Annotated in this window: 57 protein-coding genes and 1 rRNA gene (1 of these 58 running past the window's edge); 30 read left to right on the forward strand and 28 right to left on the reverse strand. The window is 72.2% G+C overall.

The features are described 5' to 3' along the window. The first annotated feature begins 157 nt into the window (after positions 1 to 157). Positions 158 to 274: ribosomal RNA gene (gene rrf / locus ACGF5T_RS06820) — 5S ribosomal RNA — on the forward strand. Positions 275 to 346: 72 nt separating this feature from the next. Here the strand turns inward: rrf and ACGF5T_RS06825 are convergent. After that, positions 347 to 1,012: a response regulator transcription factor gene (locus ACGF5T_RS06825; protein ID WP_366769100.1), complete on the reverse strand. Its 666-nt coding sequence runs from the start codon at positions 1,010 to 1,012 to the stop codon at positions 347 to 349. Then, positions 1,009 to 2,268, reverse strand: a complete 1,260-nt coding sequence (locus ACGF5T_RS06830) for a histidine kinase (protein ID WP_366769101.1) — start codon at positions 2,266 to 2,268, stop codon at positions 1,009 to 1,011. Before ACGF5T_RS06830 ends, ACGF5T_RS06825 begins: the two co-directional genes overlap by 4 nt. Positions 2,269 to 2,363: 95 nt before the next feature. Here ACGF5T_RS06830 and ACGF5T_RS06835 point away from each other — a divergent pair, with 95 nt between their 5' ends. Further along, positions 2,364 to 2,927: a GNAT family N-acetyltransferase gene (locus tag ACGF5T_RS06835; RefSeq protein WP_366769102.1), complete on the forward strand. Its 564-nt coding sequence runs from the start codon at positions 2,364 to 2,366 to the stop codon at positions 2,925 to 2,927. Here ACGF5T_RS06835 and ACGF5T_RS06840 read toward each other — a convergent pair. The 6 genes from ACGF5T_RS06840 to ACGF5T_RS06865 all read right to left on the reverse strand — a co-directional run bounded on the left by ACGF5T_RS06840 (position 2,924) and on the right by ACGF5T_RS06865 (position 10,070). Further along, positions 2,924 to 4,450, reverse strand: a complete 1,527-nt coding sequence (locus ACGF5T_RS06840) for a TraM recognition domain-containing protein (RefSeq protein ID WP_356608689.1) — start codon at positions 4,448 to 4,450, stop codon at positions 2,924 to 2,926. The two genes, ACGF5T_RS06835 and ACGF5T_RS06840, sit on opposite strands and share 4 nt — an antisense overlap. 22 nt (positions 4,451 to 4,472) lie before the next feature. Beyond that, the gene (locus tag ACGF5T_RS06845; protein WP_356608687.1) at positions 4,473 to 5,885 is read right to left on the reverse strand and encodes an ATP-binding protein; all 1,413 of its coding nucleotides are present in this window, start codon (positions 5,883 to 5,885) and stop codon (positions 4,473 to 4,475) included. A 12-nt stretch (positions 5,886 to 5,897) separates the two neighbouring features. Continuing rightward, complete coding sequence (locus ACGF5T_RS06850; RefSeq protein WP_356608685.1) at positions 5,898 to 7,457, reverse strand: SCO6880 family protein; 1,560 nt, start codon at positions 7,455 to 7,457, stop codon at positions 5,898 to 5,900. Further along, on the reverse strand, positions 7,454 to 8,791 hold the full coding sequence (locus tag ACGF5T_RS06855; protein WP_366769103.1) for a hypothetical protein: 1,338 nt from the start codon (positions 8,789 to 8,791) through the stop codon (positions 7,454 to 7,456). The genes ACGF5T_RS06850 and ACGF5T_RS06855 overlap by 4 nt, the downstream gene beginning before the upstream one ends. After that, entirely contained in the window at positions 8,781 to 9,590 is an 810-nt protein-coding gene (locus tag ACGF5T_RS06860; RefSeq protein ID WP_366769104.1) for a hypothetical protein, read from the reverse strand. Before ACGF5T_RS06860 ends, ACGF5T_RS06855 begins: the two co-directional genes overlap by 11 nt. A gap of 171 nt (positions 9,591 to 9,761) precedes the next feature. Further along, a complete protein-coding gene (locus tag ACGF5T_RS06865; RefSeq protein WP_356608680.1) occupies positions 9,762 to 10,070 on the reverse strand; it encodes a hypothetical protein in 309 nt (102 codons plus the stop codon). A 412-nt stretch (positions 10,071 to 10,482) separates the two neighbouring features. On the opposite strand from ACGF5T_RS06865, the gene ACGF5T_RS06870 reads away from it, so the two are divergent. Continuing rightward, complete coding sequence (locus tag ACGF5T_RS06870; protein ID WP_366769105.1) at positions 10,483 to 11,484, forward strand: bifunctional lytic transglycosylase/C40 family peptidase; 1,002 nt, start codon at positions 10,483 to 10,485, stop codon at positions 11,482 to 11,484. A 238-nt stretch (positions 11,485 to 11,722) separates the two neighbouring features. Continuing rightward, positions 11,723 to 12,433 carry a phosphatase PAP2 family protein gene (locus tag ACGF5T_RS06875; RefSeq protein WP_356608676.1) on the forward strand — a complete coding sequence of 237 codons (711 nt, stop codon included), beginning with the start codon at positions 11,723 to 11,725 and terminating at the stop codon, positions 12,431 to 12,433. A gap of 125 nt (positions 12,434 to 12,558) precedes the next feature. Here the strand turns inward: ACGF5T_RS06875 and ACGF5T_RS06880 are convergent, their stop codons facing one another. Then, positions 12,559 to 12,729, reverse strand: coding sequence for a hypothetical protein (locus tag ACGF5T_RS06880; RefSeq protein ID WP_361019579.1), 171 nt, complete (start codon positions 12,727 to 12,729; stop codon positions 12,559 to 12,561). A gap of 86 nt (positions 12,730 to 12,815) precedes the next feature. Here ACGF5T_RS06880 and ACGF5T_RS06885 point away from each other — a divergent pair, with 86 nt between their 5' ends. Next, positions 12,816 to 13,724 (forward strand): hypothetical protein, encoded by a 909-nt coding sequence (locus ACGF5T_RS06885; RefSeq protein WP_366769106.1) that lies wholly within the window; start codon positions 12,816 to 12,818, stop codon positions 13,722 to 13,724. Between the two features lie 76 nt (positions 13,725 to 13,800). After that, positions 13,801 to 13,965: a hypothetical protein gene (locus ACGF5T_RS06890; RefSeq protein WP_356608670.1), complete on the forward strand. Its 165-nt coding sequence runs from the start codon at positions 13,801 to 13,803 to the stop codon at positions 13,963 to 13,965. 28 nt (positions 13,966 to 13,993) lie between these two features. Here the strand turns inward: ACGF5T_RS06890 and ACGF5T_RS06895 are convergent, their stop codons facing one another. Beyond that, positions 13,994 to 14,401 (reverse strand): metal-sensitive transcriptional regulator, encoded by a 408-nt coding sequence (locus ACGF5T_RS06895; protein WP_356608668.1) that lies wholly within the window; start codon positions 14,399 to 14,401, stop codon positions 13,994 to 13,996. A gap of 266 nt (positions 14,402 to 14,667) precedes the next feature. Here ACGF5T_RS06895 and ACGF5T_RS06900 point away from each other — a divergent pair, with 266 nt between their 5' ends. After that, positions 14,668 to 15,288 (forward strand): DUF47 domain-containing protein, encoded by a 621-nt coding sequence (locus ACGF5T_RS06900; RefSeq protein WP_053133402.1) that lies wholly within the window; start codon positions 14,668 to 14,670, stop codon positions 15,286 to 15,288. A 7-nt stretch (positions 15,289 to 15,295) separates the two neighbouring features. After that, a complete protein-coding gene (locus tag ACGF5T_RS06905; protein WP_053133398.1) occupies positions 15,296 to 16,294 on the forward strand; it encodes an inorganic phosphate transporter in 999 nt (332 codons plus the stop codon). Between the two features lie 127 nt (positions 16,295 to 16,421). Here ACGF5T_RS06905 and pstB read toward each other — a convergent pair whose 3' ends face one another. From pstB to ACGF5T_RS06940, 7 genes are all read right to left on the reverse strand, one after another. After that, positions 16,422 to 17,198, reverse strand: a complete 777-nt coding sequence (gene pstB / locus ACGF5T_RS06910) for a phosphate ABC transporter ATP-binding protein PstB (protein ID WP_356608666.1) — start codon at positions 17,196 to 17,198, stop codon at positions 16,422 to 16,424. Between the two features lie 49 nt (positions 17,199 to 17,247). Continuing rightward, positions 17,248 to 18,306, reverse strand: coding sequence for a phosphate ABC transporter permease PstA (pstA, locus tag ACGF5T_RS06915; RefSeq protein ID WP_366769107.1), 1,059 nt, complete (start codon positions 18,304 to 18,306; stop codon positions 17,248 to 17,250). Beyond that, a complete protein-coding gene (gene pstC, locus ACGF5T_RS06920) occupies positions 18,303 to 19,313 on the reverse strand; it encodes a phosphate ABC transporter permease subunit PstC (RefSeq protein ID WP_356608662.1) in 1,011 nt (336 codons plus the stop codon). Before pstC ends, pstA begins: the two co-directional genes overlap by 4 nt. Positions 19,314 to 19,437: 124 nt before the next feature. Then, positions 19,438 to 20,565: a phosphate ABC transporter substrate-binding protein PstS gene (pstS, locus tag ACGF5T_RS06925; protein ID WP_366769108.1), complete on the reverse strand. Its 1,128-nt coding sequence runs from the start codon at positions 20,563 to 20,565 to the stop codon at positions 19,438 to 19,440. Between the two features lie 206 nt (positions 20,566 to 20,771). Beyond that, positions 20,772 to 21,218 (reverse strand): NUDIX domain-containing protein, encoded by a 447-nt coding sequence (locus ACGF5T_RS06930; protein WP_356608658.1) that lies wholly within the window; start codon positions 21,216 to 21,218, stop codon positions 20,772 to 20,774. Positions 21,219 to 21,249: 31 nt separating this feature from the next. Continuing rightward, positions 21,250 to 22,458, reverse strand: a complete 1,209-nt coding sequence (locus tag ACGF5T_RS06935) for a CHAD domain-containing protein (RefSeq protein ID WP_392887131.1) — start codon at positions 22,456 to 22,458, stop codon at positions 21,250 to 21,252. Further along, positions 22,439 to 24,679 carry an RNA degradosome polyphosphate kinase gene (locus ACGF5T_RS06940; protein ID WP_356608656.1) on the reverse strand — a complete coding sequence of 747 codons (2,241 nt, stop codon included), beginning with the start codon at positions 24,677 to 24,679 and terminating at the stop codon, positions 22,439 to 22,441. Before ACGF5T_RS06940 ends, ACGF5T_RS06935 begins: the two co-directional genes overlap by 20 nt. Positions 24,680 to 25,352: 673 nt before the next feature. Between ACGF5T_RS06940 and ACGF5T_RS06945 the strand changes: the two genes are divergently transcribed. The 5 genes from ACGF5T_RS06945 to ACGF5T_RS06965 are packed head-to-tail and all read left to right on the forward strand — an operon-like array spanning position 25,353 to position 29,826. Next, positions 25,353 to 25,895, forward strand: coding sequence for an RNA polymerase sigma factor (locus ACGF5T_RS06945; RefSeq protein ID WP_356608654.1), 543 nt, complete (start codon positions 25,353 to 25,355; stop codon positions 25,893 to 25,895). Further along, positions 25,892 to 26,755: a zf-HC2 domain-containing protein gene (locus ACGF5T_RS06950; protein ID WP_366768641.1), complete on the forward strand. Its 864-nt coding sequence runs from the start codon at positions 25,892 to 25,894 to the stop codon at positions 26,753 to 26,755. Before ACGF5T_RS06945 ends, ACGF5T_RS06950 begins: the two co-directional genes overlap by 4 nt. A gap of 49 nt (positions 26,756 to 26,804) precedes the next feature. Further along, a complete protein-coding gene (locus ACGF5T_RS06955) occupies positions 26,805 to 27,665 on the forward strand; it encodes an ABC transporter ATP-binding protein (RefSeq protein ID WP_356608650.1) in 861 nt (286 codons plus the stop codon). Next, positions 27,662 to 29,179, forward strand: a complete 1,518-nt coding sequence (locus ACGF5T_RS06960; RefSeq protein ID WP_366768640.1) for an ABC transporter permease — start codon at positions 27,662 to 27,664, stop codon at positions 29,177 to 29,179. Before ACGF5T_RS06955 ends, ACGF5T_RS06960 begins: the two co-directional genes overlap by 4 nt. Continuing rightward, the gene (locus ACGF5T_RS06965; protein WP_366768639.1) at positions 29,167 to 29,826 is read left to right on the forward strand and encodes an ABC transporter; all 660 of its coding nucleotides are present in this window, start codon (positions 29,167 to 29,169) and stop codon (positions 29,824 to 29,826) included. The genes ACGF5T_RS06960 and ACGF5T_RS06965 overlap by 13 nt, the downstream gene beginning before the upstream one ends. A 192-nt stretch (positions 29,827 to 30,018) precedes the next feature. Here ACGF5T_RS06965 and mshD read toward each other — a convergent pair whose 3' ends face one another. Beyond that, positions 30,019 to 30,948 (reverse strand): mycothiol synthase, encoded by a 930-nt coding sequence (gene mshD / locus ACGF5T_RS06970; protein ID WP_356608644.1) that lies wholly within the window; start codon positions 30,946 to 30,948, stop codon positions 30,019 to 30,021. Between the two features lie 172 nt (positions 30,949 to 31,120). Here mshD and ACGF5T_RS06975 point away from each other — a divergent pair, with 172 nt between their 5' ends. Then, complete coding sequence (locus ACGF5T_RS06975) at positions 31,121 to 32,947, forward strand: bifunctional metallophosphatase/5'-nucleotidase (protein WP_366768638.1); 1,827 nt, start codon at positions 31,121 to 31,123, stop codon at positions 32,945 to 32,947. Between the two features lie 86 nt (positions 32,948 to 33,033). On the opposite strand, the gene ACGF5T_RS06980 is transcribed toward ACGF5T_RS06975, so the two are convergent. Together ACGF5T_RS06980 and ACGF5T_RS06985 are read right to left on the reverse strand one after the other, a co-directional pair. After that, positions 33,034 to 33,585 (reverse strand): Uma2 family endonuclease, encoded by a 552-nt coding sequence (locus ACGF5T_RS06980; RefSeq protein ID WP_366768643.1) that lies wholly within the window; start codon positions 33,583 to 33,585, stop codon positions 33,034 to 33,036. A gap of 201 nt (positions 33,586 to 33,786) precedes the next feature. After that, entirely contained in the window at positions 33,787 to 34,077 is a 291-nt protein-coding gene (locus ACGF5T_RS06985; RefSeq protein ID WP_366768637.1) for a hypothetical protein, read from the reverse strand. Positions 34,078 to 34,200: 123 nt separating this feature from the next. Between ACGF5T_RS06985 and ACGF5T_RS06990 the strand changes: the two genes are divergently transcribed. From ACGF5T_RS06990 to ACGF5T_RS07000, 3 genes are all read left to right on the forward strand, one after another. Then, the gene (locus ACGF5T_RS06990) at positions 34,201 to 35,028 is read left to right on the forward strand and encodes a helix-turn-helix transcriptional regulator (protein ID WP_366768636.1); all 828 of its coding nucleotides are present in this window, start codon (positions 34,201 to 34,203) and stop codon (positions 35,026 to 35,028) included. Next, complete coding sequence (locus ACGF5T_RS06995) at positions 35,025 to 35,231, forward strand: DUF397 domain-containing protein (RefSeq protein WP_361019062.1); 207 nt, start codon at positions 35,025 to 35,027, stop codon at positions 35,229 to 35,231. Before ACGF5T_RS06990 ends, ACGF5T_RS06995 begins: the two co-directional genes overlap by 4 nt. 83 nt (positions 35,232 to 35,314) lie before the next feature. Further along, a complete protein-coding gene (locus tag ACGF5T_RS07000; protein ID WP_366768635.1) occupies positions 35,315 to 35,521 on the forward strand; it encodes a DUF397 domain-containing protein in 207 nt (68 codons plus the stop codon). A gap of 10 nt (positions 35,522 to 35,531) precedes the next feature. Here the strand turns inward: ACGF5T_RS07000 and ACGF5T_RS07005 are convergent, their stop codons facing one another. The 5 genes from ACGF5T_RS07005 to ACGF5T_RS07025 form a co-directional block, all read right to left on the reverse strand. Then, complete coding sequence (locus ACGF5T_RS07005) at positions 35,532 to 36,953, reverse strand: HAMP domain-containing sensor histidine kinase (RefSeq protein ID WP_361019057.1); 1,422 nt, start codon at positions 36,951 to 36,953, stop codon at positions 35,532 to 35,534. Continuing rightward, on the reverse strand, positions 36,950 to 37,690 hold the full coding sequence (locus tag ACGF5T_RS07010; protein WP_356608630.1) for a response regulator transcription factor: 741 nt from the start codon (positions 37,688 to 37,690) through the stop codon (positions 36,950 to 36,952). The genes ACGF5T_RS07005 and ACGF5T_RS07010 overlap by 4 nt, the downstream gene beginning before the upstream one ends. A gap of 71 nt (positions 37,691 to 37,761) precedes the next feature. After that, positions 37,762 to 38,838, reverse strand: coding sequence for a trypsin-like peptidase domain-containing protein (locus ACGF5T_RS07015; RefSeq protein WP_366768634.1), 1,077 nt, complete (start codon positions 38,836 to 38,838; stop codon positions 37,762 to 37,764). Positions 38,839 to 38,939: 101 nt separating this feature from the next. Then, positions 38,940 to 39,962, reverse strand: coding sequence for a LacI family DNA-binding transcriptional regulator (locus ACGF5T_RS07020; protein ID WP_356608626.1), 1,023 nt, complete (start codon positions 39,960 to 39,962; stop codon positions 38,940 to 38,942). Between the two features lie 54 nt (positions 39,963 to 40,016). Further along, entirely contained in the window at positions 40,017 to 40,793 is a 777-nt protein-coding gene (locus ACGF5T_RS07025) for a response regulator transcription factor (RefSeq protein ID WP_361019050.1), read from the reverse strand. A 257-nt stretch (positions 40,794 to 41,050) separates the two neighbouring features. Here ACGF5T_RS07025 and ACGF5T_RS07030 point away from each other — a divergent pair, with 257 nt between their 5' ends. The 7 genes from ACGF5T_RS07030 (at position 41,051) to ACGF5T_RS07060 (ending at position 46,416) form a co-directional block, all read left to right on the forward strand. After that, on the forward strand, positions 41,051 to 41,935 hold the full coding sequence (locus ACGF5T_RS07030; protein ID WP_366768633.1) for an alpha/beta fold hydrolase: 885 nt from the start codon (positions 41,051 to 41,053) through the stop codon (positions 41,933 to 41,935). 62 nt (positions 41,936 to 41,997) lie between these two features. Then, positions 41,998 to 42,252, forward strand: a complete 255-nt coding sequence (locus ACGF5T_RS07035; protein WP_053133327.1) for a MoaD/ThiS family protein — start codon at positions 41,998 to 42,000, stop codon at positions 42,250 to 42,252. Between the two features lie 2 nt (positions 42,253 to 42,254). Beyond that, on the forward strand, positions 42,255 to 43,565 hold the full coding sequence (locus ACGF5T_RS07040) for a hypothetical protein (protein WP_366768632.1): 1,311 nt from the start codon (positions 42,255 to 42,257) through the stop codon (positions 43,563 to 43,565). 162 nt (positions 43,566 to 43,727) lie between these two features. Beyond that, positions 43,728 to 44,465, forward strand: coding sequence for a DUF2993 domain-containing protein (locus tag ACGF5T_RS07045; RefSeq protein ID WP_356608618.1), 738 nt, complete (start codon positions 43,728 to 43,730; stop codon positions 44,463 to 44,465). A gap of 416 nt (positions 44,466 to 44,881) precedes the next feature. After that, positions 44,882 to 45,727 (forward strand): sulfurtransferase, encoded by an 846-nt coding sequence (locus ACGF5T_RS07050; protein WP_361019038.1) that lies wholly within the window; start codon positions 44,882 to 44,884, stop codon positions 45,725 to 45,727. A 40-nt stretch (positions 45,728 to 45,767) separates the two neighbouring features. Further along, the gene (locus ACGF5T_RS07055) at positions 45,768 to 46,055 is read left to right on the forward strand and encodes a DUF1416 domain-containing protein (protein WP_053133316.1); all 288 of its coding nucleotides are present in this window, start codon (positions 45,768 to 45,770) and stop codon (positions 46,053 to 46,055) included. Between the two features lie 85 nt (positions 46,056 to 46,140). Further along, positions 46,141 to 46,416: a DUF3099 domain-containing protein gene (locus tag ACGF5T_RS07060; RefSeq protein ID WP_356608614.1), complete on the forward strand. Its 276-nt coding sequence runs from the start codon at positions 46,141 to 46,143 to the stop codon at positions 46,414 to 46,416. A 79-nt stretch (positions 46,417 to 46,495) separates the two neighbouring features. Here ACGF5T_RS07060 and ACGF5T_RS07065 read toward each other — a convergent pair whose 3' ends face one another. After that, positions 46,496 to 46,858 carry a DsrE family protein gene (locus tag ACGF5T_RS07065; protein ID WP_356608612.1) on the reverse strand — a complete coding sequence of 121 codons (363 nt, stop codon included), beginning with the start codon at positions 46,856 to 46,858 and terminating at the stop codon, positions 46,496 to 46,498. A gap of 251 nt (positions 46,859 to 47,109) precedes the next feature. Between ACGF5T_RS07065 and ACGF5T_RS07070 the strand changes: the two genes are divergently transcribed. From ACGF5T_RS07070 to ACGF5T_RS07080, 3 genes are read left to right on the forward strand one after another with little or no spacing between them, the layout of a single operon-like run. Further along, positions 47,110 to 47,685, forward strand: a complete 576-nt coding sequence (locus ACGF5T_RS07070) for an FABP family protein (protein ID WP_356608610.1) — start codon at positions 47,110 to 47,112, stop codon at positions 47,683 to 47,685. 16 nt (positions 47,686 to 47,701) lie between these two features. Beyond that, complete coding sequence (locus ACGF5T_RS07075) at positions 47,702 to 48,139, forward strand: transcriptional repressor (RefSeq protein ID WP_356608608.1); 438 nt, start codon at positions 47,702 to 47,704, stop codon at positions 48,137 to 48,139. A 9-nt stretch (positions 48,140 to 48,148) separates the two neighbouring features. Next, a complete protein-coding gene (locus ACGF5T_RS07080; protein ID WP_356608606.1) occupies positions 48,149 to 49,114 on the forward strand; it encodes a folate-binding protein in 966 nt (321 codons plus the stop codon). Between the two features lie 35 nt (positions 49,115 to 49,149). Here the strand turns inward: ACGF5T_RS07080 and dtd are convergent, their stop codons facing one another. Further along, positions 49,150 to 49,575, reverse strand: coding sequence for a D-aminoacyl-tRNA deacylase (gene dtd / locus ACGF5T_RS07085; protein WP_356608604.1), 426 nt, complete (start codon positions 49,573 to 49,575; stop codon positions 49,150 to 49,152). A gap of 168 nt (positions 49,576 to 49,743) precedes the next feature. Here dtd and ACGF5T_RS07090 point away from each other — a divergent pair, with 168 nt between their 5' ends. The 3 genes from ACGF5T_RS07090 (at position 49,744) to ACGF5T_RS07100 (ending at position 53,291) form a co-directional block, all read left to right on the forward strand. Next, entirely contained in the window at positions 49,744 to 50,364 is a 621-nt protein-coding gene (locus tag ACGF5T_RS07090) for an aerial mycelium formation protein (RefSeq protein ID WP_356608602.1), read from the forward strand. Between the two features lie 90 nt (positions 50,365 to 50,454). After that, positions 50,455 to 51,501 (forward strand): asparaginase, encoded by a 1,047-nt coding sequence (locus ACGF5T_RS07095; protein ID WP_356608600.1) that lies wholly within the window; start codon positions 50,455 to 50,457, stop codon positions 51,499 to 51,501. A gap of 533 nt (positions 51,502 to 52,034) precedes the next feature. Then, positions 52,035 to 53,291, forward strand: coding sequence for a GNAT family N-acetyltransferase (locus ACGF5T_RS07100; protein ID WP_366768631.1), 1,257 nt, complete (start codon positions 52,035 to 52,037; stop codon positions 53,289 to 53,291). 160 nt (positions 53,292 to 53,451) lie between these two features. Here ACGF5T_RS07100 and ACGF5T_RS07105 read toward each other — a convergent pair whose 3' ends face one another. After that, positions 53,452 to 53,549, reverse strand: partial view of a hypothetical protein gene (locus tag ACGF5T_RS07105; RefSeq protein WP_053133286.1) — the 3' portion only. Its footprint extends 88 nt past the window's final position; 98 of the gene's 186 nt are visible here — the last part of the coding sequence; its start codon lies beyond the right edge, outside the window; it ends in the stop codon at positions 53,452 to 53,454.

Below are 53,549 nucleotides of genomic sequence, written 5' to 3' on the forward strand. Positions count from 1 at the left end.
GTTGATAGGCCGGATCTGGAAGCACCGCAAGGTGTGGAGGTGACCGGTACTAATAGGCCGAGGGCTTGTCCTCAGTTGCTCGCGTCCACTGTGTTGGTTCTGAAACCACGAACAACCCCATGTGCCACACATGGTGCGGTTGTCAGTTTCATAGTGTTTCGGTGGTCATAGCGTTAGGGAAACGCCCGGTTACATTCCGAACCCGGAAGCTAAGCCTTTCAGCGCCGATGGTACTGCAGGGGGGACCCTGTGGGAGAGTAGGACGCCGCCGAACAATTATTGCGAGAAGACCCCGCACCGGGAACGGTGCGGGGTTTTCTGCGTTCAGCCCCTTTTTTGCGCTGGCTCAGGTCGGTGTCACTAGTTTCGTGTCGTAGGCGAGGATCACCGCTTGTACGCGGTCGCGTGAGCCCGTCTTGGCGAGGATGCGGCCCACGTGGGTCTTCACCGTCGACTCCGCGAGATGCAGGCGCTCGGCTATCTCCGTGTTGGTCCAGCCCTGACCCATGACTCTGAGGATCTCGTTCTCGCGGTCGGTGAGAGCGGCCAGACGCGGGTCGGGGGCGCCGTCCGGGGACGTGGACGCCGGCAGGTGGTGGACGTAGGCGTCGAGCAGACGGCGCGTCAGGCTCGGAGCCACCACGGCGTCGCCCGTCGCCACCGCTCGGACACCGGAGAGCAGCTCCTCCGGCTGGGCGTCCTTGACCAGGAAACCCGAGGCACCCGCGCGCAGCCCGGCGTAGGCGTACTCGTCGAGGTCGAAGGTCGTGAGGATGAGGACCCGGGTGCGCCCGCCGGCGGCGATGATGCGGCGGGTCGCCTCGATACCGTCCAGGCCCGGCATGCGGACGTCCATGAGGACGACGTCAGGGTGGAGTGCGGCGGTCATCCGGGTGGCCTCGGCACCGTTCGCGGCTTCCCCCACGACCGTCATGTCGTCCTGACTCTCCAGCAGCATCCGGAAACCGAAACGCTGGAGTGGCTGGTCGTCGGCTATGAGGACGGTGGTCACTGGGCGGATTCCTCCGGGAGACGCAGGTGGACGCGCCAGCCCCGCTCGGGGCGTGGCCGCGGGCCGGCCTCCAGTGTGCCGCCGTACAGGGAGGTGCGCTCGCGCATTCCGGGCAGGCCCCGGCCTTCCGACGCGGCGGGGGACGGGCCACCGTGTCCGGTGTCCGTGATGGTGAGGGCGACGGCGCAACCGGCCTCGTAGGAGAGGTCGACGTGGGCGGTGGCGTCGGGACCGGCGTGTTTGAGGGTGTTGGTGAGGGCTTCCTGGATGACGCGGTAGACCGTGAGCTGGCGGCCCTCGGGGAGGGTGGCCCGGCCCTGGACGGTGGTACGGACGGGGAGCCCGGCTCCGCGTACGCCGGTGAGGAGTCGGTCGAGGTCGGTGAGGGCGGGCTGGGGGGCCAGCTCCGCCCGGGAACCTGCCCGGTCCTCGTCGCGCAGGACGTCCAGCAGGCGGCGCAGCTCGCCCAGCGCCTGGCGGCTGGTGGTGGCGATGGACTCCAGGGCCTGGGTGGCGCGCTCGGGGGACTTGGCGGCGGCGTAGCGGCCACCGTCGGCGAGGCCGGTGATGACGGAGAGGTTGTGGCCGATGATGTCGTGCATCTCCCGGGCGATGCGGGCGCGTTCGGCCGCGGCGGCGAGCCGGAGCTGCTGGTCGCGCTCGGTTTCCAGACGGCGGGCGCGGTCCTCCAGGACCTCGGTGTAGTCGCGGCGCGTGCGGACCGTGACCCCGATGAGCACCGCCACGCCGATGGACAGGAGGTGCGAGCCGAGCTGTTGGTTCCAGGAGCCCGCGTCGTCGCCGTAGCGGAGCGCCGTGACGCAGACCGGAGCCGTCACCAGGGCCACGGCCCACCAGAGGGTGCGCAGCGGCAGCCGCAGCGCGATGTGGTGGACGAGGAGCAGCTGGAGCAGCGCCGCCTGCAGGGCGGCGCCGGACCAGCTGCTGAGCAGCGCCGCGGGCATCGTCGCCAGGAGGGCGGCCCGCGGGTGGCCGCGGCGCCAGAACAGGGGGACGGTGAGGGCGAGGCTCAGGGCGAGGACCAGGCCGGCGGGCACGTCGGCGTCATGGGCGACGTTTCGCCAGCCGCCGGCGGCGTCGATCAGGGCGGCCACTACCCAGAAGCCGGTGAGGAGGAGGTCCCACACGAGGGGCCGACGCCGGTCGAAGGCGCGTACCCGGCGGGTGACGCGGTGCACGTACTCGGTGAGGGGCTCCGCCGCGCGGCCCTGCGGCGGTGATTTCACGGGCTCCATCCGACCATGGTCGGGGCTGCGGAGACGAGGGGCGTCCGTCCCGGGGCCGGTATATCGGGTGAGCGTCGTAGTACCCGGGTATTACGGTGGCCCGCATGAGTGCCTCGGTCCCCGGTGACTACGTGATCCGCTCCATACGCGCCGACGAGTGGCCCGCCGTGAAGGAGCTGCGGCTGCGCGCGCTGCGCGACCCGCTGGCCCACCTCGCGTATCTGGAGACGTACGACGACGCCGTCGCGCGGCCGGACTCCTACTGGCGGGAGCGGGCGGCCCAGGCGGCCGACGGAGCGGCGGGGGCGCGGCAGTTCGTCGCCGAGGTGCCCGGCGGGATGTGGCTGGGCACGCTGACCGTGCTGGTGGAGGACGCCGGGACGACGGACTGGGCCGGGTTCCCGGTGGAGCGTCGGCAGGGGCATGTGGTGGGGGTGTTCGTGCGTCCCGAGTGGCGGGGGAGCGGGCTGACCAAGGCGCTGTTCGACGCGGGGCTGGAATGGGCGTGGGCGAACGGCCTGGAGCGGATGCGGCTCATCGTGCACCCGGACAACGAGCGTGCCCAGGGCGCCTACCGGAAGGCGGGGTTCGTGCCGAGCGGGCGGACGGTGCCGTTGGTGGGCCCGGGCCCCGGAGAGGACGAGCTGGAGTTCGTGCTCGAGCGCTAGACGGGCAGTTCGTCGTGCGGCCAGCGGGCGCGGCCCTGTTCGCGGGAGCGGAGCAGGGCCAGGGTCGGCATGCCGCGGTCCGCGCCGGCGGCCAGCAGCTCCGGGAGCTGGGGGAGCGGAGCGACGGCCGCGACGTCGTCCAGGACGAGCGTCAGTGGTGGGTCGAGGCGACCGGAGGATGACCGTTCGGCCATGCGCCGGCCGCGCTCGACCACGCTGGAGACGAGCGCCGTCAGCAGCGGCATCGCGCCCGGGCTCGTACGGGGGTCTTCGATGGATTCACCCACCACGTAAAGCGTTCCCTGTTCGTGGACGAAGGAATCCAGGGCGAGGGCATCAGTTCGGTTCGGGGTGCAGGCCTCACGGATGTTGACCGTCGAGAGGGCGGCCAGGGCCCGGGCGGTCAGCTGCTGGGCCATGTCCCGCCGTTCGGGGTGGGCGGTGAGGGCGCCCTCCAGCTCGCCCGCGGCACCGGCCGCGGCCTTGGGGTTGGTACGGAGGATGCGGACGGCGTCCTGGACCTGGAGACCCTGGGACCAGCGGTGGACGTGGCGGACGGTGCGGCCGTCCACGGCGGCGGCGTGGAGGTAGCTGCGCAGGAGCAACTCGGCGGTGTCGCCGACCGCCTGGTCGAGCCGGGCGGTGGGGCGGACGGGGGCGAGGAGGGCGGCCGCCCTGGTCGTGGCCGTCGGCCTGTCCTCGCAGCCGGTGGTCGGGGACCAGTGGAGGCGGGCCGGGGTGTCGCAGAGGTGGCTCGGGTCGTAGAGGTGGCAGGGCCCGAGCTTCGCGCGGGCGTCCTTGGTCTCCGCCCAGAGGGCCGGGCCGGAGGTGATGACGAGGGCGGCGCCTTCCGCTTCGCGCAGGGCGTTCGCGGCGGTCGAGAGACGGGTGTCGGGGGGACCGTAGTGCACCGCGGTCTCGGGACGGTGTGCCTCCCAACCGCCGCTCCGCCCGCCGCCGGGCGGTACGGGGAGGGGCTCCTCCTCCGGGGGCGCCTCCTGCCGGGGCGCGCGCGGGGTCGGTACCTCGTGCACCGGTACGGGCGCCTGCTGCCCCGTTTGCTCCGGCTCGGGCGCCGCCTCCGGCGTACGCTCCGGCTCCCGCGCCGCCTTCGGCGCCACCACGGGCGTGCGCTTCTGGAGGGCCGCCGCCCGCGCCTCGGTGCGCCGTTGCCGGCGGACCGCACGCCACCGTGCCACCGTGCCCATCACGAACACGGTGAGGACGACCAGCACCATCAGCTGGCCGATGAACAGGCCCCAGAACAGGCCGTACCCGGACAGGGCCGTCTCCGGGGCGTCCGGCCAGGCACCGGCGATGTCGTGGGGCTCGGCGACGAGGTGGCGCATGGCCGGCGGGGTGCCGCCGAAGGTGACCCCCGCGGGCCAGGAGCCGTGGGCGAGCAGGGCGGCGAGGCCCGTCGCCGTCCACACCAGCAGCGCCATGCAGAGGATGAAGGCGAGTGTGCCGAGCAGCAGGCCGTCCGGGATGCCGCCGTCCCGCCGTCGGTCGTCCGGTCTCATCCGTTCCGTCCTCCCCCTCCGCCTACGCCACCGTCGATTCGGACGAGTCGCCGATGTGCTGCTCCACGAAGGCCGCCGCCCGTTCCTCGGCCTCCAGTTCGGCGGCGCGCAGGGCGTCGTCGTTGAAGTCGGAGGAGGACTCGGTCATCGCGCGGTCGGTGAAGACCAGGGGGCGTTCGGTCTCGGTGATCAGGTGCTTGACCACCTGCACGTTGCCGTTGACGTCCCACACCGCGATGCCGGGGGTGAGGGTGGGGATGATCTCCACCGCCCAGCGGGGCAGGCCGAGGACGCGTCCGGTGGCGCGTGCCTCGTCGGCCTTCTGGGCGTAGATGGTCCGGGTGGAGGCCATCTTCAGGATCGCCGCGGCCTCTTTCGCCGCGGCTCCGTCGACGACGTCCGACAGGTGGTGGACCACCGCCACGAACGACAGGCCGAGGCGCCGCCCGAACTTGAGCAGCCGCTGGAACAGCTGCGCCACGAAGGGGCTGTTGATGATGTGCCAGGCCTCCTCGACCAGGAAGATGCGCTTCTTCCGGTCGGGGCGGATCCAGGTGTGCTCCAGCCACACGCCGACGATGGCCATCAGGATCGGCATGGCGATGGAGTTGCGGTCGATGTGGGACAGGTCGAAGACGATGAGGGGCGCGTCGAGGTCGATGCCGACCGTGGTCGGGCCGTCGAACATGCCGCGCAGGTCACCGTCGACGAGGCGGTCGAGGACCAGCGCCACGTCCAGGCCCCAGGCCCGTACGTCGTCTATGGCGACGTTCATCGCCTCGGCGGACTCCGGCTCGGGGTGGCGGAGCTGCTCGACGATGTCGGTGAGGACCGGCTGGCGTTCGACGATGGTCTCGTTGACGTAGGCGTGCGCGACCTTGAGCGCGAAGCCGGAGCGCTCGTCGAGGCCGTGGCCCATCGCGACCTCGATGATCGTGCGGAGCAGGGCCAGCTGCCCGGTCGTCGTGATCGCCGGGTCGAGGGGGTTGAGCCGGATGCCCTGGTCGAGTGCCGCCATCGGGTCCAGCCGGATCGGAGTTATGCCCAGCTGTTGCGCGATGAGGTTCCATTCACCAGCCCCGTCCTCGCCCTGGGCGTCCAGGACGACGACCTGGCGGTCGCGGAAGCGGAGCTGGCGCAGGACGTACGTCTTCTCCAGCGCCGACTTGCCGTTGCCGGACTCGCCGAGGACCAGCCAGTGCGGGGCGGGGAGCTGCTGGCCGTACAGCTGGAAGGGGTCGTAGATGTAGCCCTTGCCTGAGTAGACCTCACGGCCGATGATCACGCCGGAGTCGCCGAGGCCCGGCGCGGCGGTGGGCAGGTAGACGGCCTGGGCCTGGCCCGTGGAGGTGCGGACCGGGAGGCGGGTCGTCTCCACCTTCCCGAAGAGGAAGGACGTGAAGGCGTCGGTGAGGACGGTCAGCGGGTCCCGCATCAGGCTCAGCCCCTACCTTCGGATGCCGGTGGCGAACGGAAGTGTGTTCACGAAGGCGCGATGGTGCTCACGGTCGCACCACTCCAGTTTCAGGTACGACTTTCCGGCCGAGGCCCTTATCGTCCGCTTGTCGCGGGCGAGTGCCTCGGGGGAGCGGGAGGACACGGTGATGTAGCCGACCAGGTTGACGCCGGCCGCGCCGCTGGCGAGGTCCTCGCCGCGCTGGTCCAGGCGGCCGTGGGCGGCGATGTCGCGGGGGTCGACGGTGCGGTTCATCTTGGCGGCGCGGGAGGCCTCGGCCTCGTCGTTGGTCTTCTCGGTCAGCATGCGCTCGATGGCGACCTCGGTGGGTTCGAGGTCCATCGTGACGGCGACCGTACGGATGACGTCCGGGGTGTGGACGAGCAGCGGTGCGAGGAAGTTCACGCCGACCGGGGTCATCGGCCACTCCTTGACCCAGGCGGTGGCGTGGCACCAGGGGGCGCGGGTGGAGGACTCGCGGGTCTTGGCCTGGAGGTAGGTGGGCTCCATGGCGTCCAGCTCGGCCGGCCAGGCGTTGCGCTTGGTCATCGCCTGGATGTGGTCGATGGGGTGGTCCGGGTCGTACATGGCGTGGATGAGGGAGGCGAGCCGGCCCTGGCCGAGCGGCTGGCGCACGCGGATGTCCGCCTCCTGGAGGCGGGAGCAGATGTCGGTCAGCTCGCGCGCCATCACGACGGCGAGGCCCGCGTCCCGGTCCAGCTTGCGCCCGTTCTGCGGCCGGGCGGCGCGGGCCATGGCGTTGGCCTCGGCCGCCAGCTCCCGGGTGTAGTGCATGCAGGCGATGAGGTAGGCGCGGTGCTGCTCGCTGCTGGTGGACACCATCGACTGGAGCTGGTCGTACGACTGCTGGAGCCACGGCAGCGCCCTGTCGTCGCCGCGCTGGGCGACGTCCTTGGCGTGCGCGTCGGGGTCGGCCGGGAGGGTGCGGGCGAGCATCTGGATGCGGGTGACGAAGCCGTCGCCGTTGGCCACGTGCTTGAGCAGGGTGCCGAAGCGGTCGACGAGGGCTTCCTGGTCCTCGGAGTCGCGCAGGCCGACGCCGGGGCCCTCGATCTCGATGGCGGCGGTCACCGTCTTGCGGTCGGCGTGCAGCAGGACGGCGATCTCGTCGGGGCCGAAGGGCGCGGCCAGCCAGGTGATGCGGCCGATGCCGGGCGGCGGGCCGACCTCGATCTCCCGCCCGTCGAGCCGGGTGCCGGCCTCGACGGCGCCGGAGCGGTAGGTGGTGCCCCTGCGCAGCGTCCGCTTGTAGCTGCGGTTGATCTCGAACCACTTGTAGAACGTGCGGTGCTTGTACGGCACGTAGACGGCCGCCAGCCCGAGCATGGGGAAGCCGACGAGCAGCACGATGCGCAGGGTCAGGACGGGGACGAGGAGCCCGCACATCATGCCGAGGAACGCGCCGACGACGATCAGCGCGATCTCACCGGTCTCGCGGTTGCGGCCGACGATCGCGTTCGGCCGGGCGCGGCCGATCAGATACGTGCGGCGGGGCGTGACCGGATGGGACACGTGGGACTCGGTCGTCAACGCCCGTCACCTCCTGTGCTCTTGGTGCTGCTGTTGCGGGTGTTGCTGGCGTGGGGCGTGTTCACCGGGCTGCCGGAGCGCGGTGCGGGTGCGGCGGAGGGGACATTTCCGCCGCCGCCGCTCGAGGGGCGTGAGCTGTGCGCGGCGACTCCGCCGGAGGCGGGGTTCGAGGGACGGGCCGCGGAGGAGGACGCGGACTGGCCGCCTCCGCCGTCCCCGTTGTGTCGGGTGCTGTGGGTCCTGATGCCCTGGGCGACCAGGTTCGCCGGGGAGCTGATCACGGCCGCGGCCTTGCCCTCGGCGCCCTGCATGATGCGGTTGTTGCGGGAGCCGGCGATCTCGTCGCCGAAGCCGGGGACGAAGCGGTAGATCATCGCGGACGCGAAGATGGCGAGCAGGATGATCGCGAGGCCGGAGACGACGGCGGAGAAGGCGTCGGGTCCGTCGTCGGCGGAGAGCGCCCCGGCGAGGCCCAGGACGATGACGATGACGGGCTTGACCAGGATCACGGCGATCATGATGCCCGCCCAGCGGCGGACGTGGCCCCACAGGTTCTTGTCGACCAGGCCGGCGTAGACGACGGTGCCGAGGAGGGCGCCGACGTAGAGCAGGGCGGCGCGGATGACCAGTTCCAGCCAGAGGACGCCGGCGGCGAGGATCGACACCAGGGAGACGACGATCAGCATGATCGGGCCGCCGCCGATGTCCTCGCCCTTCTTCAGGGCGCCGGAGAACGTCCCGAAGAAGGTGTCCGTCTGGTCGCCGGTCGTGTTGGCGAGGACGTCCGTGACGCCGTCCGTCGCGGAGACGACCGTGTAGAGGATCAGCGGCGTGAACGCCGAGGCCAGGACGGTGAGCCAGAGGAACCCGATGGCCTCGGAGAGCGCGGTGGTGAGGGGGACGCCGCGCACGGCACGCTTCGCCACGGCGAGGAGCCACAGGACGAGCGTGAGGATCGTCGACGCCGCGAAGACGACGGCGTACTGCTGGAGGAACTTCGGGTTGGTGAAGTCGACGTCGGCCGTGTCCTGGACGGCGGCGCTGAGCTTGTCGACGGTCCAGGAGGCGGCGTCGGCACAGCCCTTGGCGAGGGAGGAGAGGGGGTCGAGGGTGCTGGTGACACTGGGGGCGCCACCGCCACCGGAGCCGGCGCTGGGTTCGCCGTTCTCGCAGTACTCCTTGGCGGGGCCGACGATGAGGTCGCAGTTGTCTTCCGACGGGGTCGGTGACGGTGTGGGTGCTGCGGCGGCGCGCGTCGCCAGGAGCACCACGGTGGCCTGTACGGCGGTGAGGGCCGCGGCAGCCGTGAGTACGCGGCGCGGGTTAACGGGCATAGGTGAACCCTCCGTACTCCTGGACGGCCTTGGACATCTCGTCGGCGGAGGAGGCCCTGTTGTCCCCGGGGACCGGCGCGGGGCCGTCCTTTTGGGAGAAGGCCTCGACCTTCCAGTCGCCGTCCACCCAGCGCAGCTGCAACGTCATGGTGAACCAGTCGCTGCTCACGGGGCTGGTGGTCTTCTCGCCCGTCGTACCGAACACGCCGGTGCACCAGACGTCGACGCTCGCGGCGGTGTCGGAGTACTGCGTCGTCTTCGTACCGATCGGCATGGTGCGTGAGACGTAGGTGTTGCCCGCCGTGGCGTCGCCGTTCGTGTCCAGGCCGATGTTGGCGAGGAACTCCTTGCTGTACGCCCGGTTGAACTGGTCCTCCAGTGCGGCCTGCTTGTCGGCCACGAAGACCTGCCGGACGATCTCCGCTCTCCGGGCGGGCTTGAGGATGTCGGCGGAGACCAGAGTGACCGCGTAATTCGCCGCCGCGCTCTGCGCCCCCTGGTCGTCGTGGGCGAAGCCGGACTGGACCGGGGTGGTGCCGGTCGGGGCCGTCGCGGAGGTCTTCGGCTTGTCGGCGGCCTCGTCGGAGGCGCCGGAATCGCCCCCTCCACGGTTCGCGAAGGCGATCGCGGCGATGAGGAGGACGACGACGCCGACCACCGTGACCAGGCTCCGGGACGAGGAGCGGCCGCCGCGCCGGGGGGTGCCGTAGCCGTCGGCGTCCCCGTCGGGCAGTCGGGTCCGGGTCTGGCCGGTGCCGCCGTAACCGCCGGAGGACTGGTGGTCGTCTCCGAGACTCATGCCGCGTACTCCCCCTCGACGTCGTGCCTGCCGTAGAAGTACGACGGTAGCCGTGCTGGTTCCCGCGCGGGCGCGGTGTGGTGACTCGACATCAGGGAAACGCAACCTCAGCCGGTTGGCACGACGGGCGGGTGGGGTGGAGGGGGAACGGGAGGACGGATGCGCGCCGGGCTACACGGCCATCCCGTACACGATGGTGAAGAGCGTGCCGAGCGAGCCGATGATGAAAACGCCCGTCAGCCCCGCCACGATCAGGCCCTTGCCCTGCTCCGCACTGAAGGTGTCCCGCAGCGCGGTGGCACCGATGCGCTGCTTGGCGGCGCCCCAGATGGCGATGCCGAGACAGAGCAGGATGGCGACGGCCATGACGACCTGGACCATCGTCTTCGCCTCGGCGCCCAGCGCACCGAAGGGGCCCCAGTCCGGAGCGATCCCCCCGATGATGGTGTTGATGTCTCCCTCGTCGGCCGCAAAGAGCATGTAAGTCACCGCCCCTGTTGGGTAGTTCCGCACCCTCTGCGGACGTGCAGAGGTCAGGCCTCATTGTCGCCGACAACGGCGCCGGGAGATGTCGACTTGGCGTCATTGATTGGCGGGTTTCGTACGAATAGCTTGCCACCGCCCCACGCCGACTGCTCAGGCGGGCACGGGACGGTGTACGAAGTGCCCTATCGTCACTCTGTGTATCACAGCAGGTCACGCCGGGCAACGAGGCCTGAGCGAAACCTGTCGGCCGGTTCGGTCGTTAGGCCCTTTCGCGTCTCGGTGGCGGATCCTGACGGGTGGTCGGGTGAACAGGCGCGTTCCTGTTCGCCCGGTGACAGCCGCCGCACCGTGAGTGGCCTCTACACTGGCGTCGCCATGAGTCCTGGACGGCGAGGGGCGGTTAACGGTGCGTAAGGCTTGGATCGCGGGGACCGTGGTCGTCGGTTCCGGCCTGTCGTTCGTGATGCTGCTCGTCGTGGGCGTCTACCTCGTCGCCGGAGACCTCGCGGGCGGCGCCGGCGGGGGGACGAAGAGGCTCGCCAAGGGGTCGGTGCCCGCCGCCTACCAGCCGCTCGTGCAGAAGTGGGGCAACCTCTGCCCCGCCATCAACCCGGCGCTGCTCGCCGCCCAGCTCTACCAGGAGAGCGGGTTCAACCCCAGGGCGCAGAGCCACGCGGCGGCGCAGGGCATAGCGCAGTTCATCCCCGGCACGTGGGCCGCCCACGGGGTCGACGGGGACGGGGACGGCGACCGGGACGTGTGGGACCCGAACGACGCCATTCCGTCCGCGGCGTCCTACGACTGCTCCCTCGCGTCGTACGTGAAGGACGTGCCCGGGAACCTGACCGAAAACATGCTGGCCTCCTACAACGCGGGGGCCTACGCGGTGATCAAGTACCAGGGTGTCCCGCCGTACAAGGAGACCCAGAACTACGTCAAGGTGATCACGACCCTGGAGAAGAGCTTCGCCGCGCCCGAGACCCGGGTCGATCCCTCCGAGCAGGCCGCCGGGGCCATCGCCTACGCGCAGGAGAAGCTCGGCACGCTCTATCTGTGGGGCGGTAACGGGACGGCCGAGCAGGGTGGGCGTTTCGACTGCTCGGGGCTGACCAAGGCGGCGTACGAGAGTGTGGGGATCAAGCTGCCGCGGGTCGCCAACGACCAGTACAACGCGGGGCCGCATCCGAGTCGGGAGGAGCTGCTCCCCGGGGACCTGGTGTTCTTCTCGGACGACCTCACCAACTCCCGGGCGATCCGGCACGTGGGGATGTACGTCGGCGGCGGGTACATGATCAACGCACCGCGGACAGGGGCCGTGATCCGGTTCGACCCGATCGACACTCCGGACTATTTCGGGGCCACCCGCGTGACCGAGGATGGCGCGAAAGCGCTGCCCACGACGGTGTGAATGCCATGGTTTGGACGGAGCGTGAACCCCAGCCCTGAGCTGCGACGACGTGTTTCTCTTCGATAACGTCTGCGTGATCATTCAGTGGAGTGTGGAACGTATCAACGGGGACCGTGCGTTCCTGTTGACGTGTAGGTGTGCGGCGACGGACGGAGCCGGCGGATCTACGACCACGGGGGTGGCGGAAAGAGGCGTGCGCTCGGTGCGCCGGAGGACATGACGAAGGGGCCGCAGCACCATGGCTGGACTCGCCGAATCCGGGTCGAACCCCGACGTCGAGCTGCTCTACGACATCAATGGCCTGGCCAAGGACGCACCGCACTGGTTCGACCGGGTCATGGAGTTCGTGGGCGAGTACGGACTGCTGTTCGCGATCGTGCTGCTGGTGGTGTGGTGCTGGTGGTCCGTGCGGCGGCGCGGTGGCGAGGACGCGGCCTCCAGCGTGGCGGCCCTGGTCTGGGCCCCGCTCGCGGCCGGCGTCGCGGTCCTCGTCAACGTGCCGATACGGGGTTTCGTGGAGCGGCCACGGCCGTTCAAGACCCATGACGGCCTGGAGGTGCTCATCGAGGGGAAGAACGACTTCTCCTTCGTGAGCGACCACGCGACGCTCGTCATGGCGCTCGCCGTCGCGCTGTTCGTCGCCAACCGCAAGTTCGGGCTCGTGGCGATCGTGCTCGCCGTGTTCGGCGGGTTCGCCCGGGTCTACATGGGCGTGCACTACCCGACGGACGTCATCGGGGGCTTCGCCCTCGGTACGGCGGTCGCGCTGCTGCTGTCGCCGGTCGCCATGGCGCTGCTGACGCCGCTGACCCGGGCCGTCGAGCGGTCGCCCCGGGTGGGATGGCTGGTCAGCGCGCGGGGGCGAGGCGGTGCCGCCGGGCAGGGCGCCGTGATCCCGGGGGCGCGCAAGGAGGGTGCCGAGGCGGGGGAGCGGGATCTCGCCGCCTAGGGCTCGAGGGGAGTGCGCGGGCGCCCGGTGCGCCTGCGAGTGGGTGAGGACGCGGTCCCGGCCGTACTGGCGCTCGAGTGTCGCCAGGGAGCCGGGGCCGCGTCGTTCTGTCGGACGGGCGCCGGTCAGGCCGGGGTGTGGAGTCTGGCGTCCGTGCGGGCCTGGCTTCTCGCCCTGCGGGCCGGGCCCCGCCAGCCGCAGGTGCAGCGGGCCAGGCAGAAGGGGCCCTGTTCGACCGTCGTCGTGAGGTGTTCCGGGACTTCCTGAGGAGCTTCGAGACCGTCCTGCTGCGCCACGCCGACAACGTTACCGGGGTCGCCCGCCCCTCGTTAACCGGGACGGCAGGGGTCCGGAACGGGCGGGACGGCTGGGGCAGGTGGCGATGGTCGGGTGGCGGAGGGCACGGGAGCGGCGGCTGGGACGGGCCGGCGGTCCGCTCGTCCTCGCCGGGGGCCTGGTCTGCGCGTGCCTCGCCGGCAGCGCGTGCTCCGGACAGGGGGCCGCCGCCCCGGGGCCGGGCGCCGGTGATCCGGTCGCCGTGCTGCACGGGACCGCGGACCGCCTGGTGGCCGCCGGGAGCGCCAAGACGCGGACCGCGATGGAGATGGCCAGCGGCGGGACCCGGGTGACCATCCGGGGCGAGGGCGTGTACGACTTCACGCGGCGGCTCGGGCGGCTGAAGGTGCGGCTGCCGCAGGACCCGGCCGGCACGAGCGGGCGACGGCCGATCACCGAACTGCTCGCGCCGGGCGCCCTCTACATGAAGAACCGGGGGGCCGGTGTGCCCGACGACAAGTGGGTGCGGGTGGACACCGCCTCGCTGACCGACGGGAACCTGGTGACCGGTGGGGCGACGGACCCCCTCGCCGCCGCCGAGGTGCTGCGGGGGACGCGGACGGCGACGTTCGTGGGGCGCACGGAGGTCGCGGGGACCGCCGTGCGGCACTACCGGGGCACCGCCGATCTCGCGCGGGCGTCGCGGGCCGCGTCGGAGGGCAACCGGAAGGCGCTGGCCGCGGCGGCCGAGGGGTTCGCGACCGCCGAGGTGCCGTTCGACGCGTACCTCGACGACGAGGGCCGGATCCGCAAGCTCCGGCACCGCTTCAGCTTCTCCAACGGGCGCGACGAGGGCGAGGTGGCCGTCGCCTCGACGACGCTGCTCTACGATTTCGGCGCCGCCGTCCGCGTACGGCTGCCCGAGGACGGCGACATCTACGCGGGCCGGATCGGAGCGGAGCCCGGCGGGGTGCCGGGTGGCGGCGCCGGTGAGGGGACGGACGGCAAGAACTAGCCCTTCCGTGCCATGCGCGGTGTGTAGGCCGCTCCCTACTCTAGGAAGTCGGTGACGGCAGAGACGAGGTGACGGCGTGGCTCCGGTCGGCGGTACGGCGGTTCAGGACCACGTGGCCCTCGCCGAGATCGAGCTGTGCGGGGAGCTGATCATCGCGGCGTCGGCCGCCCGGGAGCGGCTCAGCCTGGAGAGCATCGACGAAGTGCTGCGCGTGGCCGAGGAACGGCGCTCCGACCCGTAGGCGCCGGGCCGCCCGGCTCGGGGGCGGGTCAGGTGCGCAGGAGGCGGCCGATCGCCTTCGTCGCCTCTTCCACCTTCGCGTCGATCTCGGCGCCGCCCTTGACGGCCGCGTCGGCGACGCAGTGACGCAGGTGCTCCTCGAGGAGCTGCAGCGCGAAGGACTGCAGGGCCTTGGTGGAGGCGGAGACCTGGGTGAGTATGTCGATGCAGTAGACATCCTCGTCGACCATGCGCTGCAGGCCGCGGATCTGGCCCTCGATGCGGCGCAGGCGCTTGAGGTGCTCGTCCTTCTGGTGGTGGTAGCCGTGCACACCGCGGTCGTGGTCGGTCACCACGTCCGTCGCCGTCCCGTCCGTCCCCGTCCCGTCCGTTCCTTCCGGCACCACCGCGTCCACGGCGGGGGAGGGCGCACCTGCGCCGGCCTCTGTGGTCGTCATCGCGTCCTCCTGTGGGAGATGAGGGGGCGGGGCGGGTGGAGTGCACCGACATCGAGCCGATAGCGGACATATACCCCTGGCGGGTATATGGTAACGAACTTTGCGGGGTAGAGGGCCCTTCGCGGAACCCGGCTGCGGCCCCTGGCGTCGCCCCCCTGCTCATCACTCTGCCTGATGGGCGACACTGGGGGACGGCCCGTTAGCCGTGGCCGGATGATGCGCCTAGCATCAGCCTGACCGAAACCGATGCACCCCGAGGAACCCACGTGCGCTTTCGTCTGACCCCCAGGGAGACGAGCTTCTACGACATGTTCGCCGCCTCCGCGGACAACATCGTCACGGGCTCCAAGCTCCTGATGGAACTGCTCGGGGCGGACGCATCCGCCCGGGCCGAGATCGCAGAGCGTATGCGGGCCGCCGAACACGCGGGTGACGACGCCACGCACGCGATCTTCCACCAGCTGAACTCCTCGTTCATCACGCCCTTCGACCGTGAGGACATCTACAACCTCGCCTCCTCCCTCGACGACATCATGGACTTCATGGAGGAGGCCGTCGACCTGGTCGTCCTCTACAACGTCGAGGAGCTGCCCAAGGGCGTCGACCAGCAGATCGAGGTGCTGGCGCGGGCCGCCGAGCTGACCGCCGAGGCCATGCCGAACCTGCGCACCATGGACAACCTCACCGAGTACTGGATCGAGGTCAACCGCCTCGAGAACCAGGCCGACCAGGTCCACCGCAAGCTGCTCGCCCACCTCTTCAACGGCAAGTACGAGGCCATCGAGGTGCTCAAGCTGAAGCAGATCGTGGACGTACTGGAAGAGGCGGCGGACGCCTTCGAGCACGTGGCGAACACGGTGGAGACCATCGCGGTCAAGGAGTCCTGACCTCTCCATGGACACCTTCGCTCTGATCGCGACCATCGGGGTCGCGCTCTTCTTCACGTACACCAACGGTTTCCACGACTCGGCGAACGCGATCGCGACGTCCGTGTCGACGCGTGCGCTCACGCCCCGTGCGGCGCTCGCGATGGCCGCCGTGATGAACCTCGCCGGCGCGTTCCTCGGCTCCGGGATCGCCAAGACCGTCAGTGAGGGGCTGATCGAGACGCCCGAGGGCTCGAAGGGGATGGGCATCCTCTTCGCGGCGCTCGTGGGCGCGATCGTCTGGAACCTGATCACCTGGTACTTCGGCCTGCCCTCGTCGTCCTCGCACGCGCTGTTCGGCGGCCTGGTCGGGGCGGCGCTGGCCGGGGGGACGACCGTGTACTGGCACGGGGTCGTCGACAAGATCGTCATCCCGATGTTCCTGTCGCCGGTGATCGGGCTGGTGGCCGGTTACCTCGTGATGACCGCGATCATGTGGATGTTCCGGCGGGCCAACCCGCACAAGGCGAAGCGCGGCTTCCGTATCGCCCAGACGGTGTCGGCGGCCGGCATGGCACTGGGGCACGGGCTCCAGGACGCGCAGAAGACGATGGGCATCGTGGTGATGGCGCTGGTCATCGCCGACGTCGAGGACTACGGCGACCCGATCCCGGTGTGGGTCAAGATCGCCTGTGCGCTGATGCTCTCCGCGGGGACGTACGCGGGCGGTTGGCGGATCATGCGGACACTGGGACGCAAGATCATCGAGCTGGACCCGCCGCAGGGCTTCGCCGCCGAGACGACGGGCGCCTCGATCATGTTCGGGTCGGCCTTCCTCTTCCACGCGCCGATCTCCACCACGCACGTCATCACCTCCGCGATCATGGGTGTGGGGGCCACGAAGCGGGTGAACGCCGTGCGGTGGGGTGTCGCGAAGAACATCATCCTGGGCTGGTTCATCACGATGCCGGCCGCCGCGCTGGTGGCGGCCTGCTCGTTCTGGCTGGTCCACCTGGCGTTCCTGTAGCCGGGAGCGGCCCCGAGGCGGGGCCGCGCGCGACGGAGAGGGCCCGCCCCCGGAGACCGGGGGCGGGCCCTTTGTGCTCCTCGCGGTGGCACCGCCATGCAGCACCGCGAGGGGTAGGGGTTCAGGCCTAGCCGAAGCGGCCCGAGATGTAGTCCTCCGTGGCCTGGACCGACGGGTTGGAGAAGATGCGCTCCGTGTCGTCGATCTCGATCAGCTTGCCGGGCTGGCCGACGGCCGCCAGGTTGAAGAACGCCGTACGGTCCGAGACGCGGGCCGCCTGCTGCATGTTGTGCGTCACGATGACGATCGTGAAGCGCTCCTTCAGCTCGCCGATCAGGTCCTCGATGGCGAGGGTGGAGATCGGGTCCAGGGCGGAGCAGGGCTCGTCCATGAGCAGGACGTTCGGCTCGACCGCGATCGCGCGGGCGATGCACAGACGCTGCTGCTGGCCGCCGGAGAGGCCGGAGCCCGGCTTGTTCAGGCGGTCCTTGACCTCGTTCCAGAGGTTCGCGCCGCGCAGGGACTTCTCGACGACGTCGTCCAGCTCGGACTTCTTGTACTTGCCGTTCAGGCGCAGGCCCGCCGCGACGTTGTCGTAGACCGACATCGTCGGGAACGGGTTCGGGCGCTGGAAGACCATGCCGACCTCGCGGCGCACGGCGACCGGGTCGATGCCGGCGCCGTAGAGGTTCTCGTCGTCCAGCATGACCTTGCCGTCCACCCGGCCGCCGGGGGTGACCTCGTGCATGCGGTTGAGCGTGCGCAGGAAGGTGGACTTGCCGCAGCCGGAGGGGCCGATGAAGGCCGTCACGGAGCGGGGCTCGACGGTCATCGAGATGTCCTCGATGGCCAGGAAGGAGCTGTAGTAGGCGTTGAGGCCGCTGACATCTATGCGCTTGGCCATGGAGATCACTGCTTCTTTCGGGTCGCTGACTGTTGTCGCCTTGGCCGCGTCAGCGACCGGACTTCGGGGCCTTCCAGCGCGCGATGCCGCGGGCGGCCAGGTTGAGGATCATGATGAACGCGATGAGCGTCAGGGCCGCCGCCCAGGCACGGTCGTAGGCCGGGTCGGAGCCCGCGCTGTACTGGAGGTAGATGTACATCGGCAGCGACTCCTGCGGATCCTGGAACGGGTTCGCGTTGATGAAGTCGGTGCCCCAGACGAGCAGCAGCACGGGGGCCGTCTCGCCGGTGATGCGGGCCACGGCCAGCATGACGCCGGTGATGATGCCGCCCATCGACGTGGGGAGGACCACCTTGAGGATCGTGCGCCACTTGGGCACGCCCAGGGCGAGCGACGCCTCGCGCAGCTCGTTCGGGACGAGCTTGAGCATCTCCTCGGTGGAGCGGACGACCACCGGGATCATCAGGATGCACAGGGCGAAGGAACCGGCGATGCCGGACGGGCCCATGTCGAGGATCAGGACCCACAGGCTGAGGACGAACAGACCCGCGACGATCGACGGGATACCCGTCATGACGTCGACGAAGAAGGTGACGGCCTTGGCGAGCCGGCCGCGGCCGTACTCGACGAGGTAGATCGCGGTGAGCACGCCGATCGGCACGGAGAACAGGGTGGCGAGGCCGACCTGCTCCAGGGTGCCGAGGATGGCGTGGTAGATGCCGCCGCCGGGCTCGCTGTCGGCGACCACGCCCATCGAGTGGCTCAGGAAGTAGCCGTCGAGGACCTTCACACCCTGCTTCACGGTCTCCCAGATCAGGGAGAGCAGCGGGATCAGCGCCATCAGGAAGGCGACCCAGACCATGCTGGTCGCCACCCGGTCCTTGGCCTGGCGCACGCCCTCGACGCGCGCCGAGATGCCGTACGAGCCGGCGACGAAGAGCACCGCGGCGATCAGCGCCCACTGGATACTGCTGTTCAGCCCGGCCGCCGCGCTGATGCCCAGGCCGGCCAGGACCGAGCCGGCGGCGACCGCCCAGGGGAACCACTTGGGCAGGGTCGCGCCGCGCAGGGAGCTGCGGCTCTTGGGGGTAAGGGTTGCGTGGCTCATGCGTTGGCCCCCGAGTACTCCTTGCGGCGGGCGATGATCATGCGGGCGGCGCCGTTGACCGCCAGGGTGATCACGAAGAGCACCAGGCCGGAGGCGATCAGCGCGTCCTGGCCCATCACGGTCGCCTCGTTGAACTTGCTGGCGATGTTCTGCGCGAAGGTGCCGCCGCCCGGGTCGAGCAGGCTGGGGCTGATGTCGAAGGTCGGCGAGAGGACCATGGCGACGGCCATCGTCTCGCCGAGGGCGCGGCCGAGGCCGAGCATCGAGGCGGAGATGACGCCGGAGCGGCCGAACGGGATCACCGACATCCGGATGACCTCCCAGCGCGTCGCGCCGAGGGCCAGGGCGGCCTCCTCGTGCATGCGCGGGACCTGCCGGAAGACCTCGCGGCTGACGTTGGTGATGATCGGCAGGATCATGATCGCGAGCAGGATGCCCACGGTGAACAGCGAGCGCGGGGCGCCGCCGTTCCACTCCAGGACCCCGGTCCAGCCGAGGTACTCGTCGAGCCAGCCGTAGAGGCCGTTCAGGTGCGGCACGAGGACGAGCGCGCCCCACAGGCCGTAGACGATCGAGGGCACCGCTGCGAGCAGGTCGATCACGTAGGCGATCGGACCGCCCAGTCTGCGCGGCGCGTAGTGCGTGATGAACAGCGCGATGCCGACCGCGATCGGGACCGCGATGACCATGGCGATGATCGACGACACGATGGTGCCGAAGGCCAGGACCGCGATGCCGAACTCGGCCGGGTCGCCGCTCGGGTTCCACTCGAAGGTGGTGAAGAAGTTGGCCTCGTCCTTGCTGATCGCGAGGGTGGCGCGGTAGGTGAGGAAGGCCGCGATGGCGGCCATGATGACCAGCACCAGGATGCCGGAACCTCGGGAGAGCCCGAGGAAGATCCGGTCGCCGGGGCGGGTGGCGCCGCGGGCGGCGCGCTGGTCCCCGGGGCTGGTGGTCCGGGGTGCGGGGGAGGGTGTCGGCTTCTGGGTGTCCGTAGTTGTGTCCATCGGGTTCTCCGGTCTGCGGAGCCGTCGTGGGCGGCGGCTCGGGCGGAGCCCGCGGGGGGCTCCTGGCGGCGGTGCACCGGACGGTGCGGCCCGGCCCCGGGGTGGGGGCCGGACCGCACTCGGGTCAGCTCAGGCCCGAGATGGTCTCGCGGACCTTGGTGATGATCTCGGTGGGCATCGGGGCGTAGCCGGCGTCCGCCAGCAGGCTCTGGCCGTCCTCCGAGGCGACGTAGTTCAGGAAGGACTTGGTGGCGGGCAGGGTCTCCGCCTTGTTGCCCTTGTCGCAGGCGATCTCGTACGTCACCAGGACGATCGGGTAGGCGCCGGCGGCGTCCGGGGTGTAGTCCAGCTCCAGCGCGAGGTCCTTGCCGGTGCCGACGACCTTGGCCGCGCCGATGGCGGCGGTGGCGTTCTCGACGGTGGCCTTGACCGGCTCGGCGGCCTCGGTCTTGACGTCGACCGTCTTGATGCCGTCCTTGGCGTAGGACAGCTCGAAGTACGAGATGGCGCCGGAGGTCTGCTTCACCTGCGCGGCCAGGCCGGAGGAGCCCTGTGCGGACTGGCCGCCCTTGGCCTCCCAGGACTTGCCGCCCTCGTACTTCCAGTCCTCGGGCGCGGCGGCCTTCAGGTACTTGGTGAAGTTGTCCGTGGTGCCGGACTCGTCCGAGCGGTGGAAGGCCTGGATCTTCAGGTCGGGCAGCTTCGCCTCGGGGTTGAGCTTGGCGATCGCCGCGTCGTTCCAGTTGGTGATCTTGCTGTCGAAGATCTTGGCGAGCGTCGCGGCGTCCAGGTTGAGGGTGTCGACGCCCGGGACGTTGAAGCCGACCGCGATCGGGCCGCCGACCATCGGCAGGTTGATGGCCTGGCCGTCCTTGCAGACCTTCTTCGAGGCCTCGACCTCTTCGGGCTTGAGCGCGGAGTCCGAACCGGCGAACGCGGTCTGGCCCTGCGTGAAAGCGGTGATGCCCGCGCCCGAGCCGGTCGGGTTGTAGTTGATCTGCACGCCCTTGCAGGCGGCCACGTACTGCTTGACCCAGGCGTCGATCGCGTTCTTCTGGGCGGAGGAGCCGGAGGCCTGGAGCTGGCCCTTGGCGTCCTCGCACTTGATGTTGCTGTTGGCGGTGGCGCCGGCGTCGCCGCCGCCGCCGTTGCCGCTGGTGTCGTCCGAGCCGCACGCCGTGAGGGCCAGGGCGCCGGAGACGGCGAGAGCACCGAGAGCGAGGGCCCGCCGGTTCATGCGCTGAAGCTTCACTGAGGGAGTTCCTTCCAGGAGCCGCCGTCCTGAATCCGGCGGCGTGCGAGGACTGCGATGAAGACTGGGGATACGGACGCGTTCTCGATATGCGCCCCGTACCGGTAAGGCCGAAATTAGGCAGAACAGGTGAAGCCGCCGATGGCCGTAAATGAACGCAGGGTGAACCCCTGAGGACGGTGCGGTGAGGTCACGGAACGCTTACGTCAAGGACACGGAGTGGTCCCGGGCGGACCGGACTCCAGGAAGGCGTCGACGAGGGCGCGGTCCCGGGGCCGGGTGAGGCGGGCGCGGGCCGCCGCGGGCGCCAGCCACACGATGCGGTCCACCTCGTCGGAGGGGGTGAAGGCGCCGGTGGTGGCCGCCGCGGCCCAGTAGCGGACCTCCTTGGGGCGGCCGTCCACCAGGTAGCGCACGGTGGGCAGCTCGGCGCCCGGTGCGGCGGCGTACCCGGTCTCCTCGGCGACCTCGCGCAGGGCGCCCGTGAGCGCGTCCTCGCCGGGGTGGAGCTTGCCCTTGGGGTGCGACCAGTCGTCGTACTTCGGGCGGTGGACGAGGCACAGTTCCAGGCCGGGGGCGCGGGGGGCGCGGCGCCACAGGACGCAGCCCGCGGCGCGGACGGTGGGGGCGGGGGTGTCCTCGGCCGGATTCACGGTGTACTCGCCCTCCCGTGCGGTGGCGGTCCTACGGCAGCCTGATCGGTTCCTTGCGCCAGCTGTGCTGGAACGCGTACCTCGCCGCCTCCACCTCATGCCGCTGGTCGGCGTGGAGCACGCCGAGCGCGTACGCGGTCGCCGGGGCGATGCGCGGGGTACGGGCGGCCTGGGCCGCGGCGGCGGCGGCCTCCGAGGCGTCGCGGTGGCGGTCGAGGGCCTCGCCGGCGGCCAGGAGGCGGATGTCCTGGGAGGGGGCCGGGTCCTCGGCGTCCCCGGCGCTCCCGCCGGACAGCACTTCGAGGGCGTACCGGTGCAGGCGCAGCAGCAGGCGGACCTGGTGCCACTGGGCGTCCTGCGGGTGGGGTGCCGGGTCCGGGGAGAGGCCGTGGATCAGGGCCTGGGCGTTGTACGGGTTGCCGGCGGTGACGAGGGGGAGGGCGGTCACGGCGTCCGTCAGGCGGTCCTCCGCGGCGGCGGCCAGCGGGCGGAGGTCGGTGGTGGGCGCGGTGGTCTTCCTCAGCGGGACCTCGCTGGCCAGTAAGGCGACCTTGTCGGCGACCGCGTGGAAGCGGCTGCTGCCCAGTGCCTGCAGGGCGGTGGAGTGCGCGCGGGTGCGGGCCAGGGTCAGCTGGCGGTCGAGCAGCGCACCCGCCTTGGCGGCGCCCACGGTGAGGCTGCCGCGGTCCGGGGGTGACGGGTGCGGGGCGGGCACGGTGACCGCCACGGCCGCCGTCCGGCCCTGCTGCCGTGCCGGGAACGCCGACGACCCCGACAGCCGGTGCAGAGCCTCGAGCAGGCGCTCCAGGCGGGACGCGCAGGCGTGCTCCAGGGCCAGCGTGCCGGACAGCCATGCCAGCTCGGGGCGCATGGCCTCCGCCCAGTCGGCGTCCAGCAGGGGCTGGAAGGTGTGCAGCGTGCCGCTGAGGCGGCGGGCCGCCCGGCGCAGGAGGCGGGACGCGTCCACGGGGCCCGCGGGCGGCTTCTCGGCGCCCTGGGCCACCGGCGTGCCGTGTCCGCCGTGCGTGCCGGTTCCCGTTTCCCGGTGCAGGCGCAGGGCGCGGAGGAACTCCGTGGCCTGGGCGCGCAGGTAGCCGGTGAGGGCCTCCGCGTCCGCGGGTGCGGAACGGCCGGGTGCGGAACGGCCGGGGGCGACGGCGGCAGCGGTGGCGGCCGGGGGCGCGGCCGTGGCCGTCGCCGTGGCCGGCGGGTCCGTCGGGTCAAGGTGTCGCTGTGCCACGCCGGCGCCTCCGGGCGTCTATGAGCATCTCCTGGATGTTGCGCAGGGGCTGGCCGTCCGCGTCGGTCGCGTGCCGGGTCCACTCGCCGTCCGGGCCGAGGTGCCAGGAGGCGGTGCCGTCGGACATGCCGGTCTCCAGCAGCCGGTTGAGGGCCGCCCGGTGGGCCGGGTCGGCGACCCGTACCAGGGCCTCTATCCGGCGGTCGAGGTTGCGGTGCATCATGTCGGCGCTGCCGAACCAGACCTCCGGCTCGCCGCCGTTGCCGAAGGCGAAGACGCGGGAGTGCTCCAGGAAGCGGCCGAGGACCGAACGGACCCGGATGTTCTCCGACAGCCCCTCCACGCCCGGGCGCAGCGCGCAGATGCCGCGCACCCACACGTCGACGGGGACTCCGGCCTGGGACGCCCGGTAGCAGGCGTCGACCACGGCCTCGTCGACCATCGAGTTGACCTTGATGCGTATGGAGGCGGGGCGGCCGGCGCGGTGGTGCTGGATCTCCTTGTGGATGCGGGAGACCAGGCCGTCGCGCAGGGACTTGGGCGCGACCAGCAGGCGGCGGTAGGTCTCCCGGCGGGAGTAGCCGGAGAGGCGGTTGAACAGGTCGGAGAGGTCCGCGCCGACCTGCGGGTCCGCGGTGAGCAGTCCCAGGTCCTCGTAGAGGCGGGCCGTCTTCGGGTGGTAGTTGCCGGTGCCGACGTGGCTGTAGCGGCGGAGGGTCTCGCCCTCCTGGCGTACGACCAGGGAGAGCTTGCAGTGGGTCTTCAGGCCCACCAGGCCGTAGACCACGTGGCAGCCGGCCTCCTCCAGCTTGCGCGCCCACTTGATGTTGGCGTGCTCGTCGAAGCGGGCCTTGATCTCGACCAGGACCAGGACCTGCTTGCCGGACTCGGCCGCGTCGATCAGCGCGTCGACTATCGGGGAGTCGCCGGAGGTGCGGTACAGCGTCTGCTTGATCGCGAGGACGTCCGGGTCGGCGGCGGCCTGCTCCAGGAAGGCCTGGACGGACGTCGAGAACGAGTCGTACGGGTGGTGCAGCAGGACGTCCCGGCTGCGGACGGCGGCGAAGACGTCCGGCGCGGAGGCGGACTCCACCTCGGCCAGGTCGCGGTGGGTCCCGGCGACGAACTTCGGGTACTTCAGCTCGGGGCGGTCGAGGCCGTGGATGCGGAAGAGGCCGGTGAGGTCGAGGGGGCCGGGGAGCGGGTAGACCTCCGCCTCGCTGATCTTCAGCTCGCGGACGAGGAGGTCCAGGACCTCGCGGTCGACGCTCTCCTCGACCTCCAGGCGCACGGGCGGGCCGAAGCGGCGCCGCATCAGCTCCTTCTCCAGGGCCTGGAGGAGGTTCTCGGTGTCGTCCTCCTCCACTTCCAGGTCCTCGTTGCGGGTGAGGCGGAAGGCGTGGTGCTGCAGGACCTCCATGCCCGGGAACAGCTCTTCGAGGTGGGCCGCGATCACGTCCTCCAGGGGGACGTAGCGGCCCGGGGAGGCCTCCAGGAAGCGGGAGAGCAGCGGCGGGACCTTGACGCGGGCGAAGTGCCGGTGGCCGGTGACCGGGTTGCGGACGACCACCGCGAGGTTCAGGGAGAGGCCCGAGATGTACGGGAAGGGGTGCGCCGGGTCGACCGCGAGCGGGGTGAGGACCGGGAAGATCTGGTGCCGGAAGAGGGTGAAGAGGCGGGCCTGCTCCTTCTCCGCGAGTTCGCTCCAGCGGACCAGGTGGATGCCCTCGTCGGCCAGGGCGGGGAGGACGTCCTCCTGGAAGCAGGCGGCGTGCCGGGCCATGAGCTCGCGGGAGCGGGCCCAGATCATCTCCAGCACCTCGCGGGGCTGGAGGCCGGAGGCGGAGCGGGTGGCGACGCCGGTGGCGATGCGGCGCTTGAGGCCGGCGACGCGGACCATGAAGAACTCGTCCAGGTTGCTGGCGAAGATCGCGAGGAAGTTGGCACGCTCCAGGAGGGGGGTGCTCGGGTCCTCGGCGAGTTCGAGCACGCGTTCGTTGAACGCGAGCCAGCTGCGTTCGCGGTCCAGGAAGCGGCCCTGCGGGAGCTGGGCGCCGCCGGCCTGGGACTCCTCCGACTCCTCGTACGCGTCGAGGTCGGCGTCGATGTCGGGCTCCAGGTCGGAGACCGTGGCGGCCACGGTGTGCGGGCGGTGCGCGGCGATGGAGCCCACGGAGGGCTGCGTGTGCTGGACCTCTGCCTGGCTGTTCGGCTGCCTCATGAACCCATTCTTCCGCGCCACGCGCAGGACAGGCGCGTCGGAGGGCGCGGAATGCTCTGCTCCTGGTTGCTCCGGCACGGTCGGCTTCATTCGGTGAGCGTCGCAAGGCAGTCTGAATCGATGGTTACGGGGACATGACGTGTGGGATAGCGGCGGGCGGCCTCCGGCGGTTGTGCCGGGTGCCTGCGGGGGCCTCCGGCGGGGGCGCGGGGTGCCTGCGGCGGCCTGTGCGGGTTCGGTGGGGGCGTGCGTTGCGCGTGCGGTGGTCTGTGGGTCGGGGCCGGGCCGGGGGGTGTCCGTCCTCGGAACGGCGCGGAATCGGTCGGGTAACGGGGTGCCGTTCGTTGACGCGCCAACCGCTGCGGGCGGACACCCCCCGGCCCGGCCCCTTCTCGCTGTCCGCGGGTGCGGGTCCTCGCCCGCTCGGCTCGGGTCTTCTCGCCGTACGGGACTGCGGGTCCTCGTCTCCCGGCTCGCCTCTTCTCGCTGTCCGCGGGTGCGGGTCCTCGCCCGCTCGGCTCGGGTCTTCTCGCCGTGTGCGGGTGCGGGGCCTCGTCCGCTCTGGTCGGGTCTTCTCGTCGTGTGCGGGTGCGGGGCGTCGCCCCTCGGTGACGGGGTGGAAATGGTCGTTGAGATCGTGAACCGGTCCGGTGGGGTCGTCCGATGAGGTGGTGTGAGCGAGACGAGGAGCGACGGGGAGTTGCTGCGGGCCGTCGCGGACGACGGGGACCGGGGAGCCTTCGAGGAGTTGTACCGCCGGTACGCGCCGTGGCTGACCGCCCGGATGCGCGGCCGGTGTGCCGACGGCGGTGTCGTCGACGACGTCGTGCAGGAGACGTTCCTCGCGGTGTGGCGCGGGAGCGCGCGGTACCGGGAGGACGGTGACGTGGCCGGGTGGCTGTGGCGGATCGGGTCGCGGCGGCTGGTCGACGCGGCGCGCGGCGACGGGGCGCGGGGCCGGTTGCGGCAGGCGCTAGGGCGGCTGCGGCACCGGGAGGAGGTCTCGGCGGAGGAGCGTGTGCTCGCCGGGGTCGAGCACGGGGACCTCGCCGGCGCCCTCGTCCGGCTCTCGCCGGAGCTGCGCGCGGTGCTCCAGGCCACGGTCGTCGACGGGTTGACCACCCGCGAGGCGGCCGTCCTGCTCGGCATCCCGCCGGGCACGGTCAAGACGCGGGCGATGCGCGCCCGCCGGCAGCTGCGGGAGGCGTTGGCATGAGGGACGAGGACAGCCGCCGCCGGGCGGCCTGGCACATCGACGAGGACGACCTGCGGGCCTATGCCCGGGGGGAGCTGGCGGCGCCCCTGCTGTGGTCCGCCGACACCCACCTGACCGCCTGCGCGCACTGCCGGGCGGTGCTCGCCGGGGTCAGTGACGCGGCCGCCCTGGACGCCGGGTGGGAGCGGCTCGACGCGGAGCTGGACGCGCCCCGGCCGGGGTGGTTCGAGGGCCTGCTGGTGCGGTGCGGGGTCGACGACGGCACCGCGCGGCTGCTCGCGGCGACCCCCGTGCTGCGCCGGTCCTGGCTCGGCGCGGTCGTCACCGTACTGCTGACGACCTTCGTCGTGGCCTTCTCGGCGGGCGCGGCCGGCCGGCCCACCCTCTTCCTCGCGCTCGCTCCGCTGCTGCCGCTGGCCGGGGTGGCGCTCGCCTACGGGCCGGCGCTGGACCCGACGTACGAGATGGCGGTCGTCGCGCCCCTGCACGGCTTCCGGCTGCTGATGATCCGCACGGTCGCCGTGCTCGTCGTGGCCCTGGGCACGGGAGCCCTGGCGAGCCTCGCCCTGCCGGGGTTCGAGCTGAGCGCCCTCGCCTGGCTGCTGCCGGGGCTCGCCCTCACCGCGTCCGGGCTCGCTCTGACGCCCCGGCTGGGACCGGTGGGCGCGCCGTCCGCGGTCGCGGGGGCCTGGGTGGCCGTGCTGTCGGTGGCGGGCGCGGCGCGGGCGGCCGACGACGTTCCGCTCGCGCCGTTCACCGCTGCCGGGCAGGGCGTCTGCGGTGCCGTGGCGGTGGCGGGCGTCGGGCTGCTGCTGCTGGTGCGCGACCGGTTCGACACCGCCGTGCGCGGTGCCGCGTGAGGTCCCCCTTCTTCTCCTTCCTTGTTTCCTTCGTGTACGGGAGCACCGTATGAACCCCACCGTCTCCGCCTCCGGGCTCGGCCTCCACTACGGCCGTACCCGCGCCCTCGACGACGTGTCGCTGCGGCTGACCCCGGGCGTCACCGGGCTGCTCGGTCCCAACGGGGCCGGCAAGACCACGCTGCTGCGCGTGCTCGCCACCGCCGTGCCGCCCGAGCGGGGGGCGTTCACCGTGCTCGGGCACGATCCCGGCACCTCGCGCGGGCGGCAGGAGGTGCGGCGGCGGCTCGGGTACCTGCCGCAGACGCCCGGTTTCCACCCGGACTTCACCGCCTTCGAGTTCGTCGACTACGTCGCGATCCTGAAGGAGCTGGCGGACCGTTCCGCCCGCCACCGCGAGGTGCGGCGGGTGCTGGAGGAGGTCGACCTGGGGGACGTCCGCGGTCGCCGGATCAGGAAGCTGTCCGGGGGGATGCGGCAGCGGGTCGCGCTCGCGGCCGCGCTGGTGGGCGACCCCGCGTTCCTCGTGCTCGACGAGCCGACCGTCGGGCTGGACCCGGAGCAGCGGATGCGCTTCCGGGAGCTGATCGCCGAGGCGGGGGAGGGCCGGACCGTGCTGCTGTCCACCCACCAGACCGAGGACGTCGCGATGCTCTGCCACCGGGTGGTCGTCATGGCCGCCGGGGCGGTGCGGTTCGACGGCACGCCCGCCGAACTGACCGCACGGGCCGCCGGGCGCGTGTGGAGCAGCGGGGAGCGGGACGCGGGTGCGAAGGCCGGCTGGCGCACGGGTGCGGGGACCTTCCGCAACGTGGGCGATCCGCCCCCGGGGGCGGAGTTGGTCGAACCCGCGCTGGAGGACGGCTACCTGCTGGTTCTCGACGGCGCCGACGCGGAGGTGGCAGCGTGAGCGCCCTGCTGACGGCCGCGGCGCCCGCCGGTGAGGCCGAGCGGCGCGGTGGGGTACGGTCCGTGCTCGCCCTCGCCCGGTTCGAGGCGCGCCGGACGCTGACGAGCGTGCCCGTCGTCCTCGCCTTCGTCGCGTACCTCGCCTGGATCGTGTGGCGCGGACGCAGCTCCTATGACGGCTACCCGGCCCTCCAGGACGCCGACCGGGCCACCCAGGGCATGCCGATGCTCGTCGGGCTGGCGGTCCTGGTGAGCACCAACCTCGGGGTGCTGCGGTCCCTGCGGCACGGCACCGAGGACCACTTCGGGGTGCTGGTCGTCCAGCCCTGGCGCCGCACGGCGGCCCACGCGCTGTCCGTCGTGCCGGTCGCCCTGCTGACCGCGGTGTGCGTGGCCGGGCAGTTCACCTGGGAGGCGCTCAAGCCGGGCGCGGTCGGGCACGGGTCGCCGGCCGAACTGGCCGTCGGACCGCTGACGGTGCTGCTCTTCGGAGCGCTCGGGGTGCTGGCGGCCCGCCTGCTGCCCTCGCCGCTAGCGGCGCCCCTGCTGGTGGTGGTGCTGCTGTTCGCCTTCATGCTCGGTACGGGTCCCAGCGGCGAGGGCGGCCTGTCGTGGCTGGCCCCGGCCGTCAGCGCGATCAGCTCGGACACCCTGCCCTCCGACCTGCTGGGCCGGCCCGCCGCCTGGCACGCCCTCTACCTGGCGGGCGCCGGCCTGAGCGCCGCCTTCCTCGCCGTGCTCCTCGCCGGCGGGCGCCACCTCGTCGTCCGGGCGGGCACCGCCCTGGCCCTCGCGCTGGCGGTCACGGGCGGCGTCCTCCAGGCGGGCGGCGTGGCACCGTCCCCGGAGCTGACCGCGGCCCGCGAGCGCGCCTCGGTACGGCCGGAGCACACCTGCGTCGAGCACGGCCGTACGACGTACTGCGCGTTCCCGGAGTGGGTGCCCCGGACGGGGACCTGGGCCGGTGTCGTGGACCGGGTCAGGTCCCTGGCGGGCGGCTCCGCGCACGACCGGCCGCTCGTCGTACGGCAGCGCATCGAGGCCCGGTACGGCCTGGACGGCGACGCCGCGATCCCCGCGCTGGCCGAACCGGACCAGGTGACCGTCGGCACCGCCTGGGGCGGCAACCGGGTCCCGGAGTTCTCCAGCGCGGTCGCCGCGGTGCTCGTCGCGGGCACCGAGCAGGCGGCGGCCGAGGTCTGCGACGGGCGGATGGTCACCGTCATGTGGCTCTCCCTCAGCTGGATGGACGACCCGATGGACGCCCTGCGCCGGGTCCGCCTCGACGACAGTGTGCGGGGCTCCGCGATCGTCCTGGCGCCCACCGACCCGCTGAGCATGACGGAGGGCCAGACGGACGTCGTACGGCGCCTGCTGGAGAAGCCGCCCGCCGGGGTCGGGGAGCGGGTGCGGACGCACTGGGCCGAGCTGACCTCGCCGGGCGTCACGACGGCCCGGGTCGCCGAACTGCTGGGCGTGGCCGGGCCGGAGAAGGCCGACTCGTGCGACGGGTGACGCCGGCCCTGGTCGTCCCGGTGGGGCGTACGCTGCCGTGGCGGGCCCTGGCCGCGGCCGGTGCGCTCGGCCTGCTGGTCGCCGCGGTACCGGGTTTGGTGGGTGCGGAGCCGACCCCCTGGCAGACGGTCACCCTGCTGCGCGGCACCGCCCTGATCGGCGCGGTCGGTCTGGCCTTCCTGCTCGACGACCCCGCGCGGCACCTCACCGCTCCCGTGCCGACCCGGCGCCCGTTGCGGCAGGCGCTGCGGGTGGCCCTGGTCGCACCGGGCGCGGTGCTGTGGTGGACCGCCGTCCTGCTGCTCGTCCCCTCCGCGTCCCGGCCCCCGGCCGGCGACATCACCCTGGAGGCGGGGGCGACGGGCGCCCTGGCGCTCGCCGGTGCCGCGGCGTTCGTACGGCTGTCCGGCGAGGCGCGTCCGGGGCGGGCCGTCGCGGTGGGCCTGCTGCTCGCGGCCGTCCTCGCGCCGCTGCTGACGCCGGAGACCTGGGGGCTGTTCGTGACGCCCGACGATCCGGGGTGGGCGCCGGGGCACGACCGGTGGGCGGTGCTGTGCGCCGCGGCGGTGACGGTGGGGGCGGCCTGCGGGCCGGAGCCGCTGGGGCGACGGGGGCGCCGGCCGCGCGGCGCGGGCGGACCGGCCTAGCGCGCGACGCCGGTGAACCGGCCGGGCGCGCGACGCCGGTGGACCGGCCGGGCGCGCGACGCCGGTGGACCGGCCGGGCGGGGCGTGTGGCGTCGGCGGACGGGCCTGGCGCGCTGCGCCGGTGAACCGGCCTGGTGCGCTACGCCGACCGGCCTGGTGCGCTACGCCGGTGAACCGCCCGGCGCGCGTCGCTCAGGTCTCCGTGCGGTACATCAGGTCCGTCTCGTGGGTGGTGAAGCCCAGACGCTCGTAGACGGACACCGCCGCCTTGTTGTCGGCGTCGACGTACAGCATCGCCGTGGGCAGTCCCGCCTGTGCCAGGTGCCTGAGGCCGATGGTCGTCAGGGCCTTGCCCAGGCCGCCGCCCTGCGTGTCGGGGCTGATGCCGAGGACGTACACCTCGCCGAGCCGCTCCTCGGGGTGCACCTTGGTCCAGTGGAAGCCGATCAGCCTGCCGTCCCGCTCGGCCAGGAAGAACCCTGCCGGGTCGAACCACGCCTCGGCCTTGCGGTCGTCGAGGTCCCGCTGGGTGAGGGAGCCCTGCTCGGGGTGGTGGGCGAAGGCGGCGGCGTTCACCGCGAGCCAGGCCGCGTCGTCCCGGCCGGGCACGAAGGTGCGGACGGTCACGCCCTCGGGCAGCTTCGGGTCCGGCAGGTCCAGGCCGGCCAACGGACGACGCATCTGGCGCAGTTCGCGGAAGAGGGTCAGCCCGAGCACCTGCGCGAGGTGCCGGGCGGCGGAGTGGCCGCCGTGCGCCCAGACCCGCAGCCGCTTTCCGGAGGCGGCGAGCAGCGCGGCGCCCAGCGCCCGGCCGTGGCCCTGCCCCCGGTGCGAGGGGTGGACGACCAGCTCCGCGGCCGGGGGCTCGATCGGGTCGGTGCCCTCCAGCTGGGCGTAGCCCACGAGGTCGCCGCCGTTCACGGAGAGCAGCAGGTGCGAGACGCCCTCCCGCGCGGGTCCGCGCAGTTGCAGCCGGCCCTGCTCGGACACGGCCTGCTGCCCGTCCCTGCGGGCGGCCTCGGCGAGCAGGGCGAGGACGGCGTCGGTCTGCTCCGGGGTGAGTTCGGCGAGGGTCTCGATCGAGCGGGGGCGGCCGGGCCGCACGGAGTCGTCGCTGGTCATGCGTACGAGGGTAAGGGGCGGCCGCGGCAAAGCGGCGGCAGCCGAGGACGAGCAAGGTAAACCAGGATGTAACCCGGAAACCCCTGTCGCGCTACGCGCGTTGACTCTAGGCTGCTGCGCCGGCGAGCCGTCTCCTCAGCGGCTCGCGTCACGCACACCCACAGGGGGGCGCATGCCAGCCACAGCACAGTCGCACCAACCGCGCCGCGGACGCCGTACGAGCCGTCTCCTCGCCGTCGCCGCCACCGTCGTCACCGCCGGCGCGCTCGCCGCCGCGGCCCTGCCCGCCTCGGCGAACGCGGGCGACGACGAGCGGGCACACGGCGGCCACGGTCAGGGGACCGGCCGCTACCAGGACGTCCAGCTCCTCTCCTTCAACGACCTGCACGGCAACCTGGAACCGCCGGCCGGCTCCTCCGGCCGGGTCACCGAGGTGCAGCCCGACGGCACGACGAAGACGATCGACGCGGGTGGCGTCGAGTACCTCGCCACCCACCTGCGCGAGGCGCGCAAGGGCAACCGCTACTCCGTCACCGCGGCCGGCGGCGACATGGTCGGCGCGTCCCCGCTGCTCTCCGGCCTGTTCCACGACGAGCCGACCATCGAGGCGCTGAACGCCCTCGACCTGGACGTGACGAGCGTCGGCAACCACGAGTTCGACGAGGGCGCCAAGGAGCTGGCCCGCCTCCAGAACGGCGGCTGCCACCCCACCGAGGGCTGCTACACGGACAAGCGCTTCAAGGGCGCCGACTTCCCGTACCTGGCGGCGAACGTCCTGGACGAGAAGACCGGGAAGCCCCTCCTCAAGCCCTACTGGGTGTGGAAGGAGAAGGGCGTCAAGGTCGGCTTCATCGGCGTGACCCTGGAGGGCACCCCGGACGTCGTCTCGGCGGAGGGCGTCAAGGGCCTGTCCTTCAAGGACGAGGTCGAGACGATCGACAAGTACGCCGAGGTGCTCCGGCGCCAGGGCGTGAAGTCGATCGTCGCCCTGGTCCACGAGGGCGGCTTCCCGGCGTCGACGTCCTACAACTACGACTGCGACTCCCCGGGCGCCGGCGACGGCGTCTCCGGTCCGATCGTCGACATCGCGAAGAACGTCACCCCCCAGGTCGACGCGCTGGTCACCGGCCACACCCACAACGCGTACGTCTGCACGATCCCCGACCCGGCGGGCAAGCCCCGCATGGTCACCTCGGCCTCGTCCTTCGGCCGCCTCTACACGGACACGACGCTGACGTACGACCGCCGCACCGGTGACATCGCCCGCACGTCGGTGAAGTCGGCCAACCACGTGGTGACGCGGGACGTCCCGAAGGCACCGGACATGACCCGCCTGATCGGCCGGTGGAACACCCTCGCCGCCCCGATCGGCAACCGCCCCATCGGCTACATCGCCGGCGACGTCTCCCGTGACGGCACCGAGTCCCCGCTCGGCGACCTGATAGCGGACGCGCAGCTCGCGTACGGCAGGACCCAGGACCCGGAGACCGACCTGGCCCTGATGAACCCGGGCGGCATCCGCGCACCCCTGACCCACGCGTCCACGGGCAGCGAGGGCGACGGCGTCGTCACCTACGCCGAGGCCTTCGCCGTCCAGCCCTTCGCCAACACGGTGAACCTCCAGGACTACACGGGCGCCCAGCTCGTCCAGGTCCTCAAGGAGCAGGTGAGCGGCCCGAACGAGGCGGCCCCGAAGATCCTCCAGGTCTCGTCCGGTCTGACCTACACCCTGGACCTGACGAAGACGGGCGCGGACCGCGTCGTGACCGACTCCATCCGCCTGAACGGCTCCCCGATCGACCCGGCGGCCACCTACCGCGTCGCGTCGAACAGCTTCCTCGCGGGCGGCGGCGACGGCTTCCCGACCCTCGGCGAGGGCGCGAACGAACTCGTCGGCGCGGACGACCTGACGGCGCTGGAGCAGTACCTGACGGCCAACTCCTCGGCGAGCAACCCGATCGCGGTGCCGACGGCGGACCGCATCACGGTCGTGCGGTAGGCCCAGCGCGGCTCAGCTCATCGAAGGGGCCCGGTATCCCGCAGCACCGTGCGGGTCGCCGGGCCCCTTCCTCCTGCCGCACCGGGTCAGGCCCGTTCGGGCCCGGTGACGGCCTCTCCGATCACGAGACCCGGGGCGGGTCCCTTCGGAACCTCGGCGTCCGTCCCGTACGGGACTCGCACGACGCCCAGCCAGTCACCCTTGTCGGGCCGGGGTTCGGTGAGCACGGTGACGGTTCTCTGGGCATCGTGGTCATCGACGATCACGTAGACGGGGATGCCGGCGCGGGCGTACTCACGGCGCTTCCTGACGCGGTCCCGGTCCTCGTTGAGTCTGCCGGGCGAGACCACCTCCACCACCAGCCGGACCGCCGCCGCGTCGACACCCAGCCCGTCCTGGTCCGCGTAGGGCTCCAGATCCCCGGGCGCGACGAAGAGGTCGGGAATCCAGACCTTCCCCGGAAGGCGACATGGGCGTCCTGACAGGCCGAGTACTCGCCCTCTCCCAGATAACGCACCAGGGCGTTCCGTAGCCGGTTCACGATCCGGGCATGGGGCAGGCGACCGGTGGGTGACACCTCGATGGCTCCCTCGATGATCTCGGCGCGGTAGCCCTCGGGGAGTTCCATGGCCTTCCATGCCTGCCACACGACCTCGTCCAGGCCCGGCCCGTTCTCCGGCCCCGTCGTTGAGAACTCGGGCATGCTTTCGGGCCTCTCGTGTGCAAGAGCGGTCATGGTGACGTCACCTCCTCAAGTGTGGGCTGAGCGGGTTCGGGCCACAGGCAGCGTGATCACGCTACGTACGTCGGCGCGACTGACCAGGTGAAATGCGGCCGCATCACTCGCCCGGGTGGGGGATGCGCCGCCCGCGGCTGACCGCGACCCTCAGCACGTCCTCCAGCGACTCCGTCGCCCTGGTCAGCGCGAACCGCACCGCCCGCTCACCTGCCTTCCGGTCGGCGAGCACGGCCCTGGCTCCCGCGAGTACCTGCTCGCCCGAGTCCAACTGGGCCGCCTCGATGTCGTCGGCGATCCGGGACAGCAGGCTGTGGCTGTCGTCGGTGCTCAGGTAGCAGGGGTTGCCTTCGGGGGTGGTCCAGGGGAGGAGGCGGAGCGGGGGCGTGGGCATGGGGTGTCCCTTCGAGCTTCGAACAGCAGCGATTACTTTTAGTGTCCGCATCGTCACTGGCCGGGCGTACCCTGCGGAAGGGGGTTGGCGTTGCCCGTGCTCCTGGGCAACAGGGAGGGCGAGATGACTGAAGAGGTCGACGGACAGGCTGATTCGGGGCGGGCGGTGTTGGGGCGCACGCTTCGTTTCCTGCGGGAGAAGGAAGGCAAGTCGCTGGGCCGGCTCGCCGACGAGTCCGGCTACGACAAGAGCTACTTGAGCCGCCTGGAGTCGGGTGAGCGGCTGTCCAAGGTGACGGTCATGGAAGACCTCGACGGGTACTACGGGGCCGGTGATCTGCTGGTCAGTCTGTGGAAGATCGCGCGGATCGATGCCTTCAAGGACAAGTACAAGGAGTACATGCGGCTGGAGTCGGTGGCGCGGGTCATCCATGTGTACGCGCCGAACGTGCCGGGGCTGTTGCAGACCGAGGACTTCGCCAGGGAGGTGTTGTCCGGGCCTCAGACAACAGGCCCGGAGCGCGAAGCAGTCGAGGAGCAGGTCGCCGCGCGACTGGGACGTCAGCTTCTGCTCCGCAAGAACCCTGCACCCAGCGTCCGTTTCGTCATCGACGAACTCGCCTTCCGTCGGCCCTCGGCCGACCCGGGAACCTGGGAGGGGCAACTGGCACACATCGCAGATACAGCGCAGCGGCCCAACGTCGTCCTCCAGGTGCTGCCGTTCTCCGCGGGCATCCATCACCTCATGGGCAAGGGATCGCTGACGCTCCTGTGGCAGCAGGACGGCCGCTCCGTGGCCTACGTTGAAGGTGGCAGCAGCGGCCTGTTGACGGATGATCCGGACGACGCCCTGCACCACCGCTTGTCCTACGATCGTCTCCGGGATCTGGCGTTGTCCCCGTCGGACTCGCTGGCGTTCGTCAAGGACGTACTGGAGGAGCACCGATCATGAAGCACACCCCGGACCTCAACACCGCCGTCTGGCGCAAGTCGAGCTACAGCGACGGCGGAGCCAACAACTGCGTCGAGGTCGCCGGCGGCTGCGCCGGCCTCGTCCCCGTGCGTGACAGCAAGGTGCCGGAGGGGCGGGTGCTGGTGTTCGGGGCGGAGCCGTGGGCGGCGTTCCTGGCGGGTGTGCGGGGGCGGCCCGCGTAGGCGCGGCCCCTTGTGGCACCTTCGGCGGCGGCACCGGTGGAGTCGATGGCGTTCGTCAAGGGCCTTCTGGAGGAGCGCAGATCATGAACCGACTCCCTGACCTCACCGCCGCGACCTGGCGCAAGTCCTCCTACAGCGACGGGGGCGGTACGAACTGCGTCGAGGTCGCCGACGGCTGTCCCGGCCTCGTCCCCGTGCGGGACAGCAAGGTGCCGGAGGGGCGGGTGCTGGCCTTCGGGGCCGGGTCGTGGGGGGCGTTCCTGGCGGGCATGCCGGGGCGGCCCTCGTAGGCGCCGCCCCTCACGGCACCTCCGGCGGCGGTACCGGTGCCCCCGGCAGCCGTACCGTCGCGGTCGTGCCGCCCCCCTCCGCCGGGGTCAGGCTCACCTCGCCGCCCGCCTGCTGCACCGTGCGGGCGACGATCGACAGGCCCAGGCCCGAGCCGGGCAGCGCGCGGGCCGACGGGGAGCGCCAGAAGCGGTCGAAGACGTGGGGGAGTTCGTCGGCGGGGATGCCGGGGCCGTGGTCGCGGACGGTGAGGACGCCGTCGGCGAGGCGTACGTCGACGGTGCCGGACTCGGGGCTGAACTTCACCGCGTTGTCGAGGATGTTGACGACCGCGCGTTCCAGCGCGGCCGGTTCCGCCCGTACGTACCAGGGGTGGACGTCCGCCGTGAGAGTCAGCTCCGGGCCGCGCAGGCGGGCGCGACGCAGGGCCGACTCGACGACGTCGTGCCAGGCGAGGATGCGGGTGCGGGCCGCGTGCTGGTCGGTGTCGGGGCGGGAGAGTTCCTGGAGGTCGCCGATCAGCGCCGCCAGTTCCGTCATCTGGGCCTTCACCGAGGCGAGCAGCGCCTTGCGGTCGGCTTCGGGGATCGGGCGGCCGGTCTCCTCGCTGCGGGTGAGGAGTTCGATGTTGGTGCGCAGGGAGGTGAGGGGGGTGCGCAGCTCGTGGCCCGCGTCGGCGATGAGCTGCTGTTGCAGGTCGCGGGAGCTGGCGAGGGAGGAGGTCATGCTGTTGAAGGAACGGGAGAGGCGGGCGATCTCGTCCTCGCCGCCGTCCTCGACGGGGATGCGGACGGCCAGGTCCTCGGTGCGGGCGACGTGTTCGACGGCCCGCGTCAGTTCGTCGACGGGACGCAGCCCGGTCCGGGCCACCCAGAGGCCGGCGGCGCCCGCGCCCACGACACCGGCGCCCGCGACGAAGACGAGTACCAGCGCGAGGTTGCTGAGGGAGCTGTTCACCTCGCCCAGCGGGCGTGCGGCGGAGACGGCGACACCCGGGAGATTGGGCACGGTGTAGGTGAAGACGCGGTACTGGGCGCCGTCCGGCCCCGTGGCGTCGTGCAGCGCGGTGGCGGTCGTGCCCTCGGCCACGGCGTGGTCGGCGTCGGTGAGCGGGACCTCCTCCGTGCCGATGATGAGGCACCTGCCGCCCTTGCGGTCCACCAGCTGTACGGACGAGCCGAAGGGGTTCTGCTCGTGGGTGACGGGGTCGTGGGCGCACAGGCCGGTGCGCAGGTCGACGTACTGGCTCACCTGCTGCCCGTCCATGCGGTTCGCCTTCAGCGCCTCGTCCAGCGAGCTGACCAGCACGCTCTTCACCACGAACCAGCACGCCACGGCCGCCGCCGTGACGGCGAAGGCCACCGCCGCCGCCACCAGCAGCGCCAGGCGGGAGCGCAGCGGCAGGGTGCGGAGGCGCCGGACCAGTCTCCTCACTCCGCGCCGCCCTGCCGCAGGACGTACCCGACGCCGCGCACGGTGTGCACCAGGCGCGGTTCGCCCGCCGCCTCGGTCTTGCGGCGCAGGTACATGACGTACACGTCGAGGGAGTTGGAGGACGGCTCGAAGTCGAAGCCCCAGACCGCCTTCAGGATCTGCTCCCGGGTGAGCACCTGGCGCGGGTGCGCCATGAACATCTCCAGCAGGGTGAACTCCGTGCGGGTCAGCTCGACCGGCCGCCCGCCCCGCACGACCTCCCGCGTCGCCAGGTCCATGGTCAGGTCGGCGAAGGTCAGGGTGTCGTCGTTGCCGTGGGCGGCGTCGACGGCGGCCGCGTAGGAGCTGCGCCGCAGCAGCGCGCGGATGCGGGCGAACAGCTCGTCCAGCTCGAAGGGCTTGACCAGGTAGTCGTCGGCGCCGGCGTCGAGGCCGGTCACCCGGTCGCCGACGGTGTCGCGGGCCGTGAGCATCAGGATCGGGGTGAGGTCGCCCGCGCCGCGGATCCGGCGGGCGGCGGTCAGGCCGTCCATGCGGGGCATCTGGATGTCGAGGACGACCAGGTCGGGCCGGTACGCCGCCGCCTTCTGGAGGGCGTCGGCGCCGTCGACGGCGACCTCGGTGTCGTATCCCTCGAAGGCGAGGCTGCGCTGGAGGGCCTCGCGGACCGCCGGCTCGTCGTCGACGATCAGGATGCGCCGGGTCTCACGGTCGCGGTCGCCTTCTGCGGGGCTCATGGGCTCGGGTCCTCGGATGCGATGGGGTACGGGCTGCCGACGCCTTCAGCGTCGCACGTTCGCGGGCCCGCTCAGCCGTCGGCACCGGCGCGCAGAGCGGACAGGTCGGCCTTGACGGTGTTGATCGGGATGGCGAAGCCGAGACCGACGCTGCCCGCACTGGCGGAGGACTCGGTCGCCGAGTACATCGCGGAGTTGATGCCGATGATGTTGCCGTTCATGTCGATCAGCGCGCCGCCGGAGTTGCCCGGGTTGAGCGAGGCGTCCGTCTGGATCGCCTTGTACGTCGTGGTGGACGAGCCGGTGTCGCCGTTGAACTCCTGACCGCCGAACTCGAACGGCCAGCCGCCGCCCTGCCCCTGTCCCTGACCTTGCCCCTGCTGCTGTTGCTGCTGTTGCTGCTGTTGCTGCTGTTGCCCCTCGTCCGTCGAGACGGTCACGTCACGGTCAAGGGCCGAGACGATCCCGCTGGTCACGGTGCCGGTCAGGCCCTCCGGGGAGCCGATCGCGACGACCTGGTCACCGACCCCGACCCCGTCGGAGTCGCCGAGGGTCGCGGCCTTCAGGCCGGAGGCGTCCTCCAGCTTGATCAGCGCGAGGTCCTTGCCGCTGTCGGTGCCGACGACCCGGGCGGTGTACTGCTTGCCGTCGCTGGTCCTGACCTTGACGGAGTCGGCGCCGGCGACGACGTGGTTGTTGGTGATGATCTCGCCGTCACCCGTGATGATCACGCCGGAGCCGGTGGAGGAGCCGGCGTTCGAGGTGGCGCTGATCTCGACGATGCTCGGGCTGACCGCCTCGGCGACCCCGGAGACCGTGCCCTTCTGGCTGGACGGCACCACGTTGGTGCTGGTGGAGCTGGAGGCGACGGTGTCGCCGCCGGTCAGCTCCTGGATGCCGTACGCGGTGCCGCCGCCGACGGCCGCCGCGACGATCGCCACGGCCGCGAGCAGGGCGGCGGGGCCGCGACGGACGGTGCGCCTGCGGCGGGGCTGCCCGGGCTGCCCGGGACCGTCGGTGAAGGCGGCGGGCGGCTGGGCCGGCGGGGGCGGCCACTCGGGGCTGACGGGAGAGGAGGCGTGCTGCTGGGTTCCCTGGTACGGGTGCGCGTGCTCGTACTCGCCGTTCCGGCGGAGGCTCTCGGTCATGTTCATGAGCCTCCCGCCCGTGGATGAGAGCGGTCTGAGTGCTGTCTGAGAAGCCCGGCAGAACCTCGTATGCCCGATGTAAAGGCGACCGTCGGCGGGTCCTACGCGCAGCCGCAGGACTGCCGTAGGACCAGCTGCGACGGGAACACCTTCAGCCGCTCCCGCCGGGAGCCCGCCACCCGCAGGCCGTCGTCCAGGACCAGGTCCACGGCCTCCCGCGCCATCGCCGACCGGTCCGAGGCGACCGTCGTCAGCGGCGGGTCCGCCAGGGCCGCCTCCTTGATGTCGTCGAACCCGGCCACCGCCAGCTCGCCGGGCACGTCGATGCGCAGCTCGCGCGCCGCGCGCAGCAGGCCGATCGCCTGGTCGTCGGTGGAGCAGAAGATCGCGGGCGGCCGCTGCGGGCCGGCGAGCAGCTCCAGCGCCACGCGGTACGCGTCGTAGCGGTTGTACGGCGCCTCGAAGAGCCGGCCCTCGGTGGAGAGCCCGGCCTCCTTCATCGCCCGCTTCCAGCCCTCGACGTGGTCGGAGACCGGGTCGCCGACGGACGGCGTCTCGGCGGTGCCGCCCATGCAGGCGACGTACTCGTACCCGTGCTCCAGCAGGTGGCGCACGGCGAGCTGGGCGCCGCCGAGGTCGTCGGTGACGACGGCGACGTCGTCGATGGCCTCGGGCCGCTCGTGCAGCAGGACCACCCGGGCGTCCCAGGCGTCGATCTCGGCCGCGGCCAGGTCGTTCAGGGCGTGGCTGACCAGGATCAGGCCGGACACCCGCATGCCGAGGAAAGCGCGCAGGTAGTGGACCTCGCGTTCGCCGACGTAGTCGGAGTTGCCGACGAGGACCATCTTCCCGCGCTCGGAGGCGGCCCACTCGACCGCGTGCGCCATCTCCGCGAAGAAGGGCTGACGGGCGTCCGGCACGATCAGGCCTATGAGGTCCGTGCGCCGCGACGCCATGGCCTGGGCGACCCGGTCCGGCCGGTACCCCAGTTCCTTGATCGCGGCGAGGACACGCTCGCGCGTGGCCGGGGCGACCGGCCGGGGTCCGTTGTTGATGACATAGCTGACGACGGCGGTGGAAGTCCCCGCCAGCCGCGCCACGTCATCCCGAGTCACCTTGGCCACGCGCGGAGTCTACGCGGATGGATGCGCCCCGGGCAGGGCGTATCACCCCTTGGTTCATACCTTGGTGGAAGCCCTCGCCTCGGCCCCCTCGGCCGCGCGCTCCGCCTTCTCCGCCTTGTCGGTCTTGTCTGCCTTCTCGGGCTTCTCGGCCTTCTCGGGCTTCTCCGGCGTGACGAAGCGGTAGCCCACGTTGCGGACGGTACCGATCAGCGACTCGTGCTCGGGGCCGAGCTTGGCGCGCAGCCGCCGGACGTGCACGTCGACCGTGCGGGTGCCGCCGAAGTAGTCGTACCCCCACACCTCCTGGAGGAGCTGGGCGCGGGTGAAGACCCGGCCCGGGTGCTGGGCGAGGTACTTCAGCAGCTCGAACTCCTTGAAGGTCAGGTCCAGGACCCGGCCCTTGAGCTTGGCGGAGTACGTGGCCTCGTCGACCGACAGGTCGCCGTTGCGGATCTCCATGGGGGAGTCGTCGCCGACGATCTGCTGGCGGCCCATGGCGAGGCGCAGCCGGGCCTCGACCTCGGCCGGGCCGGCGGTGTCCAGCAGCACGTCGTCGATGCCCCAGTCGGCGGTGACGGCGGCGAGGCCGCCCTCGGTGACGACGAGGACCAGCGGACAGCTGAGCCCCGTGGAACGCAGCAGCTGGCACAGGCTGCGCACCTGGGGAAGATCACGGCGCCCGTCGACGAGGATGACGTCGGCGCCGGGGGTGTCGACGAGGGCGGGGCCCTCCGCGGGCGCCACCCGGACGTTGTGCAGCAGCAGGCCGAGGGCGGGAAGCACCTCCGTCGACGGCTGGAGGGCGTTGGTCAGGAGCAGCAGAGAACTCATCGCGCCCCACCTGCCTGGGTCGTCCTACGGTCGTGCACGGTTCGCTCGCCCATAACGTCTGGTTCCTCCTCGGTCCCTGCGAGGACGTTTACGGCACTGCTTCGTACGGGTGCGGATCCCGTGCCCGTGGGGCCCGCTGCGCGGCCGGGAGGTGAACGCTCGGCGATCGCTCGGCGACCGCCGCGCAACGCTCCCGGAAGCACAAAAGGACCCGGGGGCTACGTTGCCCGAGTCCTCTGCCCAGCAGAATAGCCGACATGAGCAACCGCCGGGCGGGACATGTGGCGCGTCCCACCAAGTGCCCACATCCCGAGACGCCTCCCGAGACGCCCTCCGGGACGTCCTCCGAGACGCTTTCCGGGACGCCGCGCCGCACGTCCGCACGCACCTTCCTCCGCGCCTCGGACGGGGTGCCGATCGACGCCGTGTACGCGCCGGGCGCGGCCGGTCCCGACGCCCCCGACCTGGTCTTCGTCGTCGCGCACGGGTTCACGGGGGACGCCGACCGCCCGCACGTACGGCGGATCGCCAGGGCCCTCGCGCACCACGGCGCGGTGGTCACGTTCTCCTTCCGCGGGCACGGCGCCTCCGGCGGACGGTCGACCGTCGGCGACCGCGAGGTGCTGGATCTGGCGGCGGCGGTCGCCTGGGCCCGCGGCTTCGGGCACGCGCGCGTGGTGACCGTCGGCTTCTCCATGGGCGGCTCGGTGGTGCTGCGGCACGCCGCGCTGTCCGGCGACGACGGCGGGCCGGGTCCGGACGCCGTCGTGTCGGTAAGCGCCCCCGCCCGCTGGTACTACCGGGGGACGGCACCGATGCGCCGGCTGCACTGGCTGGTCATGCGGCCCACGGGGCGCCTGGTGGGCCGCTACGGCCTGCGCACCCGCATCCACCACCGGGACTGGGACCCGGTGCCGCTGTCGCCGGTGGAGGCCGCGGGGCGGATCGCGCCGACGCCGCTGCTGGTCGTGCACGGGGACCGGGACGGCTACTTCCCCCTCGACCACCCCCGGATGCTGGCCGAGGCGGCCGGTGACCACGGGGAACTCTGGGTGGAGCCGGGGATGGGCCACGCCGAGCACGCGTCCGGCGAGGAGCTGCTGCACAGGATCGGCGACTGGGCCGTGGCCCGGGCGGGCTAGCCTGGCGGGGTTCACCGCCGATCGGCACGGACGCCGATCGGCACCGGCGACGAAGGATCCAGATGGCAAAGGTCACGGTGCGCTACTGGGCCGCCGCGAAGGCCGCGGCGGGGGTGGCCGAGGAGCCGTACGAGGCGGCGACGCTCGCCGACGCGCTCGGCGCGGTGCGCGAACGGCACCCCGGCGAACTCACGCGCGTCCTGCTGCGCTGCTCGTTCCTCGTCGACGGCGACCCCGTGGGCACCCGCGGGCATGAGACGGTACGGCTGGCCGACGGCGGCACGGTCGAGGTGCTCCCGCCGTTCGCAGGAGGGTGAGCATGACCGACCAGCCGCAGCAGCCGTACGACCAGCCGTACGACCCCTCGTACGGGCAGAATCAGCCGTACGGGGGACACGAGGGGTACGAGGGACAGGCGGGGTACGCCGCCCAGGCGTGGCCCGCACACCAGCAGGCCCAGGGGCAGCAGGGGTACCAGGGCCGGCCGGCGTACGAGGACCCGGACGCCGCCCAGTACACCCAGCAGTGGCAGGGGCAGACCTGGGAGACCCAGGTGCAGCCGCCGGTCTCCGCGGAGGAGACGGCGTACCTGCCGCCGCAGGGCTACCAGGACCCGACGGGCACGCCGTACGGGACGGCCGGTGGCCACGCGCCCGGGGCGCAGCAGTACGCGCCGCAGCCGTCGTACTCGCACGGGTCCCAGCCGCAGCCGCAGCCGTACCCGTCACAGCCGTACCCGTCACAGCCACAACCGCCGTCGCACGCCTACGCCCCTCAGCCCCAGCCGCAGCCCCGACCCGAACCTCCGGCTCGGCACGAGCCCGCCGTGCAGGCCCCCGCCGCCGGATACGGCCCCGCGACCCTCGCCGGGAACACGCGGGTCACCGACGCCCAGCGTGCCCGTGCCGAGGGACGCTCGCCCATCATCGACCCGGGGATGCAGCCGGCCGGGCTCACCGCGCTGCTCGGGCTGCTGCTGGCCGGCGCCGCGGCGCTCGGCACGTACGCCCTGCTCGTCCCGCTCGTCGCCCTGCAGGCCGTCACCGCGGCGGGCTGGTTCCGGCTGAACGGCATGTGGCCGGCCCGGCAGGGCATCGCGCTGGGCTTCGCGGGCGCCCTCGCCGCCGACGCGGCCATGCTGGTGTCGGACCGCTCCCCGGCGGCGATCCTCGGCGCGCTCGGCGTGTGGGTGCTGCTCTCCCTCGTCCTCCAACTGCGTTCGCACGCCGACCCCGACGAGCGGATGTACGGCCTGATGGCGACCGTCGCCGCGGCGGCCCTGGCCGTCCTCGCGGGCGGTTACCTCGCCGCCGACGCGGACGCGGTGACCGTCGGCGCGGTCGCGGTGGCGGTCGCCGTCGTGGCCCGCGCCCTTCCGCTGCCGACGCCCGCCTCCCTGGTCGTCGCGCTGCTCGCGGCGGCCGGGGCGGGCATCGCGGTCGGTTCGATGACGGACTTCGGGACGTCGGGGGCGCTGCTCGGCGCGGGCGCGGCGGTGTGCGCGCTGATCGGGCACCGGGCGGCGGCCTACGACTACCCGTCCCGGTTCGTGCACTTCACGGCGGGCGTCGCGCTGCCCCTCGCGGCCGCGGCACCGGCCGTGTACGTACTCGGCAGGGCGCTCGGCTGAGCCGTCCCGAGGTCTCCGGTACCCCTGTCACGGCGCCGGTGACCTCTCCTGTCACAGCTGATCGACAAAAACCCGGCGGCCCGTTCCGGTCGCGTTACGCTCGCGCTGGACGGCCGCCGGCCGTCGGGGACCGTCGTCGACCGCCCAGGTGGGGAACACCGCATGCGTGCACTGCGAATACTGTTGATCGTCGTCGTGATCCTCGGCGGGCTCTTCGTGATCGCGGACCGCGTGGCGGTCAACTTCGCCGAGGGCGAGGCGGCGGACAGGATACGGTCCGCCGAGAACCTGGCCTCGACGCCGGACGTCTCGATCAACGGCTTCCCCTTCCTCACCCAGGCCGCGGCCGGTGAACTCGACGAGGTCGAGATCGGCATCGGCGACTACGAGGCGTCCACCGGCGACGGCGCCGACAAGATCCGTATCGACGAGCTGCACGCGACCATGCGGGGCGTCGAGTTCTCCAGCGACTTCGGCTCCGCCACGGCGGCCACCGCCACCGGCACCGCGACCGTCGGCTACGACGAGCTGATGAAGGCCACCAAGTCCGAGCCCACGGACATCGGCCCCGGCATCACCGCCAAGGTGGTGGGCCTCTCCGACGGCGGCGACGGCAAGATCAAGGTGTCGCTCCGGGCCACGGTGCTGGGCGTGGAACTGCCCGAGCCGGTCGACGTGCTCAGCTCGGTCACGGTCAAGGACAACAACGTCGAGGTCGTCGCCGACGGGCTGCCGACGGTCGGCGGCAGGCAGCTCGCCGAGTCCCGGATCCGGGCCATCACCGACTTCCAGCAGGGCATCGACGAGCTGCCCGGCGGCATCGAGCTGGACAAGGTCGAGGCGGCGCGGGACGGCGTCGAGATCACGGTGCGGGGTTCGAACATCGAGCTGGCCGGGTAGGACGTCGAGCGTCCGCCGTCGGCGACGCCCCGCGTCCGACAGACGAGACGGAGCTGTCCGTACCGCAGATGCCATCCCGGAAGTCCCGCCCGGACGCCGCCCGGCGGCACCCTGAGGCCCGCCCGTGTCTCACCTTGCGGACGATCCCGTCTCATATGGCGACACGCCGGTGACATCGCCCGTCGACCCTCCCTACGATCGGGACCTATGGAGCGACAGGCGGACCTCACGAAGCGGCGGGCAGTGGACCTGTGCCGCGTTGCCGCCATGCTCTGTCGCACCTTCTGAGCGGACGGCGACGCCGCCGTCCGTGTCCCCCTCACCGCCCTGCCGTCGAGGGCACCCGCGCGCCGCCCCGGCATGAGCGCGCACCCTCTCGCCGCACGCCCCGCCGCACCTGCCCCGGAGGAGAAAACATGAGCCGCAGCGACGTCCTGGTCGACGCCGACTGGCTGCAGGACCACCTGGACGACCCGAGCATCGCGATCGTCGAGGTGGACGAGGACACGTCCGCGTACGACAAGAACCACATCAAGAACGCGATCCGGATCGACTGGACCCAGGACCTCCAGGACCCGGTCCGCCGCGACTTCGTCGACCAGGAGGGCTTCGAGAAGCTCCTGTCGAAGAAGGGCATCTCCAACGACCACACCGTGGTCCTCTACGGCGGCAACAACAACTGGTTCGCGTCCTACGCCTACTGGTACTTCAAGCTGTACGGCCACGACAACGTCAAGCTCCTCGACGGCGGCCGCAAGAAGTGGGAGCTGGACGCCCGCGAGCTGGTCGACGGCACCGAGGTCCCCGAGCGCCCGGCCACCGACTACAAGGCCAAGCCGCAGGACACCTCCATCCGTGCCTTCCGCGACGACGTCGTCCAGGCGATCGGCGCGCAGAACCTGGTCGACGTCCGCTCGCCCGACGAGTTCTCCGGCAAGCTCCTCGCCCCGGCCCACCTCCCCCAGGAGCAGTCGCAGCGCCCGGGCCACGTGCCCAGCGCCCGCAACATCCCGTGGTCGAAGAACGCCAACGACGACGGCACCTTCAAGTCGGACGACGAGCTGAAGCAGCTCTACACCGACGAGCGGGTCGACCTGGCGAAGGACACCATCGCCTACTGCCGCATCGGTGAGCGCTCGGCCCTGACCTGGTTCGTCCTGCACGAGCTGCTGGGCGTGGAGAACGTCAAGAACTACGACGGCTCCTGGACCGAGTACGGCTCCCTCGTCGGCGTGCCGATCGAGCTCGGCGCCGCGAAGTAAGCACCCCGCCCGACCTTTCCCAACCCCTCAGGAGTACGACATGTGCGGAGCGAAGGCCGGCGGCCCCGACGCCTCGACGATCAAGCCCGGTGAGACCACGATCCAGGGCCAGGTGACCCGCGACGGCGAGCCGGTGACGGGCTACGTCCGGCTGCTGGACTCCACCGGCGAGTTCACGGCGGAGGTCCCCACCTCCGCGACGGGCCAGTTCCGGTTCTACGCGGCCGAGGGCACCTGGACCCTGCGGGCGCTCGTCCCGGGTGCCAGCGCCGACCGCACGGTCGTCGCCCAGCAGGGTGGACTGGCGGAGGTCGCGATCGCCGTCTGACGGCCGGCGGCTTCGAGGGGCCGCACCCCGCGGGTTGGACGCCCGGGGTGCGGCCCTTCGGCACGCCCGGACCTACGCTGGAGGCATGTACGCGCGGCGGCGGCACCGCTACTTCGTGATGATGGGGATCTGCATCGCGCTGTTCGTCCTGGCGTGGGGCGTCGTCCGCCTCTGGTCGGTCCCCGCGGCCGTCGGCATGTGCCTGGTCGCCATGGTCATCCCCCCGCTCGCCGCGATCGTCGCCAACCGCCGGGGCCCCGACGACCGCTGGTGGGACGACCCCTCAGGCGACCCCCGGTCCGACGAGTGGTGGGACGAGCTGGACGGAAAGAAGGGCCCGCGGCACCGGGACCGGCCCTGAACCCCGCCCGGCCCGCCCGGCCCACCCCTCCGCCCGGTCCGCCCGGCCGGCGCCGGGCAAGGGCTCCCGGGCCCGCCGGTCAGTACACCAGCGCCTGCGTGTCGTCGGCCAGCGCCTCCTGCACGAAGACCTGGGCACCCGCGATCCGCACCCCCTCGATCACGTCCTGCTCGGTGAGGTCCCGCCGCGCCGCGCACTGGGTGCACAGCGTCACCCGGCCGCCGGCCAGGATCGAGTCCAGCAGGTCGGGCAGCGGCGCCGCGTGCGGCAGCTCGAACTCGGCCGCCCGGCCCGGCACCGCGAACCACGCGGACTCGCCGGTCAGCCACACGGAGACGTCGACGCCACTGGCCACGGCCACCGCCGCCACCGTGAACGCCTGCGAGCACCGCTCGGGGGCATCGGCCCCCGCCGTCACCTTGATCACGAGCTTCTTCGCCATGGCCGCATGGTACGGCCGCACCGCGGGCCCACCTCGCCCGGTGGGCCCGGGCACGGCCGCGTAAGCTGGGTGCCGGCCCTGTGCGTGTAGCGCACGCACCGCACTCCGCATCACCGAGGAGCACCCCGTGGAGATCTTCTTCGAAGCCCTGCTGGTTCTGGTCTGCGTCGGCGTCCTCGCCTTCGCGGGGCTGACCGTGAAGAAGCTGTACCAGGGCCAGCGCTGATCCCCCACGCCAGGAAGTTCTGCTCATGATCGAGATCCCGTCCGACCTCCACAAGGACCTCGTCCCGCTCGTCTTCCTGCTCGGTGACTGGGCGGGTGCGGGCGTGCACGACTTCCCCGGTGCCGAGAAGTGCAACTTCGGGCAGGAGGTCTCCTTCACCCACGACGGCCGGGACTTCCTGGAGTACCGGTCCCACACCTGGGTCCTGGACCAGGACGGCAACAAGGTCCGCCCCCTGGAGTCCGAGTACGGCTTCTGGCGGATCGACGCGAACCGCAAGGTCGAGGCCACGATGACCCGCGACGACGGCGTCATCGAGATCTGGTACGGCGAGCTGGCCGACCAGAAGCCGCAGATCGACCTGGTCACGGACGCGGTGGCCCGCACGGCCGCCTCCCGGCCCTACACCGGCGGCAAGCGCCTGTATGGGTACGTCAAGAGCGACCTGATGTGGGTCGGCGAGAAGCAGACCCCCGAGGTCGAGCTGCGCCCCTACATGTCGGCGCACCTGAAGAAGGTCGTCACCCCGGAGGACGTCGAGCGCTGGGCCAAGGCGCTGCCCGACGACATGCCGGACGACGGGATCGCTTTCTTCAAGTAGTCCTAGACTCTTGGGTGTGGTGAGCACCGACTGGAAGAGCGACCTCAGGCAGCGCGGCTACCGGCTGACCCCGCAGCGGCAGCTGGTGCTCGAAGCCGTCGACCATCTGGAACACGCGACCCCCGACGACATCCTCGGCGAAGTGAGGAAGACGGCGTCGGGGGTCAACATCTCCACCGTCTACCGCACGCTGGAGCTCCTGGAGGAGCTCGGGCTGGTGAGCCACGCCCATCTCGGGCACGGCGCGCCCACCTACCACCTGGCCGACCGGCACCACCACATCCACCTGGTCTGCCGGGACTGCACCCACGTGATCGAGGCCGACCTGTCGGTGGCCGCCGAGTTCACCGCCAAGCTGCGCGAGCAGTTCGGCTTCGACACCGACATGAAGCACTTCGCGATCTTCGGCCGGTGCCAGGACTGTTCCCGTAAGGGTTCAACTACCGAGTCGTAGGCTAGGCGTATGAAGAGTCCCCTGCTGTCCCTGCCCGGCGCCGTCCCCGCCGAGGGCGTGGACGAAGGCGTCGCCGCCCACTACGGCGACCTGTTCCGCGAGCAGCGTGCCCTCGCCGACGGCACCGGATTCGTCGACCTCTCGCACCGCGGTGTGGTCGCCGTCACCGGCGACGACCGGCTGAGCTGGCTGCACCTGCTGCTCACCCAGCACGTCAGCGACCTGCCGGCCCACCAGGCCGCCGAGGCGCTGATCCTCTCCGCCAACGGCCACATCGAGCACGCCCTGTACCTCGTCGACGACGGCACGACCGTCTGGGCCCACGTGGAGCCCGGCAGCCAGGAGGCGCTGATCGCCTACCTGGAGTCGATGAAGTTCTTCTACCGGGTCGAGGTCGCCGACCGCACCGCCGACACCGCGGTCGTCCACCTGCCGGCCGGCTCCATCGCGGCGCCCCCCGCGAGCGCCGTCGTCCGCGAGACGCCGTACGGCCGCGACCTCTTCCTGCCGCGCGCCGAGTTGGAGGCGTTCGCCGCCGAGGCGGGACCGCCGGCCGGGATCCTCGCCCACGAGGCGCTCCGCGTCGAGCAGCACCGCCCCCGGGTCGGCTTCGAGACCGACCACCGCACCATCCCGCACGAGCTGGGCTGGATCGGCACCGCCGTCCACCTGCAGAAGGGCTGCTACCGGGGTCAGGAGACCGTCGCCCGGGTGCAGAACCTCGGCAAGCCGCCGCGCCGCCTGGTCTTCCTGCACCTGGACGGCAGCGAGGTCCACCTGCCGCCCGCCGGGGCCGAGGTGCGCCTCGCGCAGGACGGGCCGGACGGCCGCAAGATCGGCTTCGTCACCACGTCCGTACGCCACCACGAGCTGGGCCCGGTCGCCCTCGCCCTGGTGAAGCGGAACGTGCCGGTGGACGCCCGGCTGATGGCGGAGGACACGGCCGCCGCCCAGGAGACGGTCGTCCAACCGTAGGACGGAAGGCTGGGACGGCCCGGCCCGGCGCGGCGCTAGACCTCCAGCAGCACCGTGAACGGGCCGTCGTTCGTCAGCGACACCCGCATGTGCGCGCCGAAGCGTCCGGTCGCCACGGTGGCGCCCAGCGCGCGCAGCCGCGCCACGACCTCGTCGACGAGCGGCTCGGCCACGTCACCGGGCGCGGCGGCGTTCCAGGTGGGGCGGCGGCCCTTGCGGGCATCGCCGTAAAGGGTGAACTGGCTGATCACCAGCAGCGGGGCGTCCACGTCGCTGCACGACTTCTCGTCGTGCAGCACCCGCACCGACCACAGCTTGCGGGCCAGCTGCGCGGCCTTCTCCTTGGTGTCCTCGTGGGTGACGCCGACCAGGACGCACAGGCCCTCGCCGTCGATCGCCCCCACCGTCTCGCCGTCCACGACGACGCTCGCGCCGTCCACCCTCTGTACCACTGCACGCATCCCGTCATGATGCCGTGCGCCCCCAGGGTGTGGGCACGCGGGCCCGTACGGGGTTTTTTTCGCTCCCTAACCCCCCATCTGGGGCCGATCGTGGGCACTCGGTCACATAGCGGCCACTTGGGGTGGCACGATGCTCCCAGACGCCGGTCGAGGGGACGGTTGAGGCGAATGAGCACACCGAGTACGGGGCAGCCGCTTGGGACTGTCGCGTTGACATATCCGGGGGGCCTGGAGGCGCCCCGGCCACCCGTGCAGCGCACGGACAGCCCGGAGCTGCCCGCGGCTCCTGCGGGGCACGACCTGACCGCGCTGAGCCTGCCCGAACTGCGCACCCTGCGCCGGGACGCCCAGCGCGAGGAGGCCGATCTCAGCTATGTGCGCCGCCTGCTGCAGGGGCGGATCGACATCCTGCGCGCGGAGCTGGCCCGGCGCGGTCCCACCTCCGTGGTGACCACGGCGGCGACGGGGTCCGTCGTCGAGCGGCTGTCGGAGATCCTGGCCGACGCCCCGGCCCGGCACCGGTCCTCCGCGCGCCACGTGACGCTGGGCACGCCACGCAGCGAGGAGTGCCGGCGGCTGGCCGCGGAGATGCTCGGCGAGGTGGAGCTGTCCGACCTGACGGCCCGCACCGACGTCGAGCTGACCACCGGGGCGGGCCGGCTCGTGCGCTACGAGCAGCAGGTGTCCCGGCGGCGGCAGCGGCTCCAGCGCACCGCGGACGACTGCAGCGCGGAGATCGCACGCCGGTACCGTGAGGGGGAAGCACAAGTCGACGACCTGCTGGTGTGACACGAGGGGCGGCGTTCCGGCCGCCCCTCCCCGGCCCGGTGACCCCGGGCCGTCGCCGCGGCGGGTCACCCGTCCGGAAGGCCACCGCCGATGCCCGCCCCCCACTCGCCCCAGCCGACCGACCCGTCCCCGCTCCCGGTTCCGCCCGAGCGGGGGGACGACCGTCGGCCCGGGCCCCCGTCCGCCCTCCCACCCGTCGTACCGCCCGTCCTCGCCGAGGTGGTCCGGTCCGGCTTCGTCGAGGGGCGGCATCGGGGCGCGCTGGTCGTGCTGGACGCCGACGGGACGGTGGAGCTGGCGCTGGGGGACGTGACGGCGCCGGTCTTCCCGCGCTCCGCCAACAAGCCGATGCAGGCGGCCGGGGTGCTGCGGGCCGGGCTCGACCTCTCGGGGGAGCGGCTGGCGCTGGCTGCCGCGAGCCATTCCGGAGAATCGTTTCACCGGGATCTGGTCCGCAAGATGCTGGACGAGTACGGCCTGGACCCGGCCCTGCTCCAGTGCCCGGCCGACCTCCCCCTGGACCCCGAGGAGCGGGACACCTACCTGGCGTCGGGCGCGTCGCCCGACCGGATCACCATGAACTGTTCCGGCAAGCACACCGCGATGCTGGCGGTCTGCGTCCAGCGGGGCTGGCCGGTGGAGTCGTACCTCGACCCGGAGCACCCGTTGCAGCGGATCATCCACGGCGTCGTGGAGGACGCGGCGGGCGAGCCGGTCGCCGCCGTCGGCACGGACGGGTGCGGCGCGCCGCTGATGGCGATCGGCCTGGTCGGACTGGCCCGCGCCTTCCGCTCCTTCGTCGGCGCCGAGCCCGGCACGGCGGAGCGCCGGGTCGCCGACGCGATGCGCGCCCACCCCGAGTACGTGGCCGGCACCCGGCGCCCCGACACCTGGCTGATGCGCGAGGTGCCCGGCACCCTGTCCAAGATGGGCGCGGAGGCCGTCCAGGCGGTGGCCCTGCCGGACGGCCGCGCGCTCGCCTTCAAGGTGGAGGACGGCGCGACCCGGGCCCTGGGGCCGGTCCTGGGCCGCGCGCTGACGCTGATGGGCGTGGAGGGCCCCGTGGTCGACCGCATCGGCCGTGCGCCCCTCCTCGGCGGCGGGCGCGAGGTGGGGGAGATCCGGGCGGCGTTCTGAGGGCCGGGCCCGGGGGCCGTGGGGCGGGCGGCCGGGCGATGGGGCGGGGCGGACGGGCGGTGCGTCGGCTTGGCGGAGCCGGGCCAGATGCCTGCGCTGGGGCTGGGGCTGGGGCTGGGCTCGGCTGGGCCGGGCGCAGTCGGTGCGGTGGCCTGGCGGGGCCGGGGAGCGCCGGTGCCGTGGCCGGGTGGAGGGCTGGTGCGGCCCGGTTGGCGGGGTCGGGCGGAGGGCCCGTGCTCCGGGTGGGGCGGGGGGCTCGTGCTTCGGGTCGGGTGGAGGGCTCGTGCTCGGGGTCGGGTGGAGGGCCTGTGCTTCGGGTCGGGCGGGGGCTCGTGCTCCGGGTCGGGCGGAGGGCTGGTGCCGGGGCTGGGCGGAGGGCTGGTGCGGCCCGGTTGGCGGGGTCGGGTGGAGGGCCCGTGCTCCGGATCGGGCGGGGGGCTCGTGCTTCGGGTCGGGCGGAGCGCCCCCGCTTCGGGGCGGGTGGGGCGTAAATGCCCGCGACGCGGGCGGGGCGGCCGACCTACCGTGAGGACATGACCAGCCGCACCGACATCGACGTACGCCCCATCACCGAGGCCGAGTTCCCCGACTGGCAGCGGGCCCTGAACACCGGGTTCCTGATGCCGCCGGCCGTCGCGCCGGAGCAGTTGGAGGCCCGCCGCCACCTGTTCGTGCCCGGCCGTTCGCTCGGCGCCTTCGACGGGGAGCGCTGTGTGGCGACCTTCCGGTCCTTCGACCAGGAGGTCACCGCCGTCGGAGGCGCCCTCGTCCCCGCCGACGCGATCTCCAACGTCACCGTCTCCCCGACCCACCGCCGCCGTGGCCTGCTCACCCGCATGATGGCCCAGGACCTGGCGGCGGCGAAGGAGCGCGGGGACGTCCTCGCGACCCTGATCGCGGCCGAGTACCCGATCTACGGCCGGTACGGCTTCGGCCCCGCCACCACCATGACCGAGTGGACGGTCGACGTGCCCCGCGCCGGACTCGACGCCCGCTGGGCGGCCCCCGAGGACGGCGGCCGGATCGACCTCGTCGACGGCGAGGACGTCCGCAAGCTCGGCCCCGAGCTGCACGAGCGGCTGCGCCGGGCCCAGCCGGGCGCGGTCAGCCGGCCGGAGCTGTGGTGGCAGATCCGGACCGGCGTGCTGAGCACCTACGACTCCCCGTGGACCGAGCCCTTCTTCGCCGTGTACCGCTCGACGGACGGCGAGGTCGAGGGCATGGTCGCCTACACGGCCGACGACCACTGGGGCGACGCCAAGCAGCCGCTGAACACGGCGACGGTGCAGTGGCTGCTGGCGGTGACACCGGCCGCCGAGCGCGCCCTGTGGGGCTACCTGTGCTCGATCGACTGGGTCACCACGGTGAAGAGCGGCTGGCGGTCCCCCGACGACCTGCTCCCGCATCTCCTGCCGGACCCGCGCGCGGCCAGGATCACCACGCAGGCCGACTGGCTCTGGGTGCGGATCCTGGACGTCGTACGGGCGCTGGAGGCGCGTACGTACGAGGGGGCGGGCTCACTGGTGCTGGAGATCGAGGACCGGGCGGGGCTGACCGGCGGGCGGTGGCGGCTGGAGGCGGGAGCGGACGGGGCGTCCTGCACGCCGACCACCGAGAGCGCCCACCTCGGGCTCGACGTGGCCGAGCTGGCGGCGCTGTGGCTGGGCGACGAGTCGGCCGTGCGGCTGGCCGCGCTGGGCCGGCTCCGGGAGATACGAGCGGGCGCCGCCCGTGTGGCCGACGCCCTGCTGCGTACGTCCAGGCGGCCTTGGTGCCCGGACATGTTCTGAGCTGCTCCCTTCTGCCGGTGACGGGTGGGTGCGCGCATCCGTAGCGCGTGCTCTTCAGTTGTGGTTGTTGTGCGGTGGTGCTGGTCGTGCGGTGGTGCCGACTGACTGTCCGGGCTCCCGGCTCCCCTCCGGAAGGGGGCCCGGACAGCAGTACGCCGGTTCAGCCGGACTGTGCGAGCAGCATCACGAGGATCACCGCGCCCACACCGCCGATCATGGTGTTCTTCGCCTTGATGCCGATGGACAGCGCGACGAACG

Source organism: Streptomyces sp. NPDC047853, from assembly GCF_043204535.1.
GTDB lineage: Bacteria > Actinomycetota > Actinomycetes > Streptomycetales > Streptomycetaceae > Streptomyces.

Excerpts from the sequence above, each read along its gene's own strand:
- ACGF5T_RS06830 (WP_366769101.1), bottom strand. The coding sequence starts at position 2,268 with ATGGAGCCCGTGAAATCACCGCCGCAGGGCCGCGCGGCGGAGCCCCTC.
- ACGF5T_RS06835 (WP_366769102.1), top strand. The coding sequence starts at position 2,364 with ATGAGTGCCTCGGTCCCCGGTGACTACGTGATCCGCTCCATACGCGCC.
- ACGF5T_RS06840 (WP_356608689.1), bottom strand. The coding sequence starts at position 4,450 with ATGAGACCGGACGACCGACGGCGGGACGGCGGCATCCCGGACGGCCTG.
- ACGF5T_RS06845 (WP_356608687.1), bottom strand. The coding sequence starts at position 5,885 with ATGCGGGACCCGCTGACCGTCCTCACCGACGCCTTCACGTCCTTCCTC.
- ACGF5T_RS06855 (WP_366769103.1), bottom strand. The coding sequence starts at position 8,791 with ATGCCCGTTAACCCGCGCCGCGTACTCACGGCTGCCGCGGCCCTCACC.
- ACGF5T_RS06860 (WP_366769104.1), bottom strand. The coding sequence starts at position 9,590 with ATGAGTCTCGGAGACGACCACCAGTCCTCCGGCGGTTACGGCGGCACC.
- ACGF5T_RS06865 (WP_356608680.1), bottom strand. The coding sequence starts at position 10,070 with ATGCTCTTTGCGGCCGACGAGGGAGACATCAACACCATCATCGGGGGG.
- ACGF5T_RS06875 (WP_356608676.1), top strand. The coding sequence starts at position 11,723 with ATGGCTGGACTCGCCGAATCCGGGTCGAACCCCGACGTCGAGCTGCTC.
- ACGF5T_RS06885 (WP_366769106.1), top strand. The coding sequence starts at position 12,816 with ATGGTCGGGTGGCGGAGGGCACGGGAGCGGCGGCTGGGACGGGCCGGC.
- ACGF5T_RS06895 (WP_356608668.1), bottom strand. The coding sequence starts at position 14,401 with ATGACGACCACAGAGGCCGGCGCAGGTGCGCCCTCCCCCGCCGTGGAC.
- ACGF5T_RS06905 (WP_053133398.1), top strand. The coding sequence starts at position 15,296 with ATGGACACCTTCGCTCTGATCGCGACCATCGGGGTCGCGCTCTTCTTC.
- pstB (WP_356608666.1), bottom strand. The coding sequence starts at position 17,198 with ATGGCCAAGCGCATAGATGTCAGCGGCCTCAACGCCTACTACAGCTCC.
- pstA (WP_366769107.1), bottom strand. The coding sequence starts at position 18,306 with ATGAGCCACGCAACCCTTACCCCCAAGAGCCGCAGCTCCCTGCGCGGC.
- pstC (WP_356608662.1), bottom strand. The coding sequence starts at position 19,313 with ATGGACACAACTACGGACACCCAGAAGCCGACACCCTCCCCCGCACCC.
- ACGF5T_RS06940 (WP_356608656.1), bottom strand. The coding sequence starts at position 24,679 with ATGAGGCAGCCGAACAGCCAGGCAGAGGTCCAGCACACGCAGCCCTCC.
- ACGF5T_RS06950 (WP_366768641.1), top strand. The coding sequence starts at position 25,892 with ATGAGGGACGAGGACAGCCGCCGCCGGGCGGCCTGGCACATCGACGAG.
- ACGF5T_RS06955 (WP_356608650.1), top strand. The coding sequence starts at position 26,805 with ATGAACCCCACCGTCTCCGCCTCCGGGCTCGGCCTCCACTACGGCCGT.
- mshD (WP_356608644.1), bottom strand. The coding sequence starts at position 30,948 with ATGACCAGCGACGACTCCGTGCGGCCCGGCCGCCCCCGCTCGATCGAG.
- ACGF5T_RS06975 (WP_366768638.1), top strand. The coding sequence starts at position 31,121 with ATGCCAGCCACAGCACAGTCGCACCAACCGCGCCGCGGACGCCGTACG.
- ACGF5T_RS06980 (WP_366768643.1), bottom strand. The coding sequence starts at position 33,585 with ATGGAAGGCCATGGAACTCCCCGAGGGCTACCGCGCCGAGATCATCGA.
- ACGF5T_RS06985 (WP_366768637.1), bottom strand. The coding sequence starts at position 34,077 with ATGCCCACGCCCCCGCTCCGCCTCCTCCCCTGGACCACCCCCGAAGGC.
- ACGF5T_RS06990 (WP_366768636.1), top strand. The coding sequence starts at position 34,201 with ATGACTGAAGAGGTCGACGGACAGGCTGATTCGGGGCGGGCGGTGTTG.
- ACGF5T_RS06995 (WP_361019062.1), top strand. The coding sequence starts at position 35,025 with ATGAAGCACACCCCGGACCTCAACACCGCCGTCTGGCGCAAGTCGAGC.
- ACGF5T_RS07000 (WP_366768635.1), top strand. The coding sequence starts at position 35,315 with ATGAACCGACTCCCTGACCTCACCGCCGCGACCTGGCGCAAGTCCTCC.
- ACGF5T_RS07010 (WP_356608630.1), bottom strand. The coding sequence starts at position 37,690 with ATGAGCCCCGCAGAAGGCGACCGCGACCGTGAGACCCGGCGCATCCTG.
- ACGF5T_RS07015 (WP_366768634.1), bottom strand. The coding sequence starts at position 38,838 with ATGACCGAGAGCCTCCGCCGGAACGGCGAGTACGAGCACGCGCACCCG.
- ACGF5T_RS07025 (WP_361019050.1), bottom strand. The coding sequence starts at position 40,793 with ATGAGTTCTCTGCTGCTCCTGACCAACGCCCTCCAGCCGTCGACGGAG.
- ACGF5T_RS07030 (WP_366768633.1), top strand. The coding sequence starts at position 41,051 with ATGAGCAACCGCCGGGCGGGACATGTGGCGCGTCCCACCAAGTGCCCA.
- ACGF5T_RS07035 (WP_053133327.1), top strand. The coding sequence starts at position 41,998 with ATGGCAAAGGTCACGGTGCGCTACTGGGCCGCCGCGAAGGCCGCGGCG.
- ACGF5T_RS07040 (WP_366768632.1), top strand. The coding sequence starts at position 42,255 with ATGACCGACCAGCCGCAGCAGCCGTACGACCAGCCGTACGACCCCTCG.
- ACGF5T_RS07045 (WP_356608618.1), top strand. The coding sequence starts at position 43,728 with ATGCGTGCACTGCGAATACTGTTGATCGTCGTCGTGATCCTCGGCGGG.
- ACGF5T_RS07050 (WP_361019038.1), top strand. The coding sequence starts at position 44,882 with ATGAGCCGCAGCGACGTCCTGGTCGACGCCGACTGGCTGCAGGACCAC.
- ACGF5T_RS07055 (WP_053133316.1), top strand. The coding sequence starts at position 45,768 with ATGTGCGGAGCGAAGGCCGGCGGCCCCGACGCCTCGACGATCAAGCCC.
- ACGF5T_RS07060 (WP_356608614.1), top strand. The coding sequence starts at position 46,141 with ATGTACGCGCGGCGGCGGCACCGCTACTTCGTGATGATGGGGATCTGC.
- ACGF5T_RS07065 (WP_356608612.1), bottom strand. The coding sequence starts at position 46,858 with ATGGCGAAGAAGCTCGTGATCAAGGTGACGGCGGGGGCCGATGCCCCC.
- ACGF5T_RS07070 (WP_356608610.1), top strand. The coding sequence starts at position 47,110 with ATGATCGAGATCCCGTCCGACCTCCACAAGGACCTCGTCCCGCTCGTC.
- ACGF5T_RS07080 (WP_356608606.1), top strand. The coding sequence starts at position 48,149 with ATGAAGAGTCCCCTGCTGTCCCTGCCCGGCGCCGTCCCCGCCGAGGGC.
- dtd (WP_356608604.1), bottom strand. The coding sequence starts at position 49,575 with ATGCGTGCAGTGGTACAGAGGGTGGACGGCGCGAGCGTCGTCGTGGAC.
- ACGF5T_RS07090 (WP_356608602.1), top strand. The coding sequence starts at position 49,744 with ATGAGCACACCGAGTACGGGGCAGCCGCTTGGGACTGTCGCGTTGACA.
- ACGF5T_RS07095 (WP_356608600.1), top strand. The coding sequence starts at position 50,455 with ATGCCCGCCCCCCACTCGCCCCAGCCGACCGACCCGTCCCCGCTCCCG.
- ACGF5T_RS07100 (WP_366768631.1), top strand. The coding sequence starts at position 52,035 with ATGACCAGCCGCACCGACATCGACGTACGCCCCATCACCGAGGCCGAG.